The 56,807-nt window shown below is 60.9% G+C and carries 47 protein-coding genes (2 of these 47 only partly in view); 22 read left to right on the top strand and 25 right to left on the bottom strand.

The window, feature by feature from the left end:
• On the bottom strand, positions 1 to 675 hold the 5' portion of the coding sequence (locus tag HNQ65_RS16015; protein WP_184340686.1) for a polysaccharide lyase 6 family protein. 546 nt of this gene lie to the left of the window's left edge; only the first 675 of its 1,221 coding nucleotides appear in the window; the start codon lies at positions 673 to 675; its stop codon lies beyond the left edge, outside the window.
• Positions 676 to 784: 109 nt separating this feature from the next.
• Here HNQ65_RS16015 and HNQ65_RS16010 point away from each other — a divergent pair, with 109 nt between their 5' ends.
• Positions 785 to 1,156, top strand: a complete 372-nt coding sequence (locus tag HNQ65_RS16010; protein WP_184340684.1) for a VOC family protein — start codon at positions 785 to 787, stop codon at positions 1,154 to 1,156.
• Between the two features lie 21 nt (positions 1,157 to 1,177).
• On the top strand, positions 1,178 to 1,954 hold the full coding sequence (locus HNQ65_RS16005; protein WP_184340682.1) for a hypothetical protein: 777 nt from the start codon (positions 1,178 to 1,180) through the stop codon (positions 1,952 to 1,954).
• A 23-nt stretch (positions 1,955 to 1,977) separates the two neighbouring features.
• On the opposite strand, the gene HNQ65_RS16000 is transcribed toward HNQ65_RS16005, so the two are convergent.
• Entirely contained in the window at positions 1,978 to 3,627 is a 1,650-nt protein-coding gene (locus HNQ65_RS16000) for a UxaA family hydrolase (RefSeq protein ID WP_184340680.1), read from the bottom strand.
• A gap of 91 nt (positions 3,628 to 3,718) precedes the next feature.
• Between HNQ65_RS16000 and HNQ65_RS15995 the strand changes: the two genes are divergently transcribed.
• Complete coding sequence (locus tag HNQ65_RS15995) at positions 3,719 to 5,482, top strand: ATP-binding cassette domain-containing protein (RefSeq protein ID WP_184340678.1); 1,764 nt, start codon at positions 3,719 to 3,721, stop codon at positions 5,480 to 5,482.
• A gap of 113 nt (positions 5,483 to 5,595) precedes the next feature.
• Positions 5,596 to 6,075 (top strand): glycine cleavage system protein H, encoded by a 480-nt coding sequence (locus tag HNQ65_RS15990; protein ID WP_184340676.1) that lies wholly within the window; start codon positions 5,596 to 5,598, stop codon positions 6,073 to 6,075.
• A gap of 277 nt (positions 6,076 to 6,352) precedes the next feature.
• Here HNQ65_RS15990 and HNQ65_RS15985 read toward each other — a convergent pair whose 3' ends face one another.
• Complete coding sequence (locus HNQ65_RS15985) at positions 6,353 to 8,434, bottom strand: FAD-dependent oxidoreductase (protein ID WP_184340674.1); 2,082 nt, start codon at positions 8,432 to 8,434, stop codon at positions 6,353 to 6,355.
• Positions 8,435 to 8,569: 135 nt separating this feature from the next.
• On the opposite strand from HNQ65_RS15985, the gene HNQ65_RS15980 reads away from it, so the two are divergent.
• Positions 8,570 to 9,034, top strand: a complete 465-nt coding sequence (locus HNQ65_RS15980; RefSeq protein WP_184340672.1) for a YMGG-like glycine zipper-containing protein — start codon at positions 8,570 to 8,572, stop codon at positions 9,032 to 9,034.
• A 66-nt stretch (positions 9,035 to 9,100) separates the two neighbouring features.
• Complete coding sequence (locus HNQ65_RS15975; RefSeq protein ID WP_184340670.1) at positions 9,101 to 10,408, top strand: YeiH family protein; 1,308 nt, start codon at positions 9,101 to 9,103, stop codon at positions 10,406 to 10,408.
• A 31-nt stretch (positions 10,409 to 10,439) separates the two neighbouring features.
• On the opposite strand, the gene HNQ65_RS15970 is transcribed toward HNQ65_RS15975, so the two are convergent.
• Complete coding sequence (locus tag HNQ65_RS15970) at positions 10,440 to 10,847, bottom strand: RrF2 family transcriptional regulator (protein ID WP_184340667.1); 408 nt, start codon at positions 10,845 to 10,847, stop codon at positions 10,440 to 10,442.
• Between the two features lie 92 nt (positions 10,848 to 10,939).
• Here HNQ65_RS15970 and HNQ65_RS15965 point away from each other — a divergent pair, with 92 nt between their 5' ends.
• From HNQ65_RS15965 to HNQ65_RS15955, 3 genes are all read left to right on the top strand, one after another.
• Complete coding sequence (locus HNQ65_RS15965) at positions 10,940 to 12,307, top strand: replication-associated recombination protein A (protein WP_184340665.1); 1,368 nt, start codon at positions 10,940 to 10,942, stop codon at positions 12,305 to 12,307.
• A gap of 344 nt (positions 12,308 to 12,651) precedes the next feature.
• Positions 12,652 to 13,194 (top strand): 3D domain-containing protein, encoded by a 543-nt coding sequence (locus tag HNQ65_RS15960; RefSeq protein ID WP_184340663.1) that lies wholly within the window; start codon positions 12,652 to 12,654, stop codon positions 13,192 to 13,194.
• Between the two features lie 166 nt (positions 13,195 to 13,360).
• The gene (locus tag HNQ65_RS15955) at positions 13,361 to 14,581 is read left to right on the top strand and encodes an alpha/beta hydrolase (RefSeq protein WP_184340660.1); all 1,221 of its coding nucleotides are present in this window, start codon (positions 13,361 to 13,363) and stop codon (positions 14,579 to 14,581) included.
• A gap of 30 nt (positions 14,582 to 14,611) precedes the next feature.
• On the opposite strand, the gene HNQ65_RS15950 is transcribed toward HNQ65_RS15955, so the two are convergent.
• From HNQ65_RS15950 to HNQ65_RS15940, 3 genes are all read right to left on the bottom strand, one after another.
• Positions 14,612 to 15,214: a flavin reductase family protein gene (locus HNQ65_RS15950; RefSeq protein ID WP_184340658.1), complete on the bottom strand. Its 603-nt coding sequence runs from the start codon at positions 15,212 to 15,214 to the stop codon at positions 14,612 to 14,614.
• A gap of 111 nt (positions 15,215 to 15,325) precedes the next feature.
• Positions 15,326 to 16,654, bottom strand: coding sequence for a (Fe-S)-binding protein (locus tag HNQ65_RS15945; RefSeq protein WP_184340656.1), 1,329 nt, complete (start codon positions 16,652 to 16,654; stop codon positions 15,326 to 15,328).
• Positions 16,655 to 16,664: 10 nt separating this feature from the next.
• Positions 16,665 to 18,050: an FAD-linked oxidase C-terminal domain-containing protein gene (locus HNQ65_RS15940; protein WP_184340654.1), complete on the bottom strand. Its 1,386-nt coding sequence runs from the start codon at positions 18,048 to 18,050 to the stop codon at positions 16,665 to 16,667.
• Positions 18,051 to 18,113: 63 nt separating this feature from the next.
• Between HNQ65_RS15940 and HNQ65_RS15935 the strand changes: the two genes are divergently transcribed.
• Positions 18,114 to 19,058, top strand: a complete 945-nt coding sequence (locus tag HNQ65_RS15935) for a type I phosphomannose isomerase catalytic subunit (protein ID WP_184340652.1) — start codon at positions 18,114 to 18,116, stop codon at positions 19,056 to 19,058.
• Positions 19,059 to 19,275: 217 nt separating this feature from the next.
• On the opposite strand, the gene HNQ65_RS15930 is transcribed toward HNQ65_RS15935, so the two are convergent.
• The 3 genes from HNQ65_RS15930 to HNQ65_RS26580 form a co-directional block, all read right to left on the bottom strand.
• A complete protein-coding gene (locus HNQ65_RS15930; protein WP_184340650.1) occupies positions 19,276 to 20,010 on the bottom strand; it encodes a hypothetical protein in 735 nt (244 codons plus the stop codon).
• Positions 20,007 to 21,293, bottom strand: a complete 1,287-nt coding sequence (gene hisD, locus HNQ65_RS15925; RefSeq protein WP_184340648.1) for a histidinol dehydrogenase — start codon at positions 21,291 to 21,293, stop codon at positions 20,007 to 20,009. The genes HNQ65_RS15930 and hisD overlap by 4 nt, the downstream gene beginning before the upstream one ends.
• Positions 21,294 to 21,475: 182 nt before the next feature.
• Positions 21,476 to 22,435, bottom strand: coding sequence for a hypothetical protein (locus HNQ65_RS26580; RefSeq protein WP_221306188.1), 960 nt, complete (start codon positions 22,433 to 22,435; stop codon positions 21,476 to 21,478).
• A gap of 127 nt (positions 22,436 to 22,562) precedes the next feature.
• Between HNQ65_RS26580 and uvrA the strand changes: the two genes are divergently transcribed.
• Positions 22,563 to 25,454, top strand: a complete 2,892-nt coding sequence (uvrA, locus tag HNQ65_RS15915; RefSeq protein ID WP_184340646.1) for an excinuclease ABC subunit UvrA — start codon at positions 22,563 to 22,565, stop codon at positions 25,452 to 25,454.
• A 74-nt stretch (positions 25,455 to 25,528) separates the two neighbouring features.
• Here uvrA and HNQ65_RS15910 read toward each other — a convergent pair whose 3' ends face one another.
• Positions 25,529 to 27,181, bottom strand: coding sequence for an alkaline phosphatase family protein (locus tag HNQ65_RS15910; RefSeq protein WP_184340644.1), 1,653 nt, complete (start codon positions 27,179 to 27,181; stop codon positions 25,529 to 25,531).
• A gap of 155 nt (positions 27,182 to 27,336) precedes the next feature.
• Between HNQ65_RS15910 and HNQ65_RS15905 the strand changes: the two genes are divergently transcribed.
• Positions 27,337 to 28,089, top strand: a complete 753-nt coding sequence (locus tag HNQ65_RS15905) for an ABC transporter ATP-binding protein (RefSeq protein WP_184340642.1) — start codon at positions 27,337 to 27,339, stop codon at positions 28,087 to 28,089.
• 91 nt (positions 28,090 to 28,180) lie between these two features.
• Here the strand turns inward: HNQ65_RS15905 and HNQ65_RS15900 are convergent, their stop codons facing one another.
• Both HNQ65_RS15900 and HNQ65_RS15895 read right to left on the bottom strand, forming a co-directional pair.
• The gene (locus HNQ65_RS15900; protein ID WP_184340640.1) at positions 28,181 to 28,450 is read right to left on the bottom strand and encodes a VF530 family protein; all 270 of its coding nucleotides are present in this window, start codon (positions 28,448 to 28,450) and stop codon (positions 28,181 to 28,183) included.
• 23 nt (positions 28,451 to 28,473) lie between these two features.
• Positions 28,474 to 29,220 (bottom strand): lysozyme inhibitor LprI family protein, encoded by a 747-nt coding sequence (locus HNQ65_RS15895; RefSeq protein WP_184340638.1) that lies wholly within the window; start codon positions 29,218 to 29,220, stop codon positions 28,474 to 28,476.
• Positions 29,221 to 29,385: 165 nt separating this feature from the next.
• Between HNQ65_RS15895 and HNQ65_RS15890 the strand changes: the two genes are divergently transcribed.
• The 3 genes from HNQ65_RS15890 (at position 29,386) to HNQ65_RS15880 (ending at position 32,496) form a co-directional block, all read left to right on the top strand.
• Positions 29,386 to 30,264: a hypothetical protein gene (locus HNQ65_RS15890; protein WP_184340636.1), complete on the top strand. Its 879-nt coding sequence runs from the start codon at positions 29,386 to 29,388 to the stop codon at positions 30,262 to 30,264.
• A 77-nt stretch (positions 30,265 to 30,341) separates the two neighbouring features.
• The gene (locus tag HNQ65_RS15885) at positions 30,342 to 31,643 is read left to right on the top strand and encodes a M20 metallopeptidase family protein (protein ID WP_184340634.1); all 1,302 of its coding nucleotides are present in this window, start codon (positions 30,342 to 30,344) and stop codon (positions 31,641 to 31,643) included.
• A gap of 25 nt (positions 31,644 to 31,668) precedes the next feature.
• Positions 31,669 to 32,496 carry an NlpC/P60 family protein gene (locus HNQ65_RS15880; protein ID WP_184340632.1) on the top strand — a complete coding sequence of 276 codons (828 nt, stop codon included), beginning with the start codon at positions 31,669 to 31,671 and terminating at the stop codon, positions 32,494 to 32,496.
• 130 nt (positions 32,497 to 32,626) lie between these two features.
• Here HNQ65_RS15880 and polX read toward each other — a convergent pair whose 3' ends face one another.
• From polX to HNQ65_RS15860, 4 genes are read right to left on the bottom strand one after another with little or no spacing between them, the layout of a single operon-like run.
• Positions 32,627 to 34,372: a DNA polymerase/3'-5' exonuclease PolX gene (gene polX, locus HNQ65_RS15875; protein WP_184340630.1), complete on the bottom strand. Its 1,746-nt coding sequence runs from the start codon at positions 34,370 to 34,372 to the stop codon at positions 32,627 to 32,629.
• 51 nt (positions 34,373 to 34,423) lie between these two features.
• On the bottom strand, positions 34,424 to 35,194 hold the full coding sequence (locus HNQ65_RS15870; protein ID WP_184340628.1) for an ABC transporter permease: 771 nt from the start codon (positions 35,192 to 35,194) through the stop codon (positions 34,424 to 34,426).
• Complete coding sequence (locus tag HNQ65_RS15865) at positions 35,191 to 36,048, bottom strand: ABC transporter permease (RefSeq protein WP_184340626.1); 858 nt, start codon at positions 36,046 to 36,048, stop codon at positions 35,191 to 35,193. The genes HNQ65_RS15870 and HNQ65_RS15865 overlap by 4 nt, the downstream gene beginning before the upstream one ends.
• Positions 36,045 to 37,151 carry an ABC transporter ATP-binding protein gene (locus HNQ65_RS15860; protein WP_184340624.1) on the bottom strand — a complete coding sequence of 369 codons (1,107 nt, stop codon included), beginning with the start codon at positions 37,149 to 37,151 and terminating at the stop codon, positions 36,045 to 36,047. The genes HNQ65_RS15865 and HNQ65_RS15860 overlap by 4 nt, the downstream gene beginning before the upstream one ends.
• 86 nt (positions 37,152 to 37,237) lie before the next feature.
• Here HNQ65_RS15860 and HNQ65_RS15855 point away from each other — a divergent pair, with 86 nt between their 5' ends.
• A complete protein-coding gene (locus HNQ65_RS15855) occupies positions 37,238 to 38,491 on the top strand; it encodes a serine/threonine protein kinase (protein WP_184340622.1) in 1,254 nt (417 codons plus the stop codon).
• Positions 38,492 to 38,578: 87 nt separating this feature from the next.
• Here HNQ65_RS15855 and HNQ65_RS15850 read toward each other — a convergent pair whose 3' ends face one another.
• Entirely contained in the window at positions 38,579 to 39,823 is a 1,245-nt protein-coding gene (locus tag HNQ65_RS15850; RefSeq protein ID WP_184340620.1) for a di-heme oxidoredictase family protein, read from the bottom strand.
• Between the two features lie 105 nt (positions 39,824 to 39,928).
• Between HNQ65_RS15850 and HNQ65_RS15845 the strand changes: the two genes are divergently transcribed.
• Both HNQ65_RS15845 and HNQ65_RS15840 read left to right on the top strand, forming a co-directional pair.
• The gene (locus tag HNQ65_RS15845; RefSeq protein WP_184340618.1) at positions 39,929 to 40,288 is read left to right on the top strand and encodes a DUF3147 family protein; all 360 of its coding nucleotides are present in this window, start codon (positions 39,929 to 39,931) and stop codon (positions 40,286 to 40,288) included.
• A 44-nt stretch (positions 40,289 to 40,332) separates the two neighbouring features.
• On the top strand, positions 40,333 to 41,436 hold the full coding sequence (locus HNQ65_RS15840; RefSeq protein ID WP_184340617.1) for a Gfo/Idh/MocA family oxidoreductase: 1,104 nt from the start codon (positions 40,333 to 40,335) through the stop codon (positions 41,434 to 41,436).
• 45 nt (positions 41,437 to 41,481) lie between these two features.
• Here HNQ65_RS15840 and HNQ65_RS15835 read toward each other — a convergent pair whose 3' ends face one another.
• From HNQ65_RS15835 to HNQ65_RS15825, 3 genes are all read right to left on the bottom strand, one after another.
• Positions 41,482 to 42,039, bottom strand: a complete 558-nt coding sequence (locus HNQ65_RS15835; RefSeq protein ID WP_184340615.1) for a hypothetical protein — start codon at positions 42,037 to 42,039, stop codon at positions 41,482 to 41,484.
• Entirely contained in the window at positions 42,036 to 44,372 is a 2,337-nt protein-coding gene (locus HNQ65_RS15830; RefSeq protein WP_184340613.1) for a YML083C domain-containing protein, read from the bottom strand. Before HNQ65_RS15830 ends, HNQ65_RS15835 begins: the two co-directional genes overlap by 4 nt.
• A 96-nt stretch (positions 44,373 to 44,468) precedes the next feature.
• Entirely contained in the window at positions 44,469 to 46,496 is a 2,028-nt protein-coding gene (locus HNQ65_RS15825) for a hypothetical protein (protein WP_184340611.1), read from the bottom strand.
• Positions 46,497 to 46,912: 416 nt separating this feature from the next.
• Here HNQ65_RS15825 and HNQ65_RS15820 point away from each other — a divergent pair, with 416 nt between their 5' ends.
• Positions 46,913 to 48,325 carry a sulfatase family protein gene (locus tag HNQ65_RS15820; protein ID WP_281382106.1) on the top strand — a complete coding sequence of 471 codons (1,413 nt, stop codon included), beginning with the start codon at positions 46,913 to 46,915 and terminating at the stop codon, positions 48,323 to 48,325.
• Between the two features lie 26 nt (positions 48,326 to 48,351).
• Here HNQ65_RS15820 and HNQ65_RS15815 read toward each other — a convergent pair whose 3' ends face one another.
• Genes HNQ65_RS15815 through HNQ65_RS15800 form a run of 4 tightly spaced genes read right to left on the bottom strand, consistent with a single transcriptional unit; the run spans position 48,352 to position 53,557 of the window.
• A complete protein-coding gene (locus tag HNQ65_RS15815; protein ID WP_184340608.1) occupies positions 48,352 to 50,814 on the bottom strand; it encodes a glycogen/starch/alpha-glucan phosphorylase in 2,463 nt (820 codons plus the stop codon).
• Positions 50,815 to 50,837: 23 nt separating this feature from the next.
• Positions 50,838 to 51,617, bottom strand: a complete 780-nt coding sequence (rsmI, locus tag HNQ65_RS15810) for a 16S rRNA (cytidine(1402)-2'-O)-methyltransferase (protein WP_184340606.1) — start codon at positions 51,615 to 51,617, stop codon at positions 50,838 to 50,840.
• A gap of 23 nt (positions 51,618 to 51,640) precedes the next feature.
• The gene (gene lptE, locus HNQ65_RS15805) at positions 51,641 to 52,153 is read right to left on the bottom strand and encodes an LptE family protein (RefSeq protein ID WP_184340604.1); all 513 of its coding nucleotides are present in this window, start codon (positions 52,151 to 52,153) and stop codon (positions 51,641 to 51,643) included.
• 57 nt (positions 52,154 to 52,210) lie between these two features.
• Positions 52,211 to 53,557 (bottom strand): tetratricopeptide repeat protein, encoded by a 1,347-nt coding sequence (locus HNQ65_RS15800; protein ID WP_184340602.1) that lies wholly within the window; start codon positions 53,555 to 53,557, stop codon positions 52,211 to 52,213.
• Positions 53,558 to 53,677: 120 nt separating this feature from the next.
• Here HNQ65_RS15800 and HNQ65_RS15795 point away from each other — a divergent pair, with 120 nt between their 5' ends.
• From HNQ65_RS15795 to HNQ65_RS15785, 3 genes are all read left to right on the top strand, one after another.
• Positions 53,678 to 54,598, top strand: coding sequence for an alpha/beta hydrolase (locus tag HNQ65_RS15795; RefSeq protein ID WP_184340600.1), 921 nt, complete (start codon positions 53,678 to 53,680; stop codon positions 54,596 to 54,598).
• 45 nt (positions 54,599 to 54,643) lie between these two features.
• On the top strand, positions 54,644 to 55,912 hold the full coding sequence (locus tag HNQ65_RS15790) for a glutamate-5-semialdehyde dehydrogenase (RefSeq protein ID WP_184340598.1): 1,269 nt from the start codon (positions 54,644 to 54,646) through the stop codon (positions 55,910 to 55,912).
• Between the two features lie 159 nt (positions 55,913 to 56,071).
• A protein-coding gene (locus HNQ65_RS15785; protein WP_184340595.1) for a L,D-transpeptidase family protein crosses the window boundary here: on the top strand, positions 56,072 to 56,807 show its 5' portion. 353 nt of this gene lie beyond the right edge of the window; only the first 736 of its 1,089 coding nucleotides appear in the window; the start codon lies at positions 56,072 to 56,074; its stop codon lies beyond the right edge, outside the window.

Here is a 56,807-nt window from a genome sequence, read left to right as displayed (position 1 = left end):
GCCATCGCACTGCTCAAAGAGGTTTTGCTCGACCACGCAGGAGGCGGTCTGCATGGAGGTCTTGCTGTCGCCCAGGCGGATGGTTTCGCCGCCGTTTTGGCCGAGGCGGGGGCGGGGACCGAAGTGATTGTGATCGATCTGGTGCCTGCCTTGATCCTTGGCTTCGTTTGAGAGCCAGACGACGAGGGTCGTACCCTGCGTGGTCTTGCCGGCGATGTAGCAGTGGTCCACGCGATTGCGTGCGCCGTAGATGGAGACGAACTGTGAGGACTTTGTGGAGGTGAGCTGGGTGTCGTTGGTGACGGCGCAGTTGGTGATGCGGGAGTCAGAGGCGAGCTGCTTGGAGTCCTTGCGCAGCTCGATGACCTGCTCGCCCGTAGGGTTTTGAAACCACAGACCATCCACGACGATGTGGGAGCCGCCGACGGAGAGGCGGGAATCTCCGGTGAAGATGACCCTGCCCGCTGTCTGCGCCTTGATCGTGACAGGCTTTTGCGCAGTGCCCTCGGCCACCAACTTCAGCCGCGCATCTGCCCAAGTGCCCTCTTTTAAGATCAGTGTATCCCCAGCCTGCACCGACTTGGCGGCAGATTCAAAGGCAGCGGCATCAGCCACAGGGATGTCGCGGGCAAGAGCTGGAAGAGAAAAAATAAAGGCTAGAAGGACGCGGCGCATGGCGACCGGATTAAGGATGACACCCCAACCGGCGGCAAGCTTGATTTCCACCCGCATGTCACAAGCATGCCATTTGCTTTCTTCCAAGCTGACTGACATCCTCCCACCCATGAAGCCCAATCTCGTCTGGTTCGACATCCCGGCCACCGACCTTGCACGTGCCATCCGTTTCTACTCCGCCGTGCTGGGCCGGGAGCTGAAGGAGGAAAGCTTTGGCGGGGTGCCCACGGCGATGCTGCCGACGGCGGATGGAGGGCAGCAGGGCTGCGTGGTGGTGGTGAAGGATTTCAAACCCTCCGCCGACGGCATCATGATCTACTTCGACGTCAACGGTCGGCTGAGAGAAGCCGTGGCAGCGGTGCGCGCGAATGGTGGAACGGTGCAGACGGATGTGCACTCGATCGGGGAATATGGATTTCGTGCTGAGGTGCTGGATTCGGAGGGGAACTGCATTGCGCTGCATTCAGAGACGGAGGGGTGAGCCAAGGAAGATTATTTCATCATGCATCAACTTAACAAACCCAGCCCATTTTGGTCCGCATGCGCCCGGGCCACAGACTTTGAATTGTGCAACGCCATCGCGGCCGCAATCGAAACAAAATATGGATCAGCGGGTGAGATGAGCACCGTTGAAAAGATGCCATTGCATGAACGCATTCCCTTTCTTATCTGGTACGGCTCAGGCTTTGCCGAAAAAGAAGGCCTACTTCGCTTGTTGGAGCTCCCATTTGACCGATCAGGGTGGGCCGATGCCTATGAGCTGATTGAACATCCAGGCATTTCAGAGTCCCTCCGCTCTCTGATTGGTAAGATCAGATGCTCTTCCGCTGCGTACGATGAGGTGAAAAAGGACCTTCGAGATTACCCTGATGAAATTGAAAACACTGAAACCTTACTATCCAACGCTTCATCGGAAGTTCTTGAGTCTCTTGCTCGGTATATTAGACGGCAAATCGAGTGCTACCAGCACCTGGACCTTGGGCTGGATATGAATTCAGTGAGTGGCCCCAAGAATCTAGGATATCTAAGTTCGGCTCATTCTTGGACACAAGACTTCGCGAGAAAGCACGATGATCTCATTCCTACATTGGAAGAACTGCTCGCCCATTGCATGCACTATGGGGTCAAGTCTGTAGGACAGACTGATTATATCATACCTCTAAGTGGAAAGCTTTCGCAGCAGAATGCCAATGAAACTCTGATTGCCTTACGCCGTCCGATATTCGGCCAGAAATATTGTATCACTGTTGCCGGAGTCATCCGCCATATTACGGCATAGCGTCTAATCTGAGTAGCACGGCCTCACAAACTCACCCCTCTTTTCCACGGCAGAAAGTCATCCTGCCCCAGCGCGACTGCCTTTGGCGTGTACTCACCGCTCGCTGTCGCGATGACGAGTTCCAGCATTTCCTCGCCCATTTGTTCAACGGATTTTTCTCCGGTGATGATGGGACCGGTGTCGAAGTCGATGATGTCGGGCATGCGCTTCGCGAGATCGCTGTTGGTGGAGATTTTGAGGGTGGGGCAGACGGGGTTGCCGGTGGGAGTGCCGAGGCCGGTGGTGAAGAGCATCATGTTGCAGCCGCCACCAGCCAAGGCGGTGGTGCTTTCGACGTCATTGCCAGGGGTGCAGTAGAGCGTGAGGCCGCCGCGCTGGCGGATGGGCTCGGCGTAGTCCAGCACGTCCACAATGGGGCTGGTGCCGCCTTTTTTGGCTGCGCCGGCGGACTTGATGCCATCGGTGATGAGGCCGTCGCGGATATTTCCCGGGCTAGGGTTGGCATCGAAGCCTGAGCCGCAGGCCTGCGCCGCGCCTTCATATGCGCGCATGAGGCCCACAAATTTTTCTGCGAGCGCGGCGGTCACGCAGCGGTCGCTGAGGCTCTGCTCCACACCGCAGAGTTCGGGAAATTCGCTCAGCACCGGCGCGCCGCCGAGAGCGGCGAGGAGATCGGCGGTGTGGCCGATGGCGGGATTGGCTGAGATGCCGGAGAAGCCATCACTGCCACCGCATTCCACGGCCATGATGAGATCGCTCAGCGGGCAGGGCTCCCGCGTCTGCTCATTGGCGGCAGCCAGATGCACAAAGGTGTCGCGGATGGCGTCGGCCATCATGTCGCGCTCGGATTTGCATTTCTGCTGCTCGTAGATGAGCAGCGGCTTTTCCAGCTTCGGATAGAGCGCGGCCATCTCGCTCTCCAGCAGGCTGACCTGCGCATGCTGGCAGCCGAGGCTGAGGATGGTGGCACCGGCCACATTGGAGCTGTGGATGTAACCGGCGAGGAGGCGGCAGAGGGCCTGGGCATCCTGCCGCGTGCCGCCACAGCCGAGGCCGTGCTCCAGAAACTTCACGCCGTCGATGTTTTTGAAAACGCGCGCCTCAGCGGCGGACTTTTCCTCCTCCAGCAGGGCGGGATCCATCTGCGCCTTGGTGGCACCGGCGCGGTGCATCTCCACCAGTCGCTGAGCGAAGCGCTCGTAAGACGACGTCTTGCCGTAGCCGAGGCTTCGGGTCAGGGCCTCGCGCATGAAGGCGAGGTTGCGGTTTTCGCAGAACACTAAGGGGATGACGAGCCAGTAGTTGGCCGTTCCGGCGGGGCCCACGCTACGCTTGAAGCCCTGAAAGCTGCGCCCCTGCCACTTGGAGACATCCGGCGGCGTCCACACATAGTCGCGCTGCTTGCCGCTGAAGGCGGAGGTGGCATGCACCACATTGTGCGTGTGGATGAGAGCCCCCTCGGCGATGGGCTGAGTGGCCCGGCCGACTGTGACGCCGTACATGGTGACCAGATCCCCCACGGCAAAGTCATGCGCGGCAAATTTTTGCTTGGCGGGAATTTTTTCCCGCAGCGTCCAGCTACGGCCGTTCAGAGAGGGAGCGGAGCCTGCGGCGAGATCTGAAAGCGCGACGATAGCGTCGTCAGCAGGGTGGACTTGGAGAATGGTGGCCATGGTTTCGGTGCCATTAAAAGCAGGCCGGGGTAAAGGGAAGGCTGAATTTTGAACTTTCCTCCACCTGCCAGACCGGCTTAGTTCGGCTGATATGCTCGAAATCAACAATCTCTCCTATGTGGTTCCCGGAAAGAACAAGGAGCCTCTCCGTGTGCTGGAGCAGGTCAGCTTCTCCGCGCCGGGCGGCCATGTGCTGGCATTGATCGGGCCTTCCGGCAGCGGCAAGACCTCCCTGCTGCGCATCCTGGCAGGACTCATCGAGCCCGAGGCCGGCACCCTCTCCCTGCGTGGCAGCGATTTCCTCAAGCAGCCGCTGCACCCCAACCAACTCGGCTGGGTGCCCGCCGGAGACGACGGCCTGATCGAGCACCTCACCGTGCGGGAAAACCTCTCCAGCGCGGCCATGCTGCGTGGAGCAGGCAGCACGCGTGACGAGGTAATCTCGCGCGTCTCCCATGTGCTGGTGACGGTGGGGCTGGAAAACATCGCCACAGAGCGAACCTCCGCCCTGGCCCTGCCACAGCGCCGCCGGCTCAAGCTGGGACTGGCGCTGGTGGCAGATCCGTTGCTGGTGCTGTGCGATGACTTCACCGTAGGACTGGATGTGCGCAGCGAGCGTGAATTTGAAGCACTGCTCAAGCTGGTGGCCGCAGACCGCCCGGACCGCATCGTCATTCACGCCACTGACTCCCTGGCCAACCTCGGCGCGTATGACACCGTGGTGGTGATGAACGAAGGCTACGTGGCCTTTCACGGCCCTGCGCGCGCCGTGCCTCACTACTTCTCCGTACCTACCTACGACGAGGTCTATGCCCGTCTGGCCAAGCGCCCCGCCCAGCGCTGGGGTGACTCCTGGATGAAGCACCGCGAGGCCTACTACGCCGCCTTCAAGCTCGGTGGCAGCGCCGCTGAAAAACTCTCTGCCGGCGACGAAGATCCCGGAGAGGAAGAGCGCACCCTTCTCATGCAGAAGGAGGATGGCTCTGAGGAGCCCGAGTCCCGCAAAACCACCGTGGACGAGACGCGCCCCACCCTTCCGCTGCCCGGCCTTTTCAGCCAAGTGCAGCATCTGGTAAAGCGCCGCTGGTCACTGCTGCGCCGCACGCCCAAGGACTGGATCACCCACGTGTCCCTGCTGGTGGGCGCGCCTGCCCTGGCCGCACTGCTGCTGCTGCCCAACCTGAAAGCGCTGAAGGAAGTGCGTAGCGGAACCTCCGCCGCGGACACGCTCTGGCCCGCCTCCCACACTGCCTCCATGATCGTGCTCATCCAGATCCTGCTGGTGCTCTTCATGGCCCTGCGCCTGGGAGCACGTGAGATCTCCGAGCGACGCGCCATCTATGAGCGCGAGCGCATCGGCGGCGTGCGCCCCTTTGCCTGGCTGCTGGGCTCCCTGCTCTTCATGCTGCCCATCGTTCTGGTGCAAAGCATCTGGATGGAGATGTTTCTCGACATCGTCTCAGGCGGCCTCCCGGGGGCCGGCCTGCCCAAGCTAGTGCTGCCCGCGCTCTCTGGTGCGGCCTTTGCCGCCGTCTGCCTGGGCATCTCCGCCAGCGCCAACAGCAAGGAAAGCGCCCACAGCATCTCCCTGACCGTGCTCTTTGCTAATGTGATCCTCTGTGGCGGCCTGCTCGGGCTCCCGCAGGTGCTGGGGCACATCGTGCACCCCTTTGTGACCGCCCATTACGGCTGGTCTGGCATCATCGACTCGATGGAGAAGACCGCCTTCTTCTCCCCCATCGACAAACTGACGCGCACATGGTTTGCAGCCCCAAACATCGCCATGACCATGCTGGGAGTGCACCTGCTCGTGGGCGTGGTGCTGACTTATGTGGGTCTGCGCCAGCGCAAGTAGGAGCGGTGGCTGCGCCGTCAAAAAAGATCAGGAAGCAGAGGCCTCGGGAAGCGTAGTCTCCGAACGTCTTTCCTCCAGATCTTCTGCCCACCTTCAGACCTCCGATTTCCCCCATGCCGCTCAACTTCGTCCGTTTCAAGCACGCTCGTTTTTCCGCACGCTTTCCAGACACCTTCCGCTATTCACGCTCGCACTACTGGATGGCTCCGGTGGAAGGTCAGCCGGGAGTGTGGCGCGTGGGCTTCACCAAATTCGCCACCCGCATGCTGGGTGAGCTCGTCGATTGCGAATGGAAGCCCGGAGACGGAGCCAAGGTGACACCCGGCGACAACATCGGCTGGGTGGAAGGCTTCAAGGCAGCATCCGACGTTTATTGCGTGATGAACGGTGCCTTCGCCGGTGGCAATCCCGAGCTGAAAGTGGATGCCTGCATCGTCCGCAGCGATCCCTACGAGCAGGGCTGGCTCTACGCCGTGCGCGGCGAACCGGAACCTGAGAGCATGGATGTGCAAGGCTACATCGACCTCCTCAGTGCCACCATCCAGCGCATGGCGGAGGAAGGACATGGAGAAGAGGGCGCTGCGGAAGAGTAATGCCGCCTGCGGCGCGGACCTGTCCCTGACTCAGGCAAGAATTCAGGTAGTGGTACGAGCCGAAGGAGGGGAATCATCTTGATCCCCCCACCTGCAGCGGGTTCGCGGATGTGCGATGGTGTTGGACGATGCAGAAGGCTCGGCTTTGTGGAGACGCAAAAGCTCTGGGCGATGCGTGAGCGTGTGGGATCGGGACGATCCCTCTACGCCAGAGCATTGGGTGGCCGCATGGGATGCACGCTTCCCCCATGAGACCCGTTGCAAGCTGTGCGTGGTATTACTTTTCCATCACCCACTGCGCCGCATCAATGATGACGTGGCCCTTGGTGCCTTCATTACGGATCTCAACCCATCCGGCTTTTCCTTTCTCAAAAGAGAATGTTCCCAGCGGCAGCAGCACGTCTCTTTCAGGGGCTTTCTTCTTCTGATCCACGATCACCGTCTTTTCTCCGCCTGCGAAATGAACCACCACAGGCACCTTGTCCGCGCGGTTGGCCAGCGCGGTGTAGGTGATGGCCACGCGGTATTTCCCAGCTGAAGGCAGATCCGGAGTGAAGCGCGCTTTCTGCTCTCCTTTGGCAGTGTCTCCATCATGGCGGTAGCCCTGGCCCACAAAGCCCGGCGTGGTGTGGCCTTCGGAGGTGAAGCCGGTCAGCTCAGCTTCGCTGTCATCCACCACGATGCCGCCCAGCTTTTCCTTGCTGATGGAGACGTGCTCCGGCACGGGCGGTGATTCAAAGTCGAGCACCTGCCCATCCGCCAGCATCTTCTCCTTCAGCTTGGCGTAGTCGATCTGCTGCAGCGCCTTGCCGCTCTCAATCGCGATCACCGCCGCCGTAGCCGCGCTCTGGCCCATGACCATGAACACAGGCTCCATGCGGATGCTGCCGTACGCAATGTGCGTGGCGCTGAGGCAAACAGGCACCAACAGGTTGGTGCACTCCTCAGCCTTCGGCGTGATGCTGCGATAGCTGATCGGGTACGGACGCGTGCCGATCTGGATGTCCCCCTCATTGCGCACGAAGCCTTCCTTGGTGATGTAGCGCTGCACGTTGTGCGAGTCCATGTTGTAGGCACCCATGCCCACGCTGTCCTCCACGATCTCGCGGCGCTTGCAGTTCTTCTCGCTCATCACATAGCCGCCGATCATGCGGCGCGCTTCACGCACGTAGAGCTGGCGCGGCCAGTTGTCGTTGTCCTTAAACTCATCCTTCGCCAATCCCAGCTTTTGATAGGCGGCGCGGATCTTTTCCGGCACGCGGGGGTGGTGCGCATAGGTCCACATCAGGCCCTTCTGCCAGTCCTCATGTGCTTTCCAGATCTTGGCGCGCGTCTCGTAATCGGCGTCTGGATACTCAAAGTTCTGACCGATGAAGTCCGTGCTGACGGCAAAGTTGTTGTTCGTGTCCGTCTTGCGGTTTGGCATCCAGGTGGGGGCCCAGGAGATGCGCTCGTCTCCGGCCTCCACATTGCGCAGCGCCAGTTCAAACCACTTCTCGTCATAATTCGCAGGCTTCTCCCAGGCGCGGCGGTTTTCCGGCACATCGGTGGTGCACATGCGGAAGTTGTAGGCCTGAAGCTTGCGGTCGCCGCTTTCATCTTCGCCGATGTCGCCGGGATCAATGCCAGGCAGCACACCGCTCTTTGGATCACCGGGTTTCACATAAGGGTCCACATTTTTGATGAACTGATGGTGGATGGTTTTGACCTTCTGCACGCCGTTGATCGTCTCGCCAAACTGCGCATTTGCCTCGCGGCCCACGGCATAGCTCACACCCGCCTTTGCCATCAAGTCACCCTCATAGGTGGCGTCGATGAACATCTTCCCTTCAAAGGCGCGACCGCTTTCCATGATGATCTTTGTGATCTGGGTGCCCTGTTTGACCACGCCTTTTTTGAGGTCCAGTCGCTCGCTGAAGACCACCTTCACCTTGTCCTTCACCGTGGCCAGCATCGCGTCATAGATCTCCGTGGCCGCATGCGGCTCAAAGGTCCACATCGTGTCTTCCGTGCCAGTGTTGCCATGCTGCTTTTTGGCGAAGTACTCCGTGCGCGTCTGGTGCTGCCACTTTGCCGCGTCGTTGTAATACTTGAACACATTCGCGTAAAACTCCCGCGACATGCCGCCGATGGCCTTCTTGTTGCCGATGTCTGTCGCCCCGAGCCCGCCCGTGGTCAGGCCGCCGAGAAACTTGGTCGGTTCAATCAGCACCGCTGTCTTGCCCATGCGCGCTGCCTGGATTGCCGCCGTGATGCCGCCTGAGGAGCCGCCGTACACTACGATGTCATACGAATCTGCCGCCCCGAGCGGGGCAAAGGCGGCCAGGGTGGAAATCAGGAGGGCTGGGAAGAGCTTCATGGTGGCGCGCATCCAGCCGCAGACGCAGCTCTTTTGCAACTGTGGCGATACTTTAGACCGGGCTGTGCAAAAAATAATCGAATACTCTGCAGCGGCGGGCGTCAGACTGCAGGACAAGATTCACCTCACCACCCTATGAAGACTTCGTTTGTTCGTTCGCTCACCTTTGGAACTCTCCTGCTGAGCCTCGGCCTGACCTCCTGTGCAGATCCCTACGGCTATGGCTACGGGGGCGGCGGTTACGGCTACAATAGCGGCTACGGCGGTGGCTACGGGCGCTCCTCCGCCAACAGCACCGTCGCCGGTGCGCTGATCGGCGCTGGCGCGGGTGGCATCATTGGAAACCAAAGCCACCGTGGCTTGGAAGGTGCCGCCATCGGCGGGGTGCTGGGTGCACTGGCCGGCAGCATGGTCGGAAACAGCCAGCGCGCCTGCCCGCCACAGGGCTACTACTCACAGCCTAGCTACAGCCAGCCCAACTGCGCTCCCAGCTACAATCGCAATCCCGGCTACGGCTACAACCAGCCAAGCAGCTACTATCCGGGTAATGGTTACGGCCCTCAGATGGGGAACAATCCCTATGCCTTTGGCGGCTGGTAGTAAAATCGGCCTTCCAAGATGCGTTTAAATCGCGGCGGTATAACCGCCGCGATTTTTTTTATTTCCATGCCAGCCAACTCCGCCGCCTCAGACTCCGCCTACCCCACTCCTGGAACCCCACCTTCACACTGGTGGCAAAATGAAGACTGGCTGGCCGTCCTGGCCGCACTGCCCGTCCTCATCGCAGTCGGCAGCGGCTGGAGCCCCAAGCTGCCTGCCTGGGGCTGGAGCGGCATGGCGGATGTTTCGAAGGCCTTTACGCCCGACAACTTTGCTGTCAGCGCTGTTCTGCTGGCGGTGTTTCTCGGCATCTCGGGCCTAGCTCTCGCAGCCTCTCTGGGGAAAAAAATCGGTTCCTTCCTCATCGGGGCTGTGGTGGTGTTTATCCTTGGCTGGTTCTCGCAGTGGATCGCCGCCCACGCAGGCATCAAGGCCTGGGGGCTCGAGTACGTCGTTTTTGCCCTTGGCCTCGGCCTGATCTGGAGCCACCTGCTTCCAGTGCCCGAGTGGCTTCGCGAAGCCATCCGCACCGAGTTTTTTATCAAAGTCGGCATCGTGCTCCTCGGCGCAACCATTCTCCTCCCGGAGATGATGAAGGCGGGCTTCCCCGGCCTCATCCAGGCCGCGCTCGTCATTCCGGTGGTCTGGTATGTATGCTACTTCATCGCTCGCAAACTGAAGGTCGATGACGAGTTCGGCGTCATGCTCTCCACCGCCGTTTCCATCTGCGGCGTCTCCGCCGCCATCGCCGCCTGTGGCGCCATTCAGGGCGACCGCAAAAAACTCTCCTATGTGACCTCCATCGTTCTCCTCTGTGCTGTGCCCATGATGGTGGCCATGCCTTGGGCCATCAAGTCCATGGGCCTCTCTGAGGCCGTCGGCGGCGCCTGGATCGGCGGCACGCTGGACACCAGCGGCTCCGTCGCCGCTGCCACAGAGCAGGTGGGCAAAAATGCCACCAAGGTCGGTGTCATCGTCAAGCTCTCCCAAAACGTCCTCATAGGCGTCGCTGCCTTCATCCTCTCCATCTGGTGGACCATGCGCGGTGGCAAAGATGGGGCTCACCAGGGAAAAAAGCCCTCCGTCGGCCTCATCTGGGAGCGCTTCCCCAAGTTCGTCATCGGCTTTGTCATCGCCTCCGTCGTGTTCTCCTACTTCGTGCCTCCGGCTGTCGCAGAGGCCGCCGCCAAGCCTCTCAAAGGCCTGCGCGAGGTCTGGTTCGCCGCCGCCTTCGTCTGCATCGGCCTCGAAACCCGAATCGGCGATCTCTTCAAGCTCGGCGGTGGCAGGCCCGCTCTCGCCTTCCTCGGCGGCCAGGCCTTCAACATCCTCTGGACGCTCCTGCTCGCCATATGGCTCTTCAGCGGCAAGTGAGGCTCAGGTGGCTGCGTGGCCCATCGCTCATTCAAATGTCAAACGACACCGCCCCGCGTGGCTGCTCCTTGGAGATGATGTGCGCGATGGTGTTCTCCGCAAACCACTGCGTCACCTGATCCCGCAGCCCGCCAAACACCTGCCCCAGTGCATCGTGCTCCGCTCCAGGCACCGGATCAAAAGGCCCGTCAAAAAGCGTCACCACCTCCCCCAGCGTGATGCGCGCCGGATGCGTGACCAGCTGGTAGCCGCCGCCCACGCCGCGCTTGCTGCGCAGCAGGCCGCCGTTTTTCAGCGCCAACAGGATCTGCTCCAGAAACTTCAGCGGGATGTGCTCCTTGCTGGCCAGATCCTGGATGGAGAAGTTCGTCCCCTCGCGCTCACGCCCCATCGCCACCAGGGCGCGGAGGGCATATTCGGCTTTTTTGGAGATCTTCATCTTGGAGCCTTACCGAGCATGAAACCCGCCCCGGTGCAAACTGCGATTTGCCGCCGTGCCCTTTCCGCGTCATTCATCCCGCTGCCCTCCGCATGAGCGACGACTTCTTTGCCTCCCCGCCACCCGAGCCGCCACGCGCGGCCGCTGTGGTGCATCATGCAGGCGCGCCGCTGGCCTCCCGCATGCGCCCGCGCAGTCTGGCGGAATACGTCGGCCAGCAGCACATCCTGGCCGAGGGAAAGCTACTCCGCCGCGCCGTTCAGGCAGACCGCTTTTCGTCCATCATTCTCTACGGCCCGCCGGGAGTGGGAAAGACCACCCTCGCCAACATCATCTCTCAGGAGACCAAGTCCCGCTTTGTCACCCTCAGCGGTGTGGAGAGCAGCGTGGCAGACATCCGCAAGGAGGCCGAAAATGCCGGCCACCACCTCCGCCTTTACAACAAAACCACCATCCTCTTCGTGGATGAGATCCACCGCTTCAACAAAGCGCAGCAGGACGTCCTCCTCCCGCACCTGGAGCGCGGAACCCTCCGCTTCATCGGCGCCACCACGCACAATCCCTTCTTCTACGTCAACAGCCCCCTCGTCAGCCGGTCCCAAGTCTTCACTCTGGAGCCGCTCGGCATTTCCGATCTCGAGGGCCTCATCGACCGCGCACTCGCAGACTCCGAGCGCGGCCTCGGCAGCATGCACGCCCGCATTGAGCCAGACGCCCGGCTTCACCTCGCCACCGTGGCCGATGGTGATGCCCGCCGCTGCCTCAATGCTCTGGAACTCGCCGTGCTCTCCACCCAGCCAGATGCAACAGGAGAGATCGTCATCACCCTCGCAGCCGCTGAAGAGTCCGTGCAGCAAAAAACCGTCGTCTATGATGGCGATGGCGATGCCCATTACGACACCATCAGCGCCTTCATCAAAAGCATGCGCGCGTCCGATCCCGACGCCGCGCTCTACTGGCTGGCCAAGATGCTCTACGCCGGTGAAGACATCCGCTTCATCGCCCGCCGCATCGTCATCGCCGCCAGCGAGGACATCGGCATGGCAGACAGCAATGCCCTCCGCGTCGCTGTCGCTGCACAGCAGGCTGTCGAGTTCATCGGGATGCCGGAGGCCCGCATCATCCTCGCCCACGCCACCGTTTACAATGCCACCGCGCCCAAGAGCAATCGTGCCTACATGGCCATCGATGCCGCTTTGGACGATGTAAAAAACGGCCGCACGCTCCCCGTGCCCAAGCATCTCCGCGACGCCCACCACAAAAAGGCCGCCAAGGAATTCGGCCACGGCGAAGGCTACCTCTATCCACACAACTACGAAGGCGGCTTCGTACCCCAGCGCTGCCTGGAAGGCGGTCGCCAATACTACGATCCCACGGCCAACGGCTTGGAAGCCCGCATCAAGGAACGCCTCGATCACTGGCGCAAGCTCTGGGAAGAGCAGGGTGGCGCAGACCAATAAGCAGCCATTCCGAGTTTAAAAAAACTCGCACGTCCCTTACACCCAATCGGGTGTTCCATGCTGGAATTTATGGAAAATAATAACTATTAAGTTTCATAAATATGTAAAATATCCTTTTTATATTGAAGATGTATAAAAATTACGGTAAGTTGTTTCTAATTCCAAAAAAACCAGCCATGAACAACTCACGTTTGATCACTTGTGGCCTCTGCGGAGCTCTGTTGGTCACCCTTTCAGCCTGCGCACTGCCCGGGCAGCCGTTGTTCTCCGCTCGAAATGGGATTCCCAAAAAAGCCCCCCCACTTCAAACGGGAGTCAAATATGAGGTGCGTAAGGCATTGACGATGAGCGTGCCTTTTCGTCCCAGTGCTATCAAGCGCTACACCTTCATGCTTGAGGAGCCCCGCCCGCCGCTCATGCTCGCTTCGGCCATGAGTCGCAGTTCTCAGATGCGCGTGCGCACCACCGCCTATACACACAGCGAGAGCGACCACATCGCCTACGGCGTCAAAAGTGCCCTCGGCACCGATCTCCGTTTCGGCACCGTCCGCAGCGCCGCGGCAGACTGGTCTCGCTATCCTGTCGGCACCGTCTTTCGCATCTCCGGCCAGCCTGGCATCGTCTATGTGGTGGACGATTACGGCAGCGCCCTCGTCGGCACGGGCACCATCGACCTCTACAAGCCCAGCCGCTCTATGATGAATAACTGGGGCGTCCGCCACGTGGATATCGAGGTCATCCAGTGGGGCTCCTTTGAAAAAAGCATGGAGCTCATGCGCGACCGCACCAAATGGCGCCACGTCCGCGCCATGATGGACGGCATTGAAGCACGTCTCCGCACCGCTGGCGTTCCCATGACTCAGTCGCACTACACCGCAGCTCTGTGATTTAAGAAGACCGCGATCACGCGGCACTGACCGTATCTGGAAAGCGCTTCTCCAGTGAGGCTGGCCCATCCCCATCAGTCCCTGACAAAAGGGCTGAAACACAAACCTCCCCCTGGCACAAATCGCCGATATTCTTTGACCTTAGTTCACGTTACAGGGCGGACACATGCGTGCTGTCATTCTTCCGCTGCTTCTTCTCTCCATCACCTCGGCCTCGGCTCAAAACAAGTCAGGGGCACAGCCGCCAATCACCCCTCGGCAGATTGCTTCCGCGCTGAAGCTTACTGCCACGCCTGAAGGCCAGCAAAAATTGCATGATCAAATCATGCGCCTCTTTGGCCGTCAAAACCTCACCCAGGGCAAGGCTGGAGCCAAGATCGAGGCCACGACAGTCGCCTGGGCCGTCATCGATCCCAAGCCTTCACGCGTCGTGCAGCAGGACGGCACCCTCATCGGCGACATGCTTCCCCTAGGAGATGATGGCCTCCAGGTGCTCGTCACCGAGATGCCAAACTTCACCGAGACCGGTTACCGTGTGGAATCCGAAGGCATGCCCCACATGGCCGGCACCGTGCATGTGGAGCACTATGAGTATACCGCCGACAGCCTCCCACACGCCGATGTACCGAAAGGCAGACTCGAAAAATTTGAATGGAGCACCAGCAAGGTCTTTCCCGAAACCGTGCGGGATGTCACCGTTTACCTCCCCTCTGGTTTTCAGCCGCAGGAGGAAACATGCCTCATGGTCTGGCAGGATGGCACCCGCCATGCCGATCCTCTCGGCTCCATGCGTGTTCCCGTAGTCTTCGACAATCTCATCCACAAAAAGCAGATGCCACGCACTGTCGGCATCTTCATTGATCCAGGTCGCAAGCCGAAACAAAAGCCCGGAGACAAGGCCGCAAACCGAGGCTTTGAATACGACTCCCTCGGAGACGCCTACTCACGCATGTTGATCGATGAAATCCTGCCCGAGGTGCAGAGTCGCTATCAGACAAAGTTCCGTCCCCAGCCCGAGTCTTGGGCCATCGGTGGCGGCTCCTCCGGCGGCATCTGCTCCTTCAACGTTGCCTGGGAGCGCCCGGACAAATTCCGCAAAGTGCTCTCCTGGGTCGGCTCATTCGTCGATCTCAAAGGCGGCCACGCCTACCCCTCCATGATCCGCCTCGCCGAGCGCAAGCCCCTCCGCATCTATCTGCTCGATGGGGAGAACGATCTCGACAACAAGTTCGGCAACTGGCCGATCGCCAACAAGCAGATGGCCGCCGCACTCAAATACAAGGACTACGACTTCCGCATCGACTGGACCCAGTGCTTCCACGGCAGCAAAGGCATGGCCCCCATGCTCCCTGAAGCGCTGCGCTGGCTCTGGCGCGATGTGAAGTAATCACGCTTGTGAGCCGCCTGACCTGTTTACTCACTTCGGACGCTTCAGCTCAAACATGTCCTTGGTATGACAGTACCAGTTGGGGCTTTGCATGCGGCCGATGGGGTGGTAGTTGGCGGGTTTGATGAGCCAGGTGGCGGGGTCGAAGATGCCATCGCGGACATGGACACGGAGGACTTCGCCGATGATGAGGCGGTTGTCGCCGATCTCGATGATGCTGTGGCTTTTGCACTCCAGGCTGGCGGGGGCTTCGGCGATGCGGGGTGGTTTGACGACGCTGCTAGGCAGAGCAGTGAGACCGGCATGGAGAAGCTCGTTTTCGCCCGGAGGAAGCGTGGCGGCGCAGAGGTTCATTTTTTCGGCGAGGGCTTCATCGACGAGGTTCACCACGAATTCGTGGGTGAGGCGGATGTTGCGGGCGGTGTCTTTTGGCACACCAGCGGAGCGGTCGCCGGGGCAGATGGCGACGATGGGTGGGGAGTCGCCGAGGACATTGAAGAAACTGAAGGGAGCGGCGTTTACGCGGCCTTCGGGATCGACGGTGGTGGTGAGGGCGATCGGGCGCGGAGTGACAAGCCCGGCGAGAATCATGTAGGCGTCTTCGCGGAGAGGGCCGGTGAGGTCGAGTTCCATGGGGAGAGGTGTTTGGAGATCAAGATGTCAACGCATGACGCAGCTCGCAAGACGCCACAGAACCCCAAGGTGGGGGAGTCTCCCGTCTCGCCTCTCTTACCGCAAACGGGGTCAGGAGACCCCGCCACCTTGGGCGCTTTGTTCGGCGCGGTAGGCTTGGGCGAGCAAGGTCACGGGCTGGGTGACTTCCTGGCAGGGATGGCTACTGCAGGCGCGGAGGCCGTTGGCGAGTTGAAGGTGGCAGCCTGGATTGCTGGTGGCAACGACGGGGACTCCGGCCTGGCGGAGGTTTTCCACTTTCCTAGTGAGCAGCTTCTGGCTCTGCTCGGGCTGGGTGATATTGTAAATGCCGGCGCTGCCGCAGCACCAGTTGGACTCGGGCAGTTCCTTGAAGGTGAGGCCGGGAATGCTGGCTAGGATCTGGCGCGGCTGGGAGACGACCTTCTGACCGTGGCAGAGGTGGCAGCTTTCGTGGTAGGTGACTTCGCTGACACCTGCGCCAGCAGTGGGTTTGCGGAAGCGGATTTGCACGAGCCATTCGTGAATGTCCTTCACCTTCTTGTCCCACTGCTTTGCCTTCCCGGCGTAGAAAGGATCGTCGTGCAGCAGGTGGCCGTAGGTCTTCAAATGGGAGCCGCAGCCACCGGCATTGGTGATGATGGCATCGAGAGAATCGAGATCGAAGCTGTCGATCTGACGGCGGGCGAGTTCACGGGCGAGCTCGAGTTCGCCATTGTGCGCGTGCAAGGAGCCGCAGCAGCTCTGAGAGCGCGGGGTGATGACCTCGCAGCCGTTGGCGAGGAGGACGTCGGCGGTGTCTCGGTTGATGTTTGAAAAAGCGAGGTCCTGGATGCAGCCGGTGAGCAGGCCCACGCGGTAGCCGCGATCTTGTTTTGGCTTTTCCTCCGGCCAGATGAGATCGTCGGAAAAGTGCTCGGCGATCTTGGGGGTCTGAGGCTCTAGCTTTTTCAACGATGGCGGCATGAGGCCAAAGAAGCGAAGCCTGCGCATCAGAGCATCGAGGCCGGTGCTTTGATACACATGCAGCACGCGGCCGATGAGGCGCAGCAGCCAGGGGCGCATAAAGATGACATTGAGCGAAAGCCAGCGCCAGAAGCCGCGCTGCATACCGTCGTCCACCTGAGCCTGTTCCACCTCGGCGCGGGCGGTTTCAAAGAGCTCGGCGTAGTTCACTCCTGCGGGACATGCTGTCTGGCAGGCCAGGCAACCGAGGCAGTAGTACATTTCGTCTGAGAGCGCCTTGGTGACCTGGAGGTCGCCATCGGCCACAGCGCGCATGAGGGAGATACGGCCACGGGGGCTGTTGCGCTCCATCTTGGTCTCCACGTAGGTGGGACATGTGGGCAGGCACATGCCGCAGTGCATGCACTGCTGCAGCACGGAGTAGTCGAGGGATTGGAGGAGGTTTGCGGAAGCCATGTGTCTTTCCTCAATCAAAAATCTTTCCGGGGTTCAGCAGGCCCTGGGGGTCGAGGGCTTTCTTGATGCTGCGCATGAGTTCGTAGCTGCCTTCTCCGAGCTGGCGCTTGAGGAAGGATTTTTTGGCGAGGCCGACGCCGTGCTCTCCAGTGACGGTGCCGCCGACACGGATGGTCTCCTCGACGATCTCCTCCAGCGCGAGCTCGATGCGGTGCATCTCCTCGTGGTCGCGCTCGTTGGTGAGGAAGGTGGGGTGGAGATTGCCATCTCCCAGATGACCGAAGGTGCCGATCTGCAGCTTGTGCTTTTTGGCCACGGCATCGATGAAGGCGACCATGGCGGCGAGTTCGCTGCGCGGAACGGTGACGTCCTCCAGAATGGTGGTGGGGCGAACGCGGGCGAGAGCGGAGAAGGCATTGCGACGAGCGGCGGCGAGTCTGGCGCCTTCGGCCTCATCGGCAGCGGCGCGGACATCGCGCGCGCCATTGGCCTTGGCGAGGGCCATCATCTGCGCGGCCTCTTCTTCAACCACGACGGGGTGGCCGTCTGTCTCCATGAGGACGAGAGCCTCCACATCAGTGGGCAGGCCGATCTTGGCGTAGTCTTCCACACACTGAACGGTGACGCGATCGAGGAACTCCAGGGTGCAGGGAATGATCTTGGCGGCGATGATGGCGGAGATCGTCTTGGCGGCGTCCTCCATGGAGTCATAGAGAGCGAGCATCGTCTTGCGCGCCTTGGGACGAGGGAGCACTTTGAGGATGACCTCGGTGATGATGCCGAGCGTGCCCTCGCTGCCAATGAAGATGTCCTTCATGGAGTAACCAGCGACGTCTTTGACGCACTTGTTTCCGAGGAAGGTGAGTGTGCCGTCTGGCAGAACGACTTCGAAGCCCATGACGTAATCGCGCGTGACGCCGTACTTCAGACCGCGAAGACCGCCTGAGTTTTCGGCCACATTGCCTCCGATGGTGGAGATCTTCATGGAGCCGGGATCAGGCGGGTAGAAGAGGCCGACCTTGGCGCAGGCATCGTCGATCTCCTTGGTGATGACGCCGCTCTGAGCACGGAGGGTGAGGTTTTTTTCATCGACCTCGATGAGCTTGTCCATCTTCACGAGACAGATAACAAGGCAGCCATCCAGCGGTACGCTGCCGCCGCTGAGACCGGTGCCGGAGCCGCGTGTGACGACGGGGACATTGTTTCGACGTGCGAGCAGCACACACTCTGAAACCTCCTCGGCCGTGAGCGGGAAAACAACGGCACCGGGACGCTGCTTGAGGGCAGCGGTGCCGTCAAAGCTGTAGGGGACAAGATCCTCATCAGAGGTCAGCACCCGGTCAGGGGATAAGATTTCATTCAGAGACTGAATAAGGCGGGCTTCAATTTTGTTCACAGCAGGGCATTCTGGAGAGTTCGTGCTAGAGCGTCAACGCACGCTGTGGTTGATTATGATCATATGAAATTCAATCAGCTCATTCGTTTCACACCGATTTATCAAAGCCGAGTCTGGGGCGGACGACGCATGGAGACCCTGCTGGGCGCAACGCTGCCGGATGCGACGACTCCCTTTGGCGAGGCCTGGACCGTGTGCGACCGGCCCGAAGCACCGAGCGTGACGGCGGATGGCGTGAGCCTGCATGAGCTGTGGACGCAGCACCGCGAGGAGGTGTTTGGCAAGGCGCTGCTGTCATCGAGCAGCCCGACCTATCCGCTGCTGATGAAGATCCTGGATGCGTGTGATGATCTCTCGATCCAGGTGCATCCGCCAGCGAGCATGGCGGAAGCGCTGAAGGGCGAGCCGAAGACAGAGATGTGGTTCATCGCGCATGCGGACCCGGGTGCGAAGATCTACGCAGGGCTGAAGCCGGGAGTGACGCGTGCGGATTTTGAAACGGCACTGGCGAACGGCACCGTGGCGGATGTGGTGCATGTGATCGAGGCACGCACGGGTGAGTGTCTTTTCATCCCGAGCGGGCGTGTGCACGCGATCGGTGCGGGGCTGCTGATCTATGAGATCCAGCAGAACAGCGACACGACGTACCGGGTGTTTGACTGGAACCGCGTGGGGCTGGATGGCAAGCCGCGTGCGCTGCATGTGCAGGAGAGCCTGCAGAGCATCGACTTCAGCGATTTTGAGCCCGGGGTGCAGAAGCTGGAGGCGGACGGCACGCTGGTGAAGTGCGAGTACTTTGATGTGAAGCTGAGGAGTGGCGATGGAGAAGCGGGTGCTGTGGGCGAGAGCCTGACGCTGGCCGTGGTGAGCGGTGAGATCAGCGTGGGTGGGATGGTGCTGATGGCGGGGGATTTTGCGCTGGTACCTGCGGCGATGGATGCGGCAGGACGTGTGGTGAAGGCTGCGGACGAGACGAGCCAGTGGCTGGAGATTCGGGTGCCTGTGTGAGAGGCGTGGGAGGGATCCAATGCTGCGAAGAGAGAGCGACTGGCTCCATCCCACCGTCTGCAGCGAGCATGGTGGATTAGACAGACGGCACTTTATCGGCAGCTATGGCTCCGTGCTAAGTTTTGAGAGTTCTTGCCCCTCGTATGCGCGTGCGAGCCGCACAGAGGACTGTGCGGACCACTATGGGGATGCCTTGGGCCTGCACGCCGTGTGGGTGCTACTGGCTGCTTGAGGGTGTGATGACGGGCTTTTTGACCTCTACTGCAGGGGCAGCGGCGGCTTTTTTAATTTCAGGCGCTGGTTCTGTGGCGGTGGCTGCCGTGACTTTCTTCACTTCGGGGGCTGGTGATGGAGTCGCGGGCGGTGCAGGCGTGGGGGTGGCCTTTTTAACTTCGGCGGCTGGCGCTGAAGCAGGAACCGCTGCGGAAGCTGCTTTTTTGACTTCAGGGGCTGGAGCCATGTCAGGTTTTACGGCGGGGGCCGGAGCGGCTGGCTTTTTGACCTCAGTCACGGGAGAAGATACGGCGGCTTTTTGGACGACCTGAGCGGGTGGCGAGACCTGCGCAGGCTTCATCTCTGGAGCGGGCTGCGAGGGCTTTTTGTCTTCGGCAGCAGCTGAAGCAGGAGCGGGCTTTTTAACCTCGGGTGTGGTTGAAGCGGCAGCCGGTTTGGCCGTAGTGACCGCTGGCTTTGGCGCATCGGTTTTGGGCTTGTCTGCGACTTTGTCCTTGGCGTCGGGCGGGGTGCTGGGGATGGCGATGAACTTGGCCTTGGCGGGGTCCATCTGCTGGAGCTTGCCCTGCGGAACCGGTGGCAGTTTTTTCTCCTGCACCACGGGTTTGGGTGAGGCAGGAGCAGAAGGCGGAGCGCCCTTTGCTTTGGGCTCAGGAGCAGGTTCTTCCTTGCCGCAGGAAACGAGCAGCAAGGCAAGCAGGCAGAGGCGTGGGTTCATACACCACGAATGAACACCGAACGGGCGTGGGCATCAAGTCCCTCGACGGCGCTGATGGCGCTGACGACGGGCTCGGACCTGGCGCAGCTCTCGCGGTCCAGACGGATGATGCTGGTACGGCGCTGGAACATGTCTGCGGTGATGCCGGGGAAGGATTTGCCAGAGCCGCCAGTGGGCAGCGTGTGGCTGGGGCCTGCGAGGAAGTCGCCCACGGCCACGGGGGAATAGTTGCCAAGGAAGATAGCGCCGGCGGTGCGGATGAGGGGCAGGATGTCCTGCTCCCGAGTGGTGATGAGCGTGAGATGCTCTGGCGCGAAATCATTGGCCAGGCGTGCGCCCTCCTCCATGCTGGGCACGAGCATGAGGAAGACACCTTTTTCCAAAACAGGGGTGAGCTGCGCCTGACGGCTCAGCGTGGCAGACTGCTCGGCGACCTGGGCGACGACGGCATCGAGGAGAGCAGCGTCGTCGGTGAGGAAACCGGCCATGCTGTCCTTTCCGTGCTCGGCCTGGGCGAGGATGTCTGCGGCGATGAAGGCGGGATTGCCGGACTTATCTGCGAGGATTAGGACCTCGCTGGGTCCGGGGAGGAGATCGATGGAGACGACGCCGAAGGCCTGGCGCTTGGCCTCGACGACGTAGCTGTTGCCGGGGCCGAAGATTTTGGTGACGGGACGGATGGTTTCGGTGCCGAAGGCGAGCGCGGCGATGGCCTGGGAGCCGCCGATTTTATAGACCTCGGTGGCACCTGCGAGCTTGAGCGCGGCAAGGAGGCCGGGATTGACGGTGCCATCCCGACCGCAGGGGGTGCAGACAACGATCTCCGGCACACCTGCGGCGGCGGCGATGGCGACGGTCATGATGGAGGTGGAGACCAGCGGGGCGGTGCCGCCGGGCACGTAGCAGCCGACGCGCTCGAAGGGGTGATAGACCTCCCCGACGGTGGCTCCTTGTTCGTTTTTAAAGCTCCATTCCTGACGCAGGCTGCGCTGGGCGAAGGCGGCGACGTTGCGCTGAGAAGCCTGCAAAGCGGACTTGAGAGTGGCATCTGCGGCGTCCCAGGCGGCGTCGAGCTCGGCCTGGGGGACACGCATCTGGGCGGGGGTGAGCTTGGCACCGTCAAACTTTTCCACGAGTTCCAGCACTGCGGCGTCTCCGCGCTCGCGCACGGCCTTGATGACCCCTGAGACGACTTCGCGCACGGCATCGCTGGCCTCGGCACGGCGGTTGAGGGCGGAAGCGGCGGCGGGATAGCCGGGGTCGGTATGGCGGATGATTTTCATCGGGGTTGTTTACGTGGCGGGGGCGGGATTGGAGTCAAGAGGTCAGGAGATCAAGCCATCAAGAAAATGGTCAAGGTGTCTCCACCTTGACCACTGTTTGATCTTTTGACTGTGAAATGGTCAAGGTGTCTCCACCTTGACCACTGTTTGATCTTTTGACTGTGAAGCTGTGACCCGTGCTTTTAAGGCACCACTTCGCCAGAGCCTGTATAGACCCACTTCTCGACCTTGCCGTTGCGGATGCGGGCCTGGGCTTCGGTTTCGAACTTGCCGAACATGGTCTGGGTTTCGTACTTCACATTGACGGTCCAGTAGTCGGTGCCGTCAATTTTTTCCTGGGCGACTTCGCCCCAGGACTTGACGTTGTCGGGCTTGATCTCAGTGACTTCGCCGGCCTTCATGCTGGCGAGCAGCATGGGATAGGAGCCGTCGGCGTCTTTGGCAGGCTTGCTATTGCTGCTGCCACCGCCACCAGCGGCGGGAGCAGGGGCGTTCTTGGCGCGCTCGGCGGCGGCGAGACGGTATTCGTGGGCCTTGCGGGCGTTTTCGATCGCGATCACTTTCACCTGCTCATAGGCGGCGGTGAAGACGTCCTTGAAGTCAGTGTCCTCCATGGCGACGAGGCCACGCATGGGGGAACCTGCAGAGGCACCGACGACGAGATTGGGGCCCTGCTGATCCATCACGAAAATTTTGGAACCAGCCTTGAAGTTGGTGGCGGCAGTGGCCTTGCCCATCTGCATTTCCAGCTTGAGGTCTTTTTTGATGGTGACCTGCTTGGGCTCCTTGAAGAAGTTCTTGGGGATCACGGTCCAGTTTTGAGTCAGCTGGTCTGCTGGCGGATAAACGGGCGGGACGAAAGCATTGGGATCTGCCACGGGCTCGGGGGCCTTGGGCATTTCAGGCTTGGGCTCTTCGGGCTTCATCTCCGGCTTGGGTTCCGGCTTGGGCTCCTCCATGACGACCTTGGGCTCAGCCTTTTTCACCGGCTTGGGAGCCGGAGCCACTGCCACCTCTTTTTTTGGCGCAGGCTTGGGCACATGCTTGGTGAACTTCATGGCGTCTGCAAAGGGCGGATAGACATACTCGTAGGAGACGTATCCGACGGCGATGGCCAGGGCGATGACGAGGAGGGGTTTCATGGCGAGGGGGGGATTCTAGGAGAGTGGACTGAGATAATCAACCGCCCACATGCACCATTATGAAACGAGCCGCCCCCGGGATTTCTTGGGGCTTGATCTCCCCTGCCCTAGCGGCTTGTACGGGGGCATGCCTGAAGACGTGATCCGCGTGCGAGGCGCACGGCAGCACAACCTCCAAAACATCGACGTGGACATCCCACGGCACCGGCTTGTGGTGCTGACGGGGGTGAGCGGCAGCGGGAAGTCTTCGCTGGCCTTTGACACGCTCTTTGCCGAGGGGCAGCGGCGCTATGTGCAGAGCCTCTCCGCCTACGCACGGCAGTTTCTGGGGCAGATGGAGAAGCCGGACGTGGATTTCATCGAGGGGCTGTCCCCGGCGGTGGCGATCGAGCAGGTGCATTCGAATCCGAACCCGCGCAGTACCATTGCCACTGTGACGGAGATCTATGACTACCTGCGCGTGCTGTATGCGGTGGCGGGGCAGCCATATGATCCCAGCACCGGCGAGAGGCTGCACCGCAGCACGCCACCGGAGATCGCGGACAAGGTGCTGGCGCTGGGCGAGGGCACGCGGCTGGTGGTGCTGTCCCCGCAGGCTGCGGCAAGCGCGGCGGACACGCGCACGCTCTTTGAGAAGCTGAAGCGCCAGGGCTTTGTGCGTGTGCGGCTGAATGGCACGGTAGTGGAGCTGGAGGAGGCCCCCACACTGGATGACGGGCAGATGCAGCAGGTGCAGGTGGTGATCGACCGCCTGGTGGTGCGCGGCGACTCGCGCCAGCGGCTGATGGAGGCGATCGAAAGCGCGCTGCACTGGAATGACCGTGAGGTGCAGTTTCTGGTGAATCTGGACGGCAGCGAGGAGGTGCTGAGCTACACCACGGCCTTTGCCAATCCGCGCACAGGCTACACGCTGGAGCGGCTGACGCCGCAGCATTTTTCCTTTAACACACACCTGGGTGCATGCCCGGCCTGCGAGGGCACCGGGACCACCCCCACGCCGGACCCGACGCTGCTGGTGCCGGATGAAAGCGTGTCTCTGGCCAAAGGGGCCATCAAGGCCTGGTGGGCGCGGCACCCAAAGGTGAAGCAGATTTTCAATCAGGGCGTGGAGGCGCTGGCGCGGCACTACGGCGCGGCGATGGATGTGCCGTTTCGGGATCTGCCGACGGATTTCAAGCATGCGCTCTTCCACGGCACGGGCAGCGAGGCGATCAGCACCGGCTGGAAAAAGGCGGACAACAAACGCAGCGTGGCCAAGCCCTTTGAGGGACTGCTGCCGGAGATCGCACGCATGTATGCGAGCGCGGAGAGCGATGTGCTGCGAGCCGCCCTCTCGCGCCTGATGAACCCGCAGCCCTGCGCGACGTGCGGGGGGCAGAGACTGAGACCAGAGTCGCTGGCGGTGAGGCTGAGTTCCAAGTTTAAGATTTCAGGTTCAAAGCTGGAAGCCGATGACGGTTTGAACATCCATGAGTTTACCGGACTGCAGGTGCGGGATGCGCTGCAGTGGATGCGGGAGCTGGAGGTGACCGAGCAGCAGAAGCTGTATGTGGGCGAGCTGCAGCGGGAGGTGGTGAAGCGCATCGAGTTTCTGGAGCAGGTGGGGCTGGGGTATCTGGCGCTGAACCGTGAGAGCGGCACGCTCTCGGGTGGCGAGATGCAGCGCATCCGGCTGGCGTCGCAGATCGGGGCTGGGCTGGCGGGTGTGCTCTATGTGCTGGACGAGCCGAGCATCGGGCTGCATCCGCGAGACAACGAGCGGCTGATCCGCACGCTGCTGCGGCTGCGCGACCTCGGAAACACGGTGCTGGTGGTGGAGCATGACGAGGCCACGATGCGCGCGGCGGATTACATCATCGAGCTGGGGCCAGGAGCGGGCACGCATGGCGGGAAGATCACCGCGCAGGGCACGCCGGCGGAGATCGCGGCGAATGCGGCCTCCATCACGGGAGGATTTCTCAGCGGCAGGACAAGGATCGAAGCCAAGGCGCTGCCGGAGACGCTGATCACCGAAAGCCGTGAACCGACCAAGGGACACTCGCTGACGATTCACAAGGCCACGGCGCACAATCTGCGGAATGTGACCGCCGCGTTTCCGCTGGGGGCTTTCACCTGCGTCACGGGCCCGTCTGGCAGCGGCAAATCGACGCTGGTGGATGACATTCTGATGCGCGCTCTGCGCCGCCATTTTTATGACGCCAAGGAGATTCCGGGAGCGCATGAGAAGATCACGGGGCTGGAGCACATCGACAAGGTGGTGGTGATCGATCAATCACCCATCGGCCGCAGTCCGCGCTCAAATCCCGCGACCTACACGGGGGCGTTTGGGCCGATCCGCGATCTGTTTGCACAGCTGCCGCTGGCGCGCATGCGCGGCTATGATGCGGGGCGCTTCAGCTTTAACACACCCGGTGGCCGCTGTGAGAAATGCGAGGGGGATGGAGTCATCAAGATCGACATGCACTTCCTGGCGGACGTGTATGTGACTTGCGAGTCGTGCAAAGGAAAGCGCTATGGCGCGGAGACGCTGGAGGTGACCTTCAAGGGCAAGAACATTGCCGAGGTGCTGGACATGACGGTGAGCGAGGCGCTGCGCTTCTTTGATCGCAGCACCACGATCTCCCCCAAGCTGCGCACGCTGGAGGAGACGGGCCTCGGCTATATCAAACTGGGCCAGAGCGGTGCGACGCTCTCCGGCGGCGAGGCACAGCGCATCAAGCTCAGCGCGGAGCTGGCGAAACGAAGCACCGGCCGCACGCTCTATGTGCTGGACGAGCCTACTACGGGATTGCACAGCGCGGACATCCAGACGCTTCTCGGCGTGCTACTGCGCCTGCGGGATGCCGGGAATACGCTGATCGTCATCGAGCATCACCTGGATGTAATCCGCAGCGCGGACTGGATCATTGATCTCGGGCCGGGTGGAGGAACGGAAGGCGGGTATGTACTGGCGGCGGGAACGCCGAAGCAGGTGGCGGTGAATGAGGCGAGTGTGACGGGGAGGTTTTTGAGAGCGTGAGGGGTGATGCAGGCACGCTGGCCTGCACCGAACAACTCAGACCTCCAGACTGCGGGCAAGAGTGCCCGCATCACTTATTTCAGCGCACGCACCAGCGGCTTGCCCATGCACATGGGGGGCTCCTGGATGCCTAGGGCGGCGCTGAGGGTGGGGGCGAGGTCGGTGATGCTGAACTCATCGGCGTAGCGGCCGGTTTTGAAGGGGGCGCCGTAGAAGATGATAGGGATATGGGTGTCGTAGGAGAAGGGTGAGCCGTGGGTGGTGCCGGTGGCGGGCTTGCCAGTGCCGGCGATGAGCCAGGGCTTGAGGATGATCACGGCATCGCCACTGCGCTCGCCATTGAAGCCGTTGGCAATGCGCTGGCCGATGACGCCGGGGGCGCGGCCTTCGAGAAGCTGCTGGCGGCTGTAAACGGCGTGCACCACGCCGGTGGAGAGAGCCCACTCGCGGATGAAGTCGGTAAGCACTTCGGGCTGGAGCTTTTTCTCGGCCAGGACGGCGTGGTCGAAGTAGAGATTTCCTTCCACAAGGCGGGGCTTGAGGCTGCCTTTGGGAGAGAGGAAGTAGTGCCCCTCGCCGAAGCGCTCGGCGACTTTGGACTGCAGCTCCACGAGCATGTCTGTGATGGCCGGGCGGCCACCATCGAGGCCCTGCTCCTTGGCATTTTCAGGATTGGGGGCCACACCGTGGTCGGCGGTGAGAACCATGACCACATTGGCCAGACCGACTTTTTTGTCGAGGTAGGCAAAGAGTTCCTTCAACTGGCGGTCCAGGCGCAGGGTGATGTCATGAACCTCCTGGGAGTAGGGGCCGAACTTGTGGCCGCAGTAGTCGATGGATGAGAACGAGACGCACAGGAGATCAGGCTGGCTCCCCTGCCCCAGCTTTTCTCCTTCGATGGCAGCTTTGGCAAACTCCATGAGGAGCTGGTTGCCATAGGGAGTGGAGAGGATGGGCTCGTAGCCTTCCTTCTCCTCCTTGATGACCTTGTGCGGGAAGGTGCTGCCTTTTTCGCCAGCGAGGTGGCTCTCCCCAGCGGACTCGTCAGACTCGGAATACTGTTTCTCATCCAACAGACGCTCCCAGGTCTGACCGACGAAGGCGTCCGGGCGCTTGCTGTCATTGAAGGCCTTCACCCAGGCGGGCAGCTCGTTCTGGTAGTAGCTGCTGGTGATGAAATTGCCCGAGGCGGACTCGAACCAGTAGGCACCGGTGGGCTTCTTGCCAGCAGGCAGGATGGCGCCGCGATCCTTGACGGACATGCTGACCACCTTGGAGCCCCAGTGGAGGCGCATCTGATCCGCCACGGTGGCTCCGGTGAAATTGCGCGGGGACATCTTGCCGGCCTTGGCGTCGGGCTTGGTGCCCACGCCGGTCACGCCTGCATCCTCCACACAGTACATCATCTCGCCGCTGCGCTTGTCGAACCAGTCATTGGCGATGACGCCGTGCATCATGGGCGAGCTGCCGCTGAAGAAGCTGGCGTGGCCCGGCGCGGTGATGGTGGGGTAGTAATTGTACTGCGCGAAGGTCATGAAGGCGCCTTTGTCCGTGAGCTCGCGAAGGCCGCCTTCGACAAACTGAGCGTGGAAGCGGTCGAGATAGTCGTAGCGCAGCTGATCCACGAGGATGGCGACCACGAGCTTGGGAGCTTTGGGCGGCGCGGCATGGGCCGCGGTGAGGCCTGCCACAAGGGCCAGGAGGGGGATCAGTGTCTTGTGCTTCATGGTGAAAATGGAGAGCAGTAAACACCGGCAGCGCAGCGGGTGTTGCAATGACTTTGAGGAGACCGGAATGCGCTGAAGCATGGTACAGGGGTGCAGTCCCGACTTGAACTCACAGGCAACCGCAGGCATCAGGACCGCGTAGGAAGTCCAAACGAATGAGCAAAGCTGAAACCGGCCGTCTGGCGGCACATGTGAAGGGCATCTCCAAGAGCTTTGGAGATGGAGGCGCGCGGCTGCAGGTGCTCAAGGAGATCGAGCTGGAGGTGCGGCGGGGAGACATCACCATGCTGGTGGGGCCGTCCGGCTGCGGCAAGACGACGCTGATCAGCATCATTGCCGGCACGCTGAAAGCGGATGCCGGGGAGCTGCAGGTGCTGGGGCAGGATCTGCGGAAAATGTCCACGGCTGAGATCACGCGATTCCGGGCGCAGCACATCGGTTTCATCTTCCAGTCCTTTAACCTGATCCCGACGCTGAGCTGCGTGGAGAATGTGAGCGTGCCGCTGCTGATCCAGGGCGTGTCCGCCTCGAAGGCCGAGAAGCGCGCCAAGGAGGTGCTGGATCAGGTGGGGCTGGGAGAGCGCACGAAGCACCGGCCCTCCCAGCTCTCAGGCGGGCAGCAGCAGCGTGTGGCGATCGCCCGTGCTCTGGTACATGAGCCGGAGCTGATCATCTGCGACGAGCCCACCGCCGCGCTGGATGCCAAGAACGGGCATGTGGTGATGGAGCTCTTTGAGCACGTGGCTCGTGGGAAGGACCGTGCGGTGCTGATCGTAACGCATGACAACCGCATCTTTCATCATGCGAACCGGATCGCGAACATGGACGACGGGCGCGTGGTGGAGATCCATGATGTGGATGCTGACAACCCACCGCCGGAGCATCTGAAGCACGTGGAGAGGCTTTAAGGAGCAAGGCGCCGGGGGCACACTACCCCGTTCCGCACACGGAGTGTGCGGAACACTCCTCGCTAGGTTTCCTACACTGCGTGCACTTTCATCACTCTGCGCTTCCAGTCTGCGGCTCGCCTTCTTTCTGCGGCTGCTTGAAGTCTGGGAGCGAGTCGAGGTAGAGCGCTTCGACTTTGTCACGAGCCCACTGGGTGCGGCGGAGGAAGGTGAGGCTGGATTTGATGCTGGGCTGCCAGTTGAAGCAGTTGATCGGGATCATGCGGCCGAGCATCTCCCAGCCGTAGTGATCGACGAGCTGGGTGACCATCATCTGGAGAGTGATGCCATGGAGCGGATTTTTGGGGCCTGCGGCGTGCATGGTGAGATGGGAGAGTGGGTGATTTACTGCTGCGGCGCTTCGCCGGATTTTGCCTCTTTAATCACTACGGCCTGCTCTTGCGGCGTCAAAGACTTCACGCGCACGTAGCTGCCGTCAAAATAGGCGCGGGCGCCATGGTAGTAGCCGGTGTTTGCGCCAGTGATCTGGAGCTTTTTGTCGCTCAGGACGAAGCTGAGGTTAGTTTCATCGGGCTTGTCTTTGTCGAGTCCTTTGTCGCTGAACCAGCCTATGGGAGAATTCCAAACGGCGACGCCGCTGAGATCGCCACTGTGAGAGGTGGGGCCGCGTACACACTCGATGTTGAAGAACAGATGGCCGTCCTTTTCGACGATCTGAATGCTGCCGCCACGGCTGTCTGACCAAGCTCCAGTCAGCCCTTCCACGTTCCAATCCTGGATCAAGCCTTTGAGCCACTCAGTGCGCTCGTCCTCCAGACCGGCGGCGGCCTGCAGGTATTCAGGCGCATCCAGGGACAAATCATCCTGGCCGCTGGTCCCGGTAAACTGTGGCGAGCGAGCGAGGTAATCACGATGCTCGACCCAGGCGCGCTGGTCTTCCTTGAGCTTGTTGAAGTCGGCTTCCGACAGCTCCTTTTTAGCAGCGGCCCAGGCTTCATTGAGGGCGTGGTCTGCTTTGTCAAAGAGTGCCTTGGCGGCCTCGCGGGTGAGGGGTTTGTCCTCGGCGAATGCGGAGCCAATCAAAGCCGTCGTGAGCAGCAGCAGAGAGAGAGCTAAAATAGCGGTGCGCATGTGGCATCAGATTAGCTGCGGGCGCTTGGATGTCCACGTTTTGGCTCGGGTTCTTTCGATTTCTTGATCATCAGGAAACGGGTGATTATGAATTCACCTTCACACCTTGATAAACAAGGTTTTACCCCTAGTCTCCGCCGTCTCCGCCCCCCCTCCGATATCTTCATGAATCTCTACGATCAATTCATCCAATGGGCAGGCAGTCTGAATGCGCAGCAGGTGGCGGACTGGCTGCGGAATCTGGAGTGGAACCGCGTGGTGCCGGAGATCACGGGCAAATTTGTCGGCTTTCTGCTGGGCTTTGGGGCGAGCTGGTTCCTGCTCTTCCGCAGGCACCTGAAAGCGCTGGACCGCCTGCGCCGGGGAGACTCTGACGATGTGCTGTTTCAGGCGCACTTTCTGGTGCCCGTGCCGGGCACGGACAAGTACGCCCTCATTTTCCGCAACCTGATGCCCAGCACCACGGTGAACGAGCTCTATGACAACCCGGCTGCACGCAAGATCGTGCGCGAGATGGCGGACATCACCACGCTGCGCAAGCCCGTGCTGCGCACGGAGGGTGTGCTGGGATTTGAGGTGCTCAATGATGCCTTCAACCACATCTCCGGGCATCTGGGCACGACGCCTTTTCCGCGTGAGACATGGCTCTTTGCGATGACGTGCGAGGACCGCCAGGTGGTGCGGCGCAAATGCGTGCGCTGCTTTCTGGTGCGCCCCGCCGAGCTGGAGCGCATGGCCAGCTGGCGCTGGTGCCGCGACCATGTGGTGTGCGAGCTGCCATGGCACTGGTACCGCATCGTGGCGCTGCACCAGGTGGCCACCGTGTGGCAGGAGGAGGAAAAGGCCGCGCAGAATCCCAACCCGAAAACGCAGGGCATGCCGCTGGTGGACAAACACGCCACCCACCGTCGGGTGCGTGCGATGTCCGTGGGCATCTTTACCAACGAGAAGCCCGTGGGCACTCCGGCGGAGATCGACTGGGCCTCGAAAGAATGGGAGCTGAAGAAGCTGGGGCTGGACTTGAATGCGCCGCCGGTGGCGTGAGAAGGCAACTGGCAAGACAAACAGGCGGAATATAGCAAAGCCTGAACAAATCGGCATGGCTCCAACGTCTGCCTGTTATGAAATATCTTTGCCTGCTACTGCTCTCCGCCTCCCTCTACGCTGCAGACACGCGCGATGCGCTGTTTCAAAAGAGCATCGATGAGATGTTTCCCAGGCTGGTGGAGATCCGCCGGGACATTCACATGCATCCGGAGTTGCCGAATGAAGAGGTGCGGACGTCCAAGCTGGTGGCAGACCGATTGAAAGCGCTGGGTTTTACCGACATTAAAACCGGTGTGGCCAAGACCGGGGTGGTGGCCGTGCTGAAGGGTGCCCAGGACGGCCCCTGCGTGGCGGTGCGTGCAGACATGGATGCGCTGCCGATCAAGGAGCTGCGAAGCGCGCCCTACCGCTCTCAAAATCCGGGGGTGATGCATGCATGCGGACATGATGTGCACACGACCTGCGCGCTGGGCGTGGCTGAGCTGCTGATGCGGCACCGGGACCAGGTGAAAGGCAGCGTGAAGTTTCTCTTTCAGCCTGCGGAGGAGGCCATGCCAGCCACCTACAAGGGCGACTGGGGAGCCAAGCTGATGGTGGCGGAGGGGGTGATGGAAAATCCGAAACCTGCGGCGGTCTTTGGCCTGCACACCACGGCGGTAGTGCAGCCTGCTGGTAGCACGGATGACGCGGTGCATTACCTGAAGGCGGGGCAGATCGGCTATACGCCGGGCTATGACAATGCGAACAGCGACCGCTTCCACATCACCATTCATGGCAAGATGGCGCATGGCTCGGCCCCGCACAAAGGCGTGGACGCGATCGCCGTGGCGGCGGAGGCCATCATGGCGCTGCAGATGATCAAGAGCCGCCAGACGAATACGCGGCAGCCGCTGGTAATCAGCATCGGCACGATCAGCGGAGGAGACCGCGAGAACATCATCGCGGAGAAGGTGGAGCTGGGCGGCACGGTGCGCACGTATGATGCGGCCTTTCGCGATGGGGTGATCGAGCAGATGGAGCGCATCCTGAAAGGCATCACCTCGGCCCATGGGGCCACCTACGAGATGGAGTACCGCAAGACGTACCCGAGCATCCACAATGATCAAAAGCTGATCGATGCCACACTGCCGGTCTTTCGCCGGATCGTGGGGGATAAGAACGTAATCGAGCTGATCCCTGGGATGGGCGGCGAGGATTTCAGCTTTTTTGCGCAGGTGGTGCCCGGCTTTTACTTCCGCCTGGGCGTGGCCAATGAGGAAAAAGGCTTCACCTATGGCGGCCACACGCCGATGTATGACTGCGATGAAGAGAGCCTCAAAACCGGGGTGGCCGTGATGGCGGCTGCGGTGTGTGATTTTCTGGATGCAAGCCGCTGACCGCGGCTGCGTTTAAGGGAGCACCATGAAGACCAGCCTGCTTCTGCTTTCCCTGCTGCTTTACTGCAGCGCGCTGACCGCCGCCGACTACCAATCTCCCTACAAGGTGGCCTTCACCTACAGCGACGAGGAACTGATAGGCGACATCTTGAAAGGGCCGCGTGGCAACTGGAAGGAGGAGGCCAGCGTGCCCTATCGAGACTGGTATGATGAAGCCAACCAACGGCGCTGGAAATACTGGGGGCCTGCGGCAAAGCATTTCGGCGCGCCCGCTGGCATGAGCAATAAAAGCCCGGAGTGGTCGCGTCAGCGGGTGATCGCCACCGCCATGCGCTTTGTGGGGTACACTTACCAGCATCATCACGTGCCGGATTGGGAACCGCCAGCGAGCTGGCCGAAGGATGAGAAGCAGACCACGCCTGTGACGAAGGGGGTGGATTGCAGCAACTTCACGGCCTTTGTGTACAACCTAGCGCTGGGCATCAAGCCCACCGGAGATGTGCAGGACCAGGCCGAACTGACCGAGGCTCCTGGCCCGGGAGCGGGGCGAAAAATCTCGGTGAAGCGCATCGAGCTACCCGAGCGCTACGAAGATTTTGAAAAGACGCTGCTCACGGGTGATCTGCTCTTTGTGAAGAGCAACAAGGGCGAGGTGTCCCATGTGGTGCTATGGGTGGGAAAGATAGGCCGCAGCCCGGATGGCGTGCCGCTGGTGCTGGACAGCACGGGCACTGGAACCAAAGACAGCAACGGAGTGCCGATCCCGGATGGTGTGCACCTGCGCCCCTTTAAAAAGGGCTGGTGGTATGCCAGCAAGGCGAGCCACGCGCTGAGGATCATTCCGGAGAAGTGAGGGGAACTGTGAGCCGCAGTTCCGAGCGGTGACGCAGAGAGTTCTTGCAACCGCAGGCCCGCGCGTGCCGCACAGAGGACTGTGCGGACCACTATGATCCGGGGTCAGGAGACCCCGACACCTTGGGGCTTTACCTCGCGCGCTTGGCACGCAACGCCTCTTCGATCTGACCGAGGGGGAGGCAATTGATGATGTCTTTGCGGGTGAGCCAGCCTTTGCGAGCGGCTTTGATGCCGTAGATGACGGCCTGCAGGCCGTGGGTGCTGTGGGCGTCGGGATTGATGCTGCATTTGACGCCCTTCTCCTTGGCGAGCTTCCACCAGCGCCAGTCCATGTCGAGACGCCAGGCGCTGGCATTGAGCTCGATGATGGTGCCGGTCTCGGCGGCGGCATCGATCACGGCGGCGATGTTGACGTTGTAAGCCGGGCGCTGGAGCAGCAGGCGGCCGGTGAGATGGCCGAGCATGGTCACGTTGGGGTTTTCGATGGCGCGGATGATGCGTTTGGTCATCTCGGCTTCGGGCAGGTTGAAGACGTTGTGCACGGAGGCGACGACGTAGTCGAGGCGGCTCATGATCTCGTCGCTGAAGTCGAGGCTGCCGTCTTTGAGGATGTCCACCTCGCTGCCGGTGAAGATGCGGAAGCCTTCCTCTTTCATCTCTTCATTGAGTGCCTGAATCTCCTCGATCTGCGCCAGCAGGCGCTGCTCGTTTAGACCATTGGCCTGGAAGGAGGATTTGCTGTGATCGGCGATGCCGAGGTATTGCAGGCCCAGTTCATGGGCGGCGTGGGCCATCTCGCGCAGAGTGGCACCGCCATCGCTCGCTGTGGTGTGATTATGAAAGACGCCGCGCAGATTTTCCAACTGCACCAGATGAGGCAGACCGCCATGTTCGGCGGCTTCGATCTCGCCTTTGTTTTCGCGCAGCTCGGGGTCGATGAAGTCGAGGTCCAGCGCGCGGTAGAGCTCGGCTTCATCATGCACAGGAGGAATGACGGGAGCATCGGCATGATCCGGCACCGGGGTGAAGGCATACTCATTGAGCGACCAGCCACGGGCCAGGGCACGCTGGCGGATGACGACATTGTGCTCCTTGCTGCCGGTGAAGTAAACCAGCGCAAAAGGGAACTCCTTGCGAGAGACGGCGCGGAGATCGCACTGCACGCCGTGCGTGGCATGCACGCTGGCCTTGGTGGGGCCTTTGGCAATGACGTCCACGACGATGGGGAGCTGGACGAAGGAGTCGATGACCTCCTCCGGGTGCTTGGTGGAGACGAGGAAGTCGAGATCGTGCACGGTTTCCTTGCCACGACGGAAGCTGCCGCAGACCTCGGCGTGGGAGACGTGCGGATGCTGGCGCAGGGCCTCCAGAATCTCCTGCGCGAGGGCATGCACCTGATCCTGGCGAAACTCGGCTGCGTGCTGCTCACGGAAGGCGATGCCGTCGAGGATTTTTTCAACTGTCTTGCCGCCGAAGCCGGAGAGCTTGGCGGCCTCGCCGCTCTCGCAGGCGCGCTTGAGGTCGGCGATGGAGGACACGCCCAGCTCAATGTGCAGAGCGGCCACTTTTTTGGGACCGAGGCCGGGGACGTCGAAGAGATCAAAGAGGGTGTCTGGAAACTCTGCCTTGAGCTTCTCATAAAACTCCAGCTTTCCGGTGGTCGCCATTTCGTGGAGCTTGTCGCGCAGAGCCTCGCCGAGGCCCTTGATGCCGGCGAGCTGGTTTTCGGCGGCCATCTGCATGATGTCGCCGCTGAAGCTCTCGACGATCTCCGCGCCGGTGCGGTAGGCGCGCACCTTGAAGGTGTTTTCCCCCTTCAGCTCCAGGAGGAGGGCGATGCGTTCAAAGATGGTGGCGGCGTCTTCACGGGTCATGCGTGCATGATGGCACCTGTGCTGAAGGTGAACAAGGAGCTTCGCTGTGTATCAAGCACGGCGCTGAAGGCGTGAGCTGACGGCGGCGATGACGAAAGTGCTGGCAATGAGCAGCGTGCTCAGGGCATTGATGACCGGCAGCGTGCGGCTGGTGCGCATCATGCTGGCGACGCGCAGCGGCAGCGTGGTGGTGCCGGGGCCGGAGACAAAGAAGGTGATGACGTAATCATCCACTGAGAGCGTAAAGGCCAGCAGGCCACCGGCCAGCACGCCGGGCAGCAGCAGCGGGAGCAGCACCTTTCTCACCGCCTGTGCACGCGTAGCACCAAGATCTTGCGCGGCATCGAGCAGCGTGAAGTCAAAGTCCTGCAGGCGACCAAGCACCACCATGGTGACAAAGCTGAGGCAGAAGGTAACGTGCGCGATCCAGATGGTGAGCAGCCCGGTCTCCACGCCGCTGAGTACAAACAGGGCCAGCAGCGACATGCCCATGAGGATGTCCGGCATGACGAGCGGCAGGGTGATTAGGACTTGGTGCACGTTTTGCAACCAGGAACGGAAGCGGTGCAGCACATACGCCGCCAGCGTGCCCAGCACCATGGCGGCGAGCGCTGCGGAGACGGCGATCCGGAGCGTGAGCCATAGAGACGCCCACACCTCGTCCGCCGCCCAGAGCTTTTCATACCAGCCCCACGTAAAGCCCTCCCAGGTGCCGCCAAAGCGGGAGGCATTGAAGGAATTGACCACCAGCACCACGAGAGGTGCAAAGAGAAAGAGTACCACGCCCCAGGCAAGGAGAGCAGGCAGGCGGGAGCGTCTCATGCGCCCTCCTTTCTGCCGATGCGCTGCCACACAGCCACCACCAGCATGGGAAGCAGCACCGCGAGCATCATGCCTCCAGCCAGTGCACTGGCATGGGGAAGATTGCGGTCTGAAAAGACGCGCTGGGCGATCTTGGTGCCCAGCATATCATCGGACACTCCCCCCACCATCTGCGGAATAACGTACTGCCCCAGGCTGCACACAAAGACCATGACTGCAGCGGAAATGAGGCCACGCTGTACACCGGGCACAAAGACTTTGGCAAATGCCTGCAGCGGCCGGGCCCCGAGATCGCGTGCGGCATCGAGCAGGCCAAAGTCGAACCTCTCCGCGGCAGCATAGAGCGGCAGGATGGCGAAGGGCAGCTGGGTGTACACCATGACGAGCAGCACGGCGCCCGCATGATGCAGCAGCACGGCATTTTCAGGCAGGAGATGCAGAGAGATGAGTGTCTGCGTCAGCGGCCCCTCGGGATGCAGGAGGGACTTCCAGGCAAAGATGCGGATGAGGAAATTCGAAAGAAACGGAATGACCACCAGCAATAATAGCCACTGCCGCTGACGCTGACCGGCGCGCGCAATGTGAAAGGCCATGGGCAACGCCAGCGCCAGACAAAAGAAGGTGGTGGCCGCACTGACCCATACCGTGCGCCAGATGATGGGCAGATAGGCGGGATCTCGAATCTCCTCCAGCGTGGCCAGAGTCCACCCAGGGCCCACACCGCCCTGCAGGTCTGCAGGGCGGAAGGCTGTGACAAAAACAAGGATGGCCGGGATGACAAAAAATAGACCCAGCCACGCAAGCGACGGCAGCGAGAGAAGCCACTGCGATGATCCCTGGCGCTGCGCCCTCATGCGGCGTCCTCCAGCCGCACGACACGGCCTTCATCGGGATGGAAACTCATCCACACCTCAGCCCCGCGTGCGGGATCGATCTCTCCTCCGCTTAAGCGGCTGCGCTGGAGTTGCGCCAGGATGCTGTGCTCTCCTGCACGGATGCGGTAGCGTGTGTGCGAGCCGAAGTAGGCGATGTCCTCCACGATGCCGCGAAAGGCGTTCACTCGATCTCCACTGGAAGGGCGTGCAAGGGTAAGGCTGATTTTTTCCGGACGCACCATGAGGCGCAGCGGCTGATTGGCAGAGACAGCACCATTACTCTGCACGAGCGGGCTGCCGAGCCCTTCGATCAATACGCGCAAATACCCCTCGTGCTGAAACTCCTGCGCCACACCAGTGAAGAAATTGGCATCCCCGATGAAGGAGGCCACAAAGCTGCTGCGCGGATTTTCATACAGGCTTGCAGGAGCGTCCACCTGCTCCAGCCTGCCGCTGTTGAGCACAGCGATGCGGCTGCTCAGGCTCATGGCCTCGCCCTGGTCATGCGTCACATAGATGAAGGTGGTGCCCACCTGCTCGTGGATGGTATTGAGCTCCATCTGCATGTGCTGGCGCAGCTTGAGGTCGAGCGCGGCGAGAGGCTCGTCGAGCAGAAGGACCTGCGGACGCTTTACCAAAGCACGGGCGATGGCCACGCGCTGGCGCTGGCCGCCGCTGAGCTGGGCGGGGCGCTTGCGCGCGTGCTCGCTGAGGCGCACGAGATCGAGCATGCGGTCCACGCCGCTGCGGATCTCCTCTCGCGGGCGGCGGCTCATGCGCAGGCCAAAGGCCACGTTTTCCCACACGCTCATGTGGGGAAAGAGCGCGTAGTTTTGAAAAACGGTGTTCACCGGCCGCTGCTCAGGCGGCAGGGCGGTGATGTCCTGCCCCGCCACCAGGATGCGACCGCGGTCCGGACGCTCAAAACCCGCGATCATGCGCAGCAGCGTGGTCTTGCCGCAGCCGCTGGGTCCCAGGAGGGAAAACGCCTCGCCCTGCCGGACGCTCAGAGAGACATCATCCACGGCTCGCTGGGGGCCGAAGGATTTGGAGACGTGGTCAATGACTAGAAAATCGTCCATGAAGCGGTTGGAGAATACTGTAGCCTGCAAATATTGGATGTGGCAAGAAGCTTGCGGGATTGAAAGGAACAGGCGAGCTTTACCGAATGTCCAACCGTTTTGAAATCCTGCGTCCTCTTGAAGAAGACACGGCCAGCAAGCTGCTGCTCGTGCGCGACAACAAGCGTGAAAATGAACTGCGGCTGCGGCGCTTCAAGACCCAGAAGCCGGAGGAGATCGAAGGACTGAAGGAGCTTTTCCGCCAACTGGCCGGGCTGGAGAACCCTCATCTGGACCGGCTGATCGACTATGGCGCGGACAAAGATGGCTTTTACACCATCGTGGCCGGATCCCTGCCAGGGGAGTCGCTGCCTGAGGTGCTGGAGCGCGGACCGCTCACAGAAAAGGAATTCACCGCCCTGGCAACACAGCTGCTGGACGTGCTATCCGCACTGCATGAAGGTGCCATCGTGCACGGCAGCCTGCGCCCGGAATATGTGCGCATCAGCGGAAAATCTGCCGCCGACTGGCAGGTGACGCTGCATGGCTTTGGCCAGGGCTTTGCTGCCAAAGACGACAGCCCCGAGGAGCAAATACGAGCCTACCGCTGCGCCGCACCTGAGCAGTGGCAGGATGGCACGACACGACGCCGCACCGATGTCTATGCCCTGGGCTGCATCCTCTATGAGGCACTGACCGCTCGCGCTCCCTTTGATGCGAGGGTGATGAAGGAACTGCGACTCAAACATCTGGGTCATGACATGACACCCCTGACCAAACTGGCCTCCCATGTCCCAGCCTGGATGACTGCCTGGGTGATGCACCTGATGGCCGCCGATCCTGAGCAACGCCCGCGCAAGGCTGCGGCTGCACGAGAGCAGTTTGAGAAACAAGAAGCGCCGCAGACCGTGGAGACGGCCGCACGCCCGCAGCCTGTGCAGCAGGCACCAGTGCCAGCCCCTGCCCCGACACCTCCAGGCGTGGGAATGCCGCCGCCGCAAAATCTGCGCTCTGCGCCCATCATGCTGCCGAGACCGCAGCCAGGCGCGCATAATGCGACATCCAGCACGATCCCCATTGCAGCCGGGCCCCATGTGGCGGCAAACCGGCCCAAACCAGGCACCACCAATCCCGTCATGCCCGCGCCACGCAGAGCCCCCTCCCCTGCACCGGCCCCACGCCCAGCGGGAGGCAAAGCAGCACCAGCCTCCGCCCCGTCTCTGGTGGAAAAGCTCAAGAAGCAAAAGCCGATGGTAATCGCTGCGGCAGCAGTGGTTCTGCTGCTGGGTCTGTTTGTGATCTCACGCTGCGGTGGCCAGCCTGAGCCGGTGAAGAAGAACGCCGGCCAAGTGAAACGCTGAGCGTTTTCATCGTTCCTTCCCCGCACAAAAAGTGAAGCAGGCGCCTCCGCCTGCTTCACCCCTCCTCCCAATCATCTCCTGACAAAATTAGATCGACATGAGGAAATCGAGCAGCTGCTGCACCTGCTGCTTGCTCAGCTTGAGATAGCGGTCTTTGGAGGCTTTGGCCTCGCCATCGTGCGCCTTGATGGCTTCATCGACGGTCTGTGCACGCCCATCGTGCAGATAGGGTGCGCTGGCACGGAGGCCCCAGAGAGGCGCAGTCTTCATCTCACGAACATCAGCCGCTGACTGGGCGATGCCGTCTCCGAGAGAGCCCATGTCATGCAGCAGCAGGTCGGAGAAAAGCCAGACCTCCTGGTGATCAAGTGCGGCCACTTTGTTGGGACCGGTGATCATGAACGGCACATGACAGACGGCGCATCCGGTGTTTTGAAACACGCTCCGACCAACCGCAGCAGAGTTCGACAGCGGCAGACGTGGAGGTGCCCCGAGGAAGCGCATAAAGTCCGCCACACGATCTATGTCTCCCCTGCCCGTTGTGGGATCGACGACATCTTCAGGGTCCACAACGGTATCATATTGCGCGAGGAGCTGTGCATTTCCATTGGGGGCGTTTTCCACAGGAAAGAGCCTGTTGGTGATGCCCATTTCATTGAGGTAGGCATCTCCGGCAAAGCTCAGAAGTGTGGCCTGCTGCGCCTTCCAGCCAAAGCGGCCGATCAGCGTTTTCCCCGTGGCCGGGTCCGCCACTTTGGCCACTTTTCCCAGCACGCCATCCACGGGGGAACGCTTCACATTCTGCAGGATTTGATCTTCGGGGATGGCTTCGATCAAACCCAGACCAAAGAGCGGGGTGGAGTTGCGCTGAGCCACCACATTGGCCTCCTGTGGCACCACCTCATGCAATGCGGGATTGATCTCCATCTCCTGCTGCAGAGAGCCGCCGAGCGAGGTCAGCGGATTGAAAACTCCGCCATCAGTGCGACCAAAGCGTGTCACGTTGATAGGGCCCGAACCACCTGTGACAGGTGCGTTGTGGCAGGTGACGCAGGAACTGCGGTTGAAGATGGGCCCAAGGCCGCTTACCTCAGTTTCTGAATCTTCGAAATCATCTTTACCATCCAAAAAGGCGGCCAGCTGGGGTTTGGTAAGCCCAGGCAGAGGGTCGCCAAACTGCGGCTTGGCCGTACTGGGTGGCGGAGGCGGCGGGTGGGGTGGATGCTGCGGCCGATGCGCTGGATGCCGGGGCGGCATCTGAGCCAGGGCATGCGTCCCAAAGGAGCAGGCCAGAAGAAGCGTAAGATAGGTGGTGAGACGTGGCGCTTTCATGGCAGGGTAGGTTGTCTGCAATCACGCCCATGCGTGATATCGTTGATCTGGGAAATCCCGTGCCGCAAAATTCGTTACTGACTTTCTCCAAAATACACGCCCGCCATGACCTTGAAGATCATCATCAAATATCTCCTCAGCGCCGGCATCATCACGCTCGTGAGCGAGATGGTAAAGCGCAGCGACAAGCTGGGCGCGCTGCTGGCGGCGCTGCCTTTTGTGAGCATCATCACGCTCTTTTGGGTGCACTATGAAAGCGCGCCCGAGGTGCGTGCACAAAAGACGGCAGACCACATGTACTACATCTTCTGGTATGTACTGCCCACGCTGCCGATGTTTCTGCTCTTTCCTGCGTTTCAGCGCTGGTGGGGCTTTTATGGCGCGCTGGGCGGCAGCGCGGTGCTGACGCTGCTGCTGTTTGCGCTGCTGCGCGCCATCAGCGCACGTTTTGGCCTGATGCTGTGAGGCTGCGGGCTTGACGGCAGGCGCGGCCGCGTGCTTCGTCAGAGATGAACACCAACCACTGTCGCTGGGGCATCCTGGGTGCCGCCTTCATCGCCCGCAAAAACTGGCAGGCCATCCGGGATGCCGGGAACGCCTCCCTGGTGGCTGTGGCCAGCCGCGATCTCTCGCGCGCACAGGCCTTCATTGATGAATGCCAGAGCAGCGCACCGCATGCGGTGGCGCCGGAGGCCATGAATGATTACAATGCACTGCTGGCACGCACAGACATCGACGCCGTGTACATCCCGCTGCCTACCGGCCTGCGCAAGGAGTGGGTCATCCGCGCCGCCGAGGCGGGAAAGCATGTCCTGGTGGAAAAGCCCGTCGGGGTGAATGCGGCGGATGTGGCGGAGATCATCGCAGCCTGCGAAAAGCATGGCGTTCAGTTCATGGACGGTGTGATGTTCATGCATGGCCGCCGCCTGAAGCATCTGCGCGGAGTGGTGGACCGTGATGTGGGCCCAGTGCGCCATATTTCCACGCAGTTCAGCTTCATGAGCGACGATGAATTTCAGCGCAGCAACATCCGCGCGCATGGCAAACTGGAGCCTCTAGGCTGTCTCGGAGATCTGGGCTGGTACTGCCTTCGATTCACGCTCTGGGCCATGAACTACGCCACGCCCGTGGAGGTGACAGGCCGCATACATTCACAGACGCAGCAGACGGCGGATTCATCACCGGTGCCACTCGAGTTTTCCGGCACGCTAACTTTTGCCGACGGAGCCAATGCCTCCTTTTACTGCTCTTTCACCACGGCGAATGCGCAGTGGGCCATCGTCAGCGGCGGCAAAGGGCTGCTGCAGGTCTCCGACTTTGTGCTGCCCTTTCATGGCAGCCAGACGAAGTACAGCCTCACGCGTTCCGAGTTTGAGCTGGACCGCTGCAAGGCCAGCATGCATGAGGGCCGCACAGCAGATGTCATCGACGAGCCAAGCAGCAACGCGCCGGGCTCTCAGGAGTCGGGCTTGTTCCGCACTTTCTCCGAACTGGTGCTTTCCGGGAAGCGCGATCCGCACTGGCCGCACATCAGCCTGCAGACACAGCGTGTGCTGGATGCCTGCCTGGCCTCGGCGCAGGATGGCAGCAAGGTGGTGAAGCTGGTGGCGTGATCAGAGGTCCGGCACCTTGTCCATGCGCCGCGCCATGTTGATCACTCACTTTTTCAACCGCTTGAGGCAGGAGGGCTCAGTCCACCTCCAGAATTTCGGTTCCAGCAGGCGCGCGTAGTTGGCAGGGGTGGAATCGAGATGACTATGAGCACCGTCCTTGTCCGGCTTCACCGTTCCTTGAAGCTGACCGGCCTTGATCGCGGCGGCCACGGCGTCGTGATCGATGCTCCAGGAGAAAAGCACGCCATCGTCCGCCAGGCGGAAGAGCATGAAAGACTCGCCGCTCTTTTTGGCCTTGGGATCGCGCACGACTGCAAAACAGAGCTTTTCTTCTTTGTCTGCCGAAGCCTCGCGGATGCTGATCTCCAAGGGCTTGTCATCTTTCTTTCCAGGCTCAGTGACCACGAGCAGACCTTTGGCGGCATCTGTCACGACCAGATGGAGCACATCATCGTCATCCACCGGAGTCCAGTCACCGTTCCAGTCGCTGACATTGAGCGCCTCGGGCTTGAGGCCAAAGTCATCGTCCACCGTGGTTTCAGGACAAGACGTGAGACCGCACACCGCAAGTGCGCAGGCCAGGATGCGAAGCACCGTTTTCATGGTCGTGGAGGAGCTGGACTGGCTGCCGCAGGCGCGAGCTGATCGCGCAAACCGGTGGCTCCAGGTGGCAGGGAGAGAGTAACACCTCCACCGCTTGGAGGGACGCCCTCAGGCGGAGCAACGAGGGGGATGGCCTTGGGTACTTCAGGCTGAGGAGCCACAGGGGCTGTTTGGGGAGCGGGCATATCGACGACTCCAGCCTTGGGCGGAGCCGACACTGCTGTCGTCTTACCGGACTTGGCAGGAGCGGCGGCAGGAGCCTTGAGCGGCTGCGCGGCCTCCACTGGAGCAGAGTGCTGCTTTTTCTGCCAGAGCGCGGAGCCAGAGAGATGCGCGCACATGGCCCCCAGAACCATGGAGCCGCTAAGAAAGACGGCGGCCTTCAGCCAGATGGGAACGTTTTCCCGTGGAATGAGATGCTCTGGCAGCGTGGGCGGAGCGGAGGCTGCGGCACGCGCCCAATCGGGAGCGTCTGGAGGAGAAGGCTCGGCACCTCCATGACGGAAGAGCAGTTCGGCAAAGCCGATGGTAGGCTCCTCCGCCCCACGTGCCGCACCGCCGGTGGTGAGAGCCACGGGCGATCGCAGAGGCTCAGTGGCAGAGATCGCGATAGGTTCGCGCTTGGGCGCAGGCTTGGTGACTGGGACTGTTTTAGGCGCGGGCTTCAAGCCGAGGCCTGCCAAAGGATCTGTCGTGGCGCTGCGGACAGGTGCGGAGGGCTCGACCGGTTTGGCCAAGTCATAGTGCTGAATGATGCGCGCGTATCGGGCTAGAAAGTCGCTGCGCTTGGCGGGTTTGGCCTCGCTCATCTTGGCGATCTCGTCATCGAGCAAACGCGCTATGGTTTCCCGCTCACGTGCCCCGCCGGCTTCGGGCTCCTGAATGGTACCGGGAGGGGACTCAAAGCCAAGAAGGAACTTGGCCAGCGCGGAGAGCCAGCTGGCATGCCAGACCGTGCCGCCTGCGGAGCCTGACTGCAGAGGCAGGAGCACCGCGGGATCGGTGCCACGACCAGACATGGAAGCGAGCGTGGGATGGGCACGCACCATGATATTGAAAGCGGGCCACTCATTGAGCCGTGAGACGAGCAGCTTGGTGCTACGGGTATCCTCGCGGGCAAAACCGGTGAGAAGGAAGATGTCCTCCAGGCGCAGCTTGCTCACGGGCAGTGCGGAGTTGTCCAACTGGGTGAGAGCGGTGTCCAGGCCCGCGAGTACGAGGTAGGCCTCATGCACGTCGAGACGATGACGCTCGCGGATGAGGTCTGCAAGGCTGATGCCCTCAGCCACCTCCTCCGCCATGCAGGTGATGTCGTCCGATTCATTGACGAGAGCGAGTGTAATGAGGCTGGAGCAATCCCTCTGCTTTCCGGCTTTGAGTGCTGCGTCATCCGCCTCTTTGACACGAGAATGGGCTACGCGCTTTGGAGGGACCTGCTCGATGAGCACTGCGCGACCAGTCTTGGTCAGTGTGCCGCGCATGCTGTAGGGGTTGGCCATGTCCAGCCGCTGGCTCTGGATGCGCACCAGATTGACGAGACCACGTGCCACCTCCTGGTAGCCCGCCAGCAGTGGAGCGAGCAGGGCACGCGGTTTTTGTGGCGCGGGGATTTCTCCCGAAAGATTTTCGGGCGCGAGCTTTTGCAGGCTGGCACGGAGCTCACGCATGGCGGCGATGACGCCCACCCCGGCGCTGGCCAGGCAGGAGCCAAGCAGCTCTGCGTAGTCTGCAGCGGGTAGCATGTGGTCTGGCAAAGTGCCGCCCTGCTCCACCAGGAAGGTGCGCAAAAACTTTGCCTGTTTTTCAAAGCTGGTCTTTAGCGCACGCTTTTTGCCCGCGCTGCTGTCGATGATACGAAAGTCCGCCGCCAGGACCTGCACGGTCTGCGGAGCAGTCTGCACGATGCGCAGACTTTCGAGAGGCACATCGGTGATGAGTTCCCCCCGTTCACAGAGAGCCACGGCCGTCTCCACCGCACGAGTAGCGATCATGATGGCCAGCCAGCCAGGCAGGTCCTGCTGACGCGCTAGGTAGGAGCGGAGCGTCTCGCCATCGATGCTGCTGGTGATGTAGAAGGGATTTCCCTCGTCCTCGCCAAATTCGACCATGCGAGCGAGCGTGGGATGCCCGCGCTTTTGCAGTGACCGAGAGATCTCTTCAAAAGCCGCACGATTGGCCAGCGGCTCGAGGAGCACGTGGCAGTGCACATACTCCAGTCGCTGGGTATCAAACGCCAGAACAGCCACCTGCTCGGAATTGCGGACGAGCTCGACGTTGTTGCCGTCGGCGTCCTGAACGATTTGATAATGCCTGAATAGACTCGGCTCCGACATAGGGGGCTCTGGGAGAGTGATGTAGCAACTATCCTGCCATCCTGAGGATGTTCAAGCCAGCGTTTCCTCCTGTCTCGCAGCGATTTCGTGGCTTTTTCACGAAGGCGGCTTCCAGGCAGCGATGGCATCTGGCGATCTGCTCCGCATGCCGAGGCGCTGCGTGCTGAACTCATCTGGGAGCAGGATTTCGGTGGCACCACCGTAATTCAGAGCGCCGAGAAAGTGGGTCTCGGTGCGCTCGGCGGTCTCTGCAAGCCAGGCAAAGGCGCGGTGGTAGAGGCTGAGGAAGGCGTCCACGTATGGTGCCACGCAGTCAGAGGTGAGTGAGGCCATCTTGAGGCCGATGCCACGCATGCTAGCAGCATCTGCCAACGTCATGGAAACGCCAGGCATCTCCGGAAGCTGTCCGGGCATAAGGTGTTTGTTAAGCATGATGGTCTTGCCATCGTCTGTGAAGGGAAAGGGGGCGCCGTCCATGGTGGACATGATCTGGCGCAGAAGATTTAGCATCTTGGGCACAACGGACTGCAGCGCGGTCAGGAAGGCGCTGGGATCGTCCACGTTGGCAAATTTGGCTCCCAATGTCTGAAAAGCGAAGAACAGCGTGAGCAGTTCGCGGAACGAAGTCAGAGCCCCGCACATGGCCTCGTAAATGGTGACCCAGGCGGGGAGATCCCGGCGGCGTGCGCGGAGCCAGTCACTGAGGTCTGCGGGATCGCTCCACCAGAGCATACCCAGGGCGGCGGCAAAGCGGCGCTCCAGGACACGCTCGCGCTCCTGCAACGGGCCTTCCATGTGCTCCATGACCATGCGCTGGCAGGCGGCCTCCGCACGCAGGGTTGCGGGGGTGGAGTCTGCGGTGCCAAACTGCATGCGGGAGACGGTGAACCCGGCGAGGCTGAGAGTGGCGGCCGCCTCGAGGTCACGACGGCGCTGCCAGGCCTGATTCCATTCCTGCAGGGCCACCTTGAACTGCGGGCCCCAGAGCATCAGAGCCTCGCGCGCCTGCAAGATCTCGCGTTGGAGTTCGGAGAGCGCCGTGGCGCTGTTGGGTGTGCTGCACAGGCCGCACATGGCACGCTCGGGATGGGCCAGCCCGCCAAAGTAGCGACGGATGATGAGAAGAGACTCCTCTTCTCTCCGGTTTTGATGGATGACCTCTTCGTCAGCCACCATGCGGTGCTCGTGCAGGTTCAGGCCCAGTTCGTGCTGATAGTAGAAGTAGCTAACCTGGCGGGAAAGATCGACAAACTGGCGCAGGATGGAGGCAGCAGGCTGCTGGAGTGGCAGGTGAGCCACGATGGATGCGCCTCTGGCCTCTTCAGCCTCCTCCTGAATAGTGGCAGCCAGGCCGGCGGCGTTTTCCCCTGCTGCCTCTGCGCGCGCCGAGGCACGAGTCTTAGCGGCTGCGGCCACATGACGCGCCATGAGCAGGGAGAGATTTTCCGGCAGGCGGTGCTGAGCCACGCCGCGCTGCACCTCAAGATCGGCCGCCTTGCGGGCCTCAATGAGCAGGTCGAGCTTGCGCTGCATGCGCTCATGACCGCCTTGGCCGATGACATTGGCCGAGCAACGTGCCGCGGTCCGGCGCACGAGGCGCAAGGTTGCAAGGCTGGCCAGTTTGGAAACGATCGCGAGGCAGATAAAGGGTATCCTGGCCAGCCACATCCAGCCGCGCAGGCTCTTGCGCGTGAGCCGCATCCATTCGGACTGGCGCTGTGGTCTGCCACCAGGGGCGATCTCCCCCGGGAGACTTGGCTCCAGAGCCACGTCAAAAAACCAGTCGTTCATCTCGCGCACGGCATGCACAAAGAGCGTGCAGAACCCGGAGACGTTGTGGCTTAGCTCCTGGGCCAGCAGGCCACCAAACTCCCGGGATGAAATGACCGAAACCACCGGCAGGCCGATGTGCAGTACCGTCTCTCCCGTTAGAATGCCAGCCAGACCGCCATGCATGGAGCAGCGCACGGTGGTGGAGGTGTCCAGCCAGACTTGCTGCGGTGCCGGAGCCCGCAGGTGCCAGCACATTTGGTAGATGAGATCGAAGAGCTGCGGCTGGGTGGCTGGACTGACCTGAACCGCCGCCCTGGGGTGACGAGGACGCGGACGGAGCGGACGGAGCATCAGTATCCATGTCCCCCCGCAGAACAGAAGTTTCAGGAGCTCGGGCAAAGTGCGCCAATGCCACAGGCCCTTGGCTGCCAGACCGCCGGTAAAAAGCCAAATCTGCCAGCACAGCCACACCAAAATGCTCCCTACCAGCAGGAAGTAACTGAGTTGCAATGCCAAAGTGACCACAGCTGAAATCACCAGAAATGCGAAATGCAAAGGCCCGCGCCATGGTGCAATGCGCACTGGCTTGTCAAAATTTGGCTGTGGGGCTTGAGTAACCGGCATGAGGGGGCCGCGGCGTCTGAGGGCGACACCTATGCACATAATTAACTATGTTAAATATGGTAATTCTAGTTAATTATTGATGCTTGGGAGCCTTTAGCAGCCAGTTATGGGCAAGTTCGTTCCTGAAGCCCCGTTTTTCTGGCATGCGGACCCTTTTTATCCTCTTACTAGGGCTGGCCGACCTAACTTTCGCCGCCCCAAGGCGAGGTCCGATCAACCTAGTCTTTATTTTGACTGACAACCAAGGGGCTTGGACGCTGGGGTGCTATGGAAACCCAGACATCCGGACACCCAACATCAACCAGATGGCAGCCGAAGGCATCCGGTTTACCCATGCGCTGAGCAGCAATCCGGTATGCTCGCCCACACGAGCCACCTTTTTGACTGGGCTGATCCCCTCCCAGCATGGAGTGCACTCCTTTCTGGACCCAAAGTACATGATGGGACCGGAGGCATATAACACCCTGCAGGAATTCACCTCCTTGGGCGAAGTGCTGCACGCCGCCGGATACACCTGTGGGTTGAGTGGCAAATGGCATCTGGGAGCGAACATGACGCCGAGCGAGGGCTTCACCACCTGGACGACAAAACCGGATGGCAGCACGCAGGAATTCTACGATCAGAAGGTGATCGAAAACGGCCAAATGCGTGTGGAAGCAGGCTACACCACAGATTTTTGGACACGGAAAGGAATCGAGTTCATCCAGGCCTGCAAGGAACGGCCGTTCTTTCTTTTTCTGGCCTACAACGGTCCCTACTCGCTGGGCAAGCTGATGCTGAACGAAGCGCGCAACCGCCATGCGGCTTTCTATGCGGACAAGCCGCTGCACTCTTTTCCCCGGGATGCCATGCACCCCTGGCAGCATGACAACAAGGCCTTTCACAACACCGATGCCGCACGCCGTCGCATGGCCAGCGAGGTGAGCGGCGTGGATGATGGCGTGGGCGAGATCCTCACGGCGCTCAAAGCGAACGGGCTGGATGACAACACGCTGGTCGTTTATGCCAGCGACCAGGGCTGGATGGGAGGCCAGAACGGCATGTGGGGCATGGGCGACCACTTTCGCCCCATTGGAGCGCATGAACTGATGATGCAGATCCCCTTCATCTTCCGCCAGCCTGGGGCCATCCCACCAGGCCAGACCTGTGATGCGCTGGTGAGCAACTATGACTTCATGCCCAGCGTGCTCGCTCACCTAGGACTGGGAGACAAGATGCCTCAGCAGCCAAAGTCACCGGGGCGTGACTTTTCCCCTGCCCTGCGCGGCCAGCCGCTGGCAGGCTGGGACAACACGGTTTTTTACGAAATGGAAACCACCCGTGCCATCCGCACAGAGCGCTGGAAGTATGTGGCGCGCATTCCCAGCGGTCCCACTGAGCTTTACGACATGCAGGCTGATCCGCAGGAGCGATTCAATCTATTCGGCCAGCCCGGCACCGAAGAAACAACAACTGATCTCTCGAAAGAGCTGGAGGCGTTTTTCGACGAGTATGCTGATCCTAAATACGACATCTGGCATGGCGGTGGCTCAAAGGCCAAACGCCATGCTCCGTGAGTCGCGTGCGCTAGATCATGCCAGGCCTAGACCTGCACCTGAGGAAGTTTCCAGACGTTCTTGGCGTACTCGAGAATGGTGCGGTCGCTGCTGAATTTGCCAACCCGTGCGGTGTTGTGGATGGCCATCTTCTGCCAGTGCGCCTGGTCACGATAGGCTTTGTCCACCTCGGCCTGGCTGGCGGCGTACTTGTCATAGTCCGCCATGACGAGGAATGGATCGCCATGAGACAGCAGGCTGTCGCGCAGCGGCTTAAACTCATCCTGATTTCCGGTGAAGTAATCGGAGGCCAGCCAGTCAATGCTGAGGCGCAGTTCTTCGCTGGCGTTGTAGTAGTCCCAGGGATTGTAGCCACGCGCGTTGAGCTCTGTCACTTCTTCGACGGTGAGTCCGAAGATGAAGATATTTTCCGGTCCCACCTCTTCGAGGATTTCCACATTGGCACCGTCGAGTGTGCCAATGGTGAGCGCGCCGTTGAGCGCCAGCTTCATGTTGCCAGTACCAGAGGCCTCCTTGCCTGCGGTGGAGATCTGCTCGGAGAGATCGGCCGCAGGGATGATGCGCTCGGCGATGGAAACACCGTAGTTTGGAATGTAGATGACCTTCAGCCTGCCATCCACACGCGGATCGTGATTCACCTTGGCCGCGACGGCATTGATGGCGTGGATGATGTTCTTGGCCAGGTAGTAGCCTGGAGCAGCCTTGGCCCCGAAAATAAACACCCGTGGCGTGATGTCGAGATTCGGGTTGGCGATGATCTTGCGGTAAAGGCTGACGATATGCAGCAGATTCAGGTGCTGGCGCTTGTATTCATGCAGACGCTTGATCTGCACATCAAAGAGCGCATCGGGGCTGACACTGACGCCGCAGGAATCCTGGATGATCTTGGCCAGGCGCACTTTGTGGCCTCGCTTGATGGCGTGGAATTTCTCTCGGAAGGACGCATCGTCGGCAAAGCGATCCAATTGGATAAGCTTGCTGGAGTCTTTGAGCCAGCCACTACCGATGGATTCGGTGATGAGGGAGGAGAGCTCCGGATTGCAGACATCCAGCCATCGGCGGAAAGTGACACCGTTGGTAAGATTGAGAAAGCGATCAGGGTAAAGCTCGAAGAACTCGGGGAAGAGGCGCTCACAAAGCAGGCGGGTGTGCAATGCGGCCACGCCATTGGTGGCATGGCTTCCAAGGACTGAGAGGTGTGCCATACGCACTTTTTTGCCGCCGCTTTCTTCGATGAGGGAGAGGTGGCGCTTTTTCTCGCCATCTCCAGGCCAACGAGCTTCGACATCGCCCTCAAGGAAGCGGCGATTGATCTCATAGATGATCTGGAGGTGGCGCGGCAGCACACGCTCAAAAAGAGCGACGCTCCATGTCTCCAGCGCTTCCGGCAGCAACGTGTGATTGGTGTAGGAGAAGGTCTTCTGGCAGATGTCCCAGGCCTGGCTCCACTCCAGCTTTTCCTCATCAACGAGAATGCGCATGAGCTCTGGGATGGCCACTGCGGGGTGGGTGTCATTGAGCTGCACGGCGGCTTTGGAAGGAAACTCGCTCCACGGCAGTGTGTAGCCCCCTTTAAAGCGGCGCACGATGTCCGCCAGTGAGCAGGCCACGAAGAAGTACTGCTGCACAAGGCGGAGTTCCTTGCCGCTTTCGGTGGCGTCGTTCGGGTAGAGCACCTTGGAGACAGTTTCTGCGATGGCCTTCTCACGCAGGGCCTCGATGTAGCTGCCTTCGTTGAAGACTTTGAAATTGAAGTCTTCATCTGCCTGTGCCTGCCAGAGACGCAGCACATTCACGGTATTGCTGTCATAACCGACGATGGGAATATCCCATGGCAGGCCAAGCAAGCACTTGGTGTCCATCCACTCGTGATGCGGCTGGCCAAACTCGTCAAACTTTTGAATGACCTGTCCGTAGAGATGCACGGTCTGGCGGTAGGACGGACGGGCAATCTTCCAGGGGCTGCCATCGCGCATCCAAGCATCTGGATGCTCCACCTGCTTGCCGTTCACAAACTCCTGGCGGAAGAGGCCGAACTCGTAGTGAATGCCGTAGCCGATGGCGGGCAGATCCATGGTGCTGAGGGAGTCCATGAAACATGCGGCGAGACGACCGAGGCCACCGTTACCAAGACCCATGTCAGGCTCCTTCTGCACGAGAGCGTCGAGATCCTTGCCCATTTCCGAGAGCGCCTGCTTGGCGGTGTCGTAGATGCCAGCATTGCGCAGGTTGTTCTCCAGCAATCGGCCCATGAGATACTCCAGAGAGAGGTAGTGCACTCGGCGCACTCCCTGTGCGCGATGCTGGCGGCGGGACTGGGTGGCACGCTCCATGACACGATCTCTCACCGCAAGAGAAGTGGCCACATACCAATCGTTTTCGCTGGCCGTTTCAATGTAGGCCCCGAGGGTGAAGCGCAGGTGATTGGTGATGGAAAGTTTGAGGCTGTCGGTTGTGTTGAGGACGGCGCAGTTGGCGAGGGCTTCCATGGAGATGCTGGGTTGTGAATGAATTACCAGGTCAACCACTTGGGAGGGTCAACCGGCGCGATGAGGAGGGTGATTTCCCCCTTGGGCGTCTTGGTTTGGTAATATGTTAGCAGGATGCTTGCCGGACCTCGTTTGAATTCCTCAAACTTTTTCGTGAGCTCCCGTGCCACCACAACTCGGCGGTCGGGCGCGGCATCCGCCAGGATGGCCAGGGTGTCTACAAGACGGTAGGGGCTTTCGAAAAAGACGCTGGTGCAGTCGCGCTGCAGGGCGGCGGTCAGTTCGGTGGTGCGGGCGCCTTTTTTATGAGGAAGAAATCCCCCAAAATAGAAGGGCGTGGTAGGCAGACCAGACGCCGCCAGAGCCGTGAGCACAGCACTGGGGCCTGGGATGCCCTCAACGTGCAGGCCAGCAGCCACCGCAGCACCGACAAGTCGCTGCCCCGGGTCCGACACCGTGGGCATGCCGGCGTCAGAGATGAGCGCCACACTGCCCCCCTGCCGGACATGGTCGAGCAGTTGCGGGATGCGCTGGGCTTCATTATGCTCGTTCAGGCTGATGAGGCGGGCTCGGATGTCGTGGTATTTGAGCAGCATGCCGGAGTGGCGTGTGTCCTCGCAGGCCACGAGGTCCGCCGTGCGCAGAGTGTCCAGCGCCCGCTGGGTGATGTCCCTCATATTTCCGATGGGGGTGGCCACGAGATGCAGACCAGGAACCAGACGGCCGCTGGCGGCCACTGGCTCAAACAGCTCCACCTCGTCAGAGGGTGACTCCTCCGCCGGTAAATCCGTCTCCAAAGACATGCGAAAGGACGTCAGGCTGCAGGTTACCAGCCTTCGGAGATCTGGTCTGCCAGATTGTAGGCGAGACGCTGAGCCGCATCTTCGAGCAACTGGGTTTCAGAGAGCTGCAAGTTGGCTTCGAGAATGATGTAGGAGTCGGCGTAGGCATTGCCTGTATGGAGAACCTTGCCAGATTCTTTTTCGCGAATAGTGAATGGGCATACCAGCGTAGCCTGGATCTGTGAGCTACGCAGCACATTGTTGATGTCCGAGCGGAACTGGGTGCGGTTGATGTTGGTAATCTTTCCTTCCAAGACCGCCTCAGCCTCGCCTCTTGACACGATTTGGTAAGAGCCGTGGTTTTGCAGCTGCTTGATGAGTGCATTCGTCACGAGTGAACTCAGGCGCTGCTCCAAAGTCAGATTTTCAAAGGTAGGCACCGCCAGCTTGGTGATCTTGCGCAAATGAACGGGCTTTTGAGCACCCAAGGTGTAGCCAGCACAGCCGGGAAGCATGAGGCAGAAAGCTGCGGCAAGCAGAAGAAAAATAGATTTCATCCAGAGAGAAAAGAAGTGACCGGATCAGCATGGCGTGCTGCCATGCCCGTGCAAGAATTATGAAGCAGGCTTGGTCGTGACCGGCGGTGGCGGCACGGGCAGCACCGGAGCCGAGGAGCCAGGAACTTTCTGCATGGGGGCGTTCGGCGTTGGCGGCACAGGCAGAAGAGCAGGCTTTTCGGTATCAGGCACCGGCGGCAGCAGCGATCCCGGCCCTGGAGTGGCAGCACCAGGTTTGACAGGCAGAGTAGGCTCCTGCAGCGGGATGGGCATGAAGCCCTCGTCTCCGGTGCGCATCTTTGGCTTCTGGCCGAGGCGGGTGAGTTCCGGAGCCAGAGGGCCCACATAATCGTCGCGGCTCTTGAGATTTTCAGCCGTGAGGACGGTGTAGTCCTGTCCCGGACCCTTCTTGACGCTGGCCACGCCATCGGGATCTGCGGAAGCAAGCTCTGCCAGAATGCTGCGTGCCTCGGAGGAGACTTCTGGAGAGCCAAATTTGAGCGCCTCGTTCAGATAGATGGCGGCAGCCTTAGTCTTGCCGATACGGCGGTAAAACTTTGCCACAGTGAGCGATTGATTGGCCTCGGCGGTATTCACCTGGCTCAGAATCAACTCAGATTCCTGCTTGCGCTCGCCGGAGGGATTGGAGGCGATGTAGGTACGGACAGCGTCACGGGCAGCAAGGAGGTTGGAGGCGTCCTCACTGCGCTGCGCTGCGATGTTGCTGATGGAACCAATGCGGAACTGAGCTTCAGCTGCCTGCGAGGTATTGGGGTAGTTTTCCACCACCTTCTGATAGGCGGCCACGGCTTTGTCCTTTTCCTTCAGATCCTGCTGTACTTCAGCGATGCTGAACTGGGCGAGCGGCGCATATTTGCCGTAAGGGGCGTTTTGGATGATCTTCTCGTAGAATTTGATCACCTCCGAAGAGTTCATCTTCATCGGCATGAGCAGGAAGCCGGGCTGCTTTTTGCCTCCTTTGGCTTCTTCGGCGATTTCGTACTGCTGCTCGAGAGCCTCGTTGAAGTGCGGACTGTCGCGGTAGGTGTGGATGAAATTCTGCAGGGCTTCGAAAGCGTCGTCCATCTTGCCCGTGTGGCGGACGATGACAGCATTGCGATAAGAAGCCTCGGCGGCAGTCTTGGTGAAGGGATATTGTTTGACGATGCTCTGATAAATGGCCTTGGCTTTGGCTGTGCGGCCAGAGTTGTCTGCTTCCTGAGCCTCGCGGAAAAGATCTGAGGCGGCAAGTTCCTGCGAGTCGCGCTCGCTGTCCACCGGCACCACCTTGTCCTTCTTGCCGGAGAATGGCCAGATGGCGGGGGATGCAGTCGTCAGAGCAAGGAATGAAACGGCGCTAGCCAGGAGAACCGGCACGCGGGCGTGGTGGGGATATTTCATCATCTCGACAGTATGTTCTGGTTAAGCATGCGTCAAGATGACAACACACTCGTCTGAGCGCCCACCCTACCCTGACCCGGCCCTTGTTTTGACCGCCTGGCGGGTCTAAGTAATGCCTCACTCATGCGTGTCCTGCTTTTGCTAGCCCTCAGCTTCCCCCTTCTGGCCCAATGCCAGAAGGCACCGCTGCCGCCGGGATACCGGAGGGTGCAAAACCTCGACTACGTCGGTGCCGGCGATCCACGCCAGATGCTGGACCTTTATCTACCCGAGGCCAAGTCTGACAAGCCGCGCCCGCTGCTGGTTTACATCCACGGCGGCGGCTGGTCGGCGGGCAGCAAGGACGATGCCCAGGTGCTGCTGGGCCTGATCAAAGGTGGCACGCCCTACGCCGGAGCCAGTCTGAACTACCGCCTGACCAGCCAGGACCAGTGGCCTGCGCAAATCCACGACTGCAAGGCCGCCATCCGCTGGCTGCGAGCCCACGCGCAGGATTACAACCTCGATCCCGAATTGATCGCCGCCTTTGGCATCTCCGCCGGAGGGCATCTGGTGAGCATGCTGGGACTTACCGGTGGTGTGAAGGAGCTGGAGGGCGAACTGGGCCAGCACCTTGATCAAAGCAGCCGGGTGACATGCGTCATGGATTTCTGCGGCCCGTCCGACTTCCTGACCTTTGGCGGCAAGGGGAGCATCATCGACCCGGATGATCCCACCGGCCCCTTGGCCAAGCTGATCGGTGGCCCCCTGAAGGATCACAAGGAGGAGGCGCGGAAGGCCTCTCCCATAAGCTATATCACGCCAGATGACGCCCCCTTCCTGATCATTCATGGGGACAAAGACAATGTGGTGCCCTACTCCCAGGCCACGGAGCTGGATGCGGCGCTCGACACCGCCAAAATCCCCTCCATTCTGCTGACAGGCACCGAGGGAGGCCATGTCTTTCTGAGCGGACCGCTGGTGGAGCGCATGTACGCCTTCAACGCACGGCACCTGCTGGGCAAAGACGTCCAGATCCCCGAAGGAGCCGTTCCTTCCAAGTAAGCTCACAGCGCCGCACCGCTTCCCAGCCAGCCCTTTTCATTTTCAATGACCGATTCCGAAATCAAGTCCGCCATCCTCGACATGGGCCGCCGCGCCCGTTCCGCCTCCTACGCCCTCGTCAAACTGAGCACCGAGCAGAAAAACGCCATCCTCGTGGCCATGGCAGATGAGCTCATGGCACGGCAGGAAACAATCCTGGCCGCCAATTCCAAGGATCTGGAACGCGCGAATCAGAACGGCCTGAGCAAGGCCATGATCGACCGTCTGACGCTGGATCCCAAGCGCCTCAAGGCCATTGCCGACGCCGTGCGCGAAGTGGCGCTGCTGCCTGATCCCGTGGGTGAAAAGCTGACCGACTGGACACGCCCGAACGGTCTGCACATCCGCAAGGTGCGCGTGCCCATCGGCGTGATTGGCATCATCTTTGAGTCCCGCCCCAATGTGACCACGGATGCAGCCTCCCTGTGCTTCAAAACGGGTAATGCCACCATCCTGCGCGGTGGCAGCGAGGCGATCGACAGCAACCGCGCCCTGGCCGCAGCCCTGCAGGCGGGCGGAGAGCGCGCCGGTCTGCCGCCCGACAGCATCCAGCTCATCCCCTTCACCGACCGCGCCAGCGTGGAGCACATGGCGCAGATGGACCAGTATCTGGACCTCATCATCCCGCGCGGCGGCAAGGGACTGATCGAAAAAGTCGTGGCCACCGCACGCATGCCTGTCATCAAGCACTACGACGGCGTATGCCATGTGTATGTGCATGCCGATGGCGATCTCGAAATGGCGGCCAATATCATCGTCAATGCCAAGTGCCAGAAGCCCGGCGTGTGCAATGCGCTGGAGACAGTGCTGGTGCATGAAGGTCTCGCGGCGAAGTTTTACCCGCTGCTGGGCCAGCGCCTGGCCGAGGCCAAGGTGGAGATCCACGCAGATGCCACTGCGCAACAGCACCTGGGCGTGCCCGCCATCGCCGCCACGGAGGAGGACTGGAGCACGGAGTATCTCGATCTCATTCTAGCGGTGAAAACCGTAGGAGGGCTGGACGAAGCGATCGCGCACATCAATCGCTACGGCTCGCACCACACTGACAGTATCATCACCGCCGACCGCGCTGCAGCGGAGCGTTTCCAGCACGAGGTGGACAGCGCTGTGGTGCTGCACAATGCGAGCACACGCTTCAACGACGGCGGCGAGTTCGGATTTGGCGCTGAGATCGGCATCTCCACCGACAAGCTGCATGCACGCGGCCCCATGGGCCTCGCGGAGCTGTGCAGCTACAAATACCTGGTGGACGGCAACGGGCAGGTGCGGGGCTGAGCCCGCCCTCCTCTCCGGCATACATCCTCAGCCACCTCTGCGGCGGCAGCTGATTCGTATCTGCGCATCTTCACTTGCGAGATCGTGTTTACCTGTGCTTTTTGCCGGGACTCAATCACGGACTCCTGCACGCATGTGTGCATCGTATTTCACCTTTCCATGAAGCAACTGCTCACACTCGCCTCCACCTTTCTTCTGTCCATCTCCCCGTTGTTTGGACTGAACATTCCTGATCCGCTGCCGAAAACAACGGAGCCAGTGGAGGACATCCTGAGGCTGCAGATCTTTCTGGATGCGCAGCTTTTTGGCCCAGGAAAGCTGGACGGGCGGCCAGGAGAGTTCACCACCAAGGCGCTGAAGCGTTACCAGAGTTCTCATGGAATGCCTGAGACGGAGCTGGCTGACAGTAATCTGGATCTCTCCAGTGTGACCGAGTTATACACCAGCTACACGATCCGGCAGGAGGATCTCAAATTTGTGGGAGAACTGCCGCGCCAGCCCTCTGAGCAGAGCAAGAAGAAGTACCTGCCCTATGACTCGCTGCTGGAGTTTCTGACCGAGCGCTTTCACTGTGCGCCGGAGCTGCTGGAGTTTCTCAACAAGCCCATGAAAATGGACAGCCTCAAGCCGGGAGATGTGGTGAAGGTGCCTGCGGTGCAGCCCTTTCTCATCGAGGAGCTGACAGAGATCGCCAAATTGCCGGAGGTGCCGGAATTTCAGCAGCGTGTGATCAAGATCGACACCAAAGAGAAGCTGCTGGGCGTGTGGGATGGCGACAAGATGCTGGCCAGCCTGCCCATCACTCCGGGCAGCGGGCATCTGGCCACGCCGCCGGGCACGTGGCGCATCCTGGGCATCACGCAGATGCCAACCTTCCGCTGGGACAAAAGCGTGC

The organism is Prosthecobacter vanneervenii, from assembly GCF_014203095.1.
GTDB lineage: Bacteria > Verrucomicrobiota > Verrucomicrobiia > Verrucomicrobiales > Verrucomicrobiaceae > Prosthecobacter > Prosthecobacter vanneervenii.
This window is presented reverse-complemented; position numbering and strand designations above follow the sequence as displayed.

What these genes read in the sequence shown, in the direction of transcription:
- HNQ65_RS16010 (WP_184340684.1), top strand. Translation starts at nt 785, where the DNA reads ATGAAGCCCAATCTCGTCTGGTTCGACATCCCGGCCACCGACCTTGCA.
- HNQ65_RS16005 (WP_184340682.1), top strand. Translation starts at nt 1,178, where the DNA reads ATGCATCAACTTAACAAACCCAGCCCATTTTGGTCCGCATGCGCCCGG.
- HNQ65_RS16000 (WP_184340680.1), bottom strand. Translation starts at nt 3,627, where the DNA reads ATGGCCACCATTCTCCAAGTCCACCCTGCTGACGACGCTATCGTCGCG.
- HNQ65_RS15995 (WP_184340678.1), top strand. Translation starts at nt 3,719, where the DNA reads ATGCTCGAAATCAACAATCTCTCCTATGTGGTTCCCGGAAAGAACAAG.
- HNQ65_RS15990 (WP_184340676.1), top strand. Translation starts at nt 5,596, where the DNA reads ATGCCGCTCAACTTCGTCCGTTTCAAGCACGCTCGTTTTTCCGCACGC.
- HNQ65_RS15985 (WP_184340674.1), bottom strand. Translation starts at nt 8,434, where the DNA reads ATGAAGCTCTTCCCAGCCCTCCTGATTTCCACCCTGGCCGCCTTTGCC.
- HNQ65_RS15980 (WP_184340672.1), top strand. Translation starts at nt 8,570, where the DNA reads ATGAAGACTTCGTTTGTTCGTTCGCTCACCTTTGGAACTCTCCTGCTG.
- HNQ65_RS15975 (WP_184340670.1), top strand. Translation starts at nt 9,101, where the DNA reads ATGCCAGCCAACTCCGCCGCCTCAGACTCCGCCTACCCCACTCCTGGA.
- HNQ65_RS15970 (WP_184340667.1), bottom strand. Translation starts at nt 10,847, where the DNA reads ATGAAGATCTCCAAAAAAGCCGAATATGCCCTCCGCGCCCTGGTGGCG.
- HNQ65_RS15965 (WP_184340665.1), top strand. Translation starts at nt 10,940, where the DNA reads ATGAGCGACGACTTCTTTGCCTCCCCGCCACCCGAGCCGCCACGCGCG.
- HNQ65_RS15960 (WP_184340663.1), top strand. Translation starts at nt 12,652, where the DNA reads ATGAGCGTGCCTTTTCGTCCCAGTGCTATCAAGCGCTACACCTTCATG.
- HNQ65_RS15955 (WP_184340660.1), top strand. Translation starts at nt 13,361, where the DNA reads ATGCGTGCTGTCATTCTTCCGCTGCTTCTTCTCTCCATCACCTCGGCC.
- HNQ65_RS15950 (WP_184340658.1), bottom strand. Translation starts at nt 15,214, where the DNA reads ATGGAACTCGACCTCACCGGCCCTCTCCGCGAAGACGCCTACATGATT.
- HNQ65_RS15945 (WP_184340656.1), bottom strand. Translation starts at nt 16,654, where the DNA reads ATGGCTTCCGCAAACCTCCTCCAATCCCTCGACTACTCCGTGCTGCAG.
- HNQ65_RS15935 (WP_184340652.1), top strand. Translation starts at nt 18,114, where the DNA reads ATGAAATTCAATCAGCTCATTCGTTTCACACCGATTTATCAAAGCCGA.
- HNQ65_RS15930 (WP_184340650.1), bottom strand. Translation starts at nt 20,010, where the DNA reads ATGAACCCACGCCTCTGCCTGCTTGCCTTGCTGCTCGTTTCCTGCGGC.
- hisD (WP_184340648.1), bottom strand. Translation starts at nt 21,293, where the DNA reads ATGAAAATCATCCGCCATACCGACCCCGGCTATCCCGCCGCCGCTTCC.
- HNQ65_RS26580 (WP_221306188.1), bottom strand. Translation starts at nt 22,435, where the DNA reads ATGAAACCCCTCCTCGTCATCGCCCTGGCCATCGCCGTCGGATACGTC.
- uvrA (WP_184340646.1), top strand. Translation starts at nt 22,563, where the DNA reads ATGCCTGAAGACGTGATCCGCGTGCGAGGCGCACGGCAGCACAACCTC.
- HNQ65_RS15910 (WP_184340644.1), bottom strand. Translation starts at nt 27,181, where the DNA reads ATGAAGCACAAGACACTGATCCCCCTCCTGGCCCTTGTGGCAGGCCTC.
- HNQ65_RS15905 (WP_184340642.1), top strand. Translation starts at nt 27,337, where the DNA reads ATGAGCAAAGCTGAAACCGGCCGTCTGGCGGCACATGTGAAGGGCATC.
- HNQ65_RS15900 (WP_184340640.1), bottom strand. Translation starts at nt 28,450, where the DNA reads ATGCACGCCGCAGGCCCCAAAAATCCGCTCCATGGCATCACTCTCCAG.
- HNQ65_RS15895 (WP_184340638.1), bottom strand. Translation starts at nt 29,220, where the DNA reads ATGCGCACCGCTATTTTAGCTCTCTCTCTGCTGCTGCTCACGACGGCT.
- HNQ65_RS15890 (WP_184340636.1), top strand. Translation starts at nt 29,386, where the DNA reads ATGAATCTCTACGATCAATTCATCCAATGGGCAGGCAGTCTGAATGCG.
- HNQ65_RS15885 (WP_184340634.1), top strand. Translation starts at nt 30,342, where the DNA reads ATGAAATATCTTTGCCTGCTACTGCTCTCCGCCTCCCTCTACGCTGCA.
- HNQ65_RS15880 (WP_184340632.1), top strand. Translation starts at nt 31,669, where the DNA reads ATGAAGACCAGCCTGCTTCTGCTTTCCCTGCTGCTTTACTGCAGCGCG.
- polX (WP_184340630.1), bottom strand. Translation starts at nt 34,372, where the DNA reads ATGACCCGTGAAGACGCCGCCACCATCTTTGAACGCATCGCCCTCCTC.
- HNQ65_RS15870 (WP_184340628.1), bottom strand. Translation starts at nt 35,194, where the DNA reads ATGAGACGCTCCCGCCTGCCTGCTCTCCTTGCCTGGGGCGTGGTACTC.
- HNQ65_RS15865 (WP_184340626.1), bottom strand. Translation starts at nt 36,048, where the DNA reads ATGAGGGCGCAGCGCCAGGGATCATCGCAGTGGCTTCTCTCGCTGCCG.
- HNQ65_RS15860 (WP_184340624.1), bottom strand. Translation starts at nt 37,151, where the DNA reads ATGGACGATTTTCTAGTCATTGACCACGTCTCCAAATCCTTCGGCCCC.
- HNQ65_RS15855 (WP_184340622.1), top strand. Translation starts at nt 37,238, where the DNA reads ATGTCCAACCGTTTTGAAATCCTGCGTCCTCTTGAAGAAGACACGGCC.
- HNQ65_RS15850 (WP_184340620.1), bottom strand. Translation starts at nt 39,823, where the DNA reads ATGAAAGCGCCACGTCTCACCACCTATCTTACGCTTCTTCTGGCCTGC.
- HNQ65_RS15845 (WP_184340618.1), top strand. Translation starts at nt 39,929, where the DNA reads ATGACCTTGAAGATCATCATCAAATATCTCCTCAGCGCCGGCATCATC.
- HNQ65_RS15840 (WP_184340617.1), top strand. Translation starts at nt 40,333, where the DNA reads ATGAACACCAACCACTGTCGCTGGGGCATCCTGGGTGCCGCCTTCATC.
- HNQ65_RS15835 (WP_184340615.1), bottom strand. Translation starts at nt 42,039, where the DNA reads ATGAAAACGGTGCTTCGCATCCTGGCCTGCGCACTTGCGGTGTGCGGT.
- HNQ65_RS15830 (WP_184340613.1), bottom strand. Translation starts at nt 44,372, where the DNA reads ATGTCGGAGCCGAGTCTATTCAGGCATTATCAAATCGTTCAGGACGCC.
- HNQ65_RS15825 (WP_184340611.1), bottom strand. Translation starts at nt 46,496, where the DNA reads ATGCTCCGTCCGCTCCGTCCGCGTCCTCGTCACCCCAGGGCGGCGGTT.
- HNQ65_RS15820 (WP_281382106.1), top strand. Translation starts at nt 46,913, where the DNA reads ATGCGGACCCTTTTTATCCTCTTACTAGGGCTGGCCGACCTAACTTTC.
- HNQ65_RS15815 (WP_184340608.1), bottom strand. Translation starts at nt 50,814, where the DNA reads ATGGAAGCCCTCGCCAACTGCGCCGTCCTCAACACAACCGACAGCCTC.
- rsmI (WP_184340606.1), bottom strand. Translation starts at nt 51,617, where the DNA reads ATGTCTTTGGAGACGGATTTACCGGCGGAGGAGTCACCCTCTGACGAG.
- lptE (WP_184340604.1), bottom strand. Translation starts at nt 52,153, where the DNA reads ATGAAATCTATTTTTCTTCTGCTTGCCGCAGCTTTCTGCCTCATGCTT.
- HNQ65_RS15800 (WP_184340602.1), bottom strand. Translation starts at nt 53,557, where the DNA reads ATGATGAAATATCCCCACCACGCCCGCGTGCCGGTTCTCCTGGCTAGC.
- HNQ65_RS15795 (WP_184340600.1), top strand. Translation starts at nt 53,678, where the DNA reads ATGCGTGTCCTGCTTTTGCTAGCCCTCAGCTTCCCCCTTCTGGCCCAA.
- HNQ65_RS15790 (WP_184340598.1), top strand. Translation starts at nt 54,644, where the DNA reads ATGACCGATTCCGAAATCAAGTCCGCCATCCTCGACATGGGCCGCCGC.